General features: G+C 68.5%; 52 protein-coding genes (2 of these 52 running past the window's edge). 21 read left to right on the top strand and 31 right to left on the bottom strand.

The genetic code is table 11. The features are described from left to right. The 6 genes from AC07V5_RS21795 to AC07V5_RS21770 form a co-directional block, all read left to right on the top strand. On the top strand, positions 1-491 hold the end of the coding sequence (locus AC07V5_RS21795; protein WP_495117802.1) for a M35 family metalloendopeptidase. It extends 595 nt beyond the left edge of the window; the window shows 491 of its 1,086 coding nt (coding positions 596-1,086); its start codon lies beyond the left edge, outside the window; it ends in the stop codon at positions 489-491. Between the two features lie 144 nt (positions 492-635). After that, positions 636-1,088: a hypothetical protein gene (locus AC07V5_RS21790; protein WP_495117801.1), complete on the top strand. Its 453-nt coding sequence runs from the start codon at positions 636-638 to the stop codon at positions 1,086-1,088. A 63-nt stretch (positions 1,089-1,151) separates the two neighbouring features. Continuing rightward, a complete protein-coding gene (locus tag AC07V5_RS21785; protein WP_495117800.1) occupies positions 1,152-2,264 on the top strand; it encodes an acyltransferase family protein in 1,113 nt (370 codons plus the stop codon). A 2-nt stretch (positions 2,265-2,266) separates the two neighbouring features. After that, positions 2,267-2,710 (top strand): helix-turn-helix transcriptional regulator, encoded by a 444-nt coding sequence (locus AC07V5_RS21780; RefSeq protein WP_495117799.1) that lies wholly within the window; start codon positions 2,267-2,269, stop codon positions 2,708-2,710. A gap of 10 nt (positions 2,711-2,720) precedes the next feature. Beyond that, positions 2,721-3,161: a VOC family protein gene (locus AC07V5_RS21775; protein WP_495117798.1), complete on the top strand. Its 441-nt coding sequence runs from the start codon at positions 2,721-2,723 to the stop codon at positions 3,159-3,161. Beyond that, entirely contained in the window at positions 3,162-5,516 is a 2,355-nt protein-coding gene (locus tag AC07V5_RS21770; protein WP_495117797.1) for an ATP-binding cassette domain-containing protein, read from the top strand. Between the two features lie 9 nt (positions 5,517-5,525). Here AC07V5_RS21770 and AC07V5_RS21765 read toward each other — a convergent pair whose 3' ends face one another. Then, a complete protein-coding gene (locus AC07V5_RS21765; RefSeq protein WP_495117796.1) occupies positions 5,526-6,557 on the bottom strand; it encodes a helix-turn-helix domain-containing protein in 1,032 nt (343 codons plus the stop codon). 2 nt (positions 6,558-6,559) lie between these two features. Here AC07V5_RS21765 and AC07V5_RS21760 point away from each other — a divergent pair, with 2 nt between their 5' ends. Beyond that, complete coding sequence (locus AC07V5_RS21760) at positions 6,560-6,961, top strand: nuclear transport factor 2 family protein (RefSeq protein ID WP_495117795.1); 402 nt, start codon at positions 6,560-6,562, stop codon at positions 6,959-6,961. Between the two features lie 450 nt (positions 6,962-7,411). Further along, complete coding sequence (locus AC07V5_RS21755) at positions 7,412-8,764, top strand: GGDEF domain-containing protein (RefSeq protein WP_495117794.1); 1,353 nt, start codon at positions 7,412-7,414, stop codon at positions 8,762-8,764. A gap of 16 nt (positions 8,765-8,780) precedes the next feature. Here AC07V5_RS21755 and AC07V5_RS21750 read toward each other — a convergent pair whose 3' ends face one another. Together AC07V5_RS21750 and AC07V5_RS21745 are read right to left on the bottom strand one after the other, a co-directional pair. Then, a complete protein-coding gene (locus tag AC07V5_RS21750; RefSeq protein ID WP_495117793.1) occupies positions 8,781-10,451 on the bottom strand; it encodes an ATP-binding protein in 1,671 nt (556 codons plus the stop codon). A 9-nt stretch (positions 10,452-10,460) separates the two neighbouring features. Beyond that, positions 10,461-11,456, bottom strand: a complete 996-nt coding sequence (locus AC07V5_RS21745; RefSeq protein ID WP_495117792.1) for a hypothetical protein — start codon at positions 11,454-11,456, stop codon at positions 10,461-10,463. Positions 11,457-11,628: 172 nt separating this feature from the next. Here AC07V5_RS21745 and AC07V5_RS21740 point away from each other — a divergent pair, with 172 nt between their 5' ends. Beyond that, complete coding sequence (locus tag AC07V5_RS21740) at positions 11,629-13,740, top strand: TonB-dependent receptor plug domain-containing protein (RefSeq protein ID WP_495117791.1); 2,112 nt, start codon at positions 11,629-11,631, stop codon at positions 13,738-13,740. Here the strand turns inward: AC07V5_RS21740 and AC07V5_RS21735 are convergent. The 5 genes from AC07V5_RS21735 to AC07V5_RS21715 all read right to left on the bottom strand — a co-directional run bounded on the left by AC07V5_RS21735 (position 13,708) and on the right by AC07V5_RS21715 (position 19,843). Then, complete coding sequence (locus AC07V5_RS21735) at positions 13,708-14,853, bottom strand: cytochrome P450 (protein WP_495117790.1); 1,146 nt, start codon at positions 14,851-14,853, stop codon at positions 13,708-13,710. The genes AC07V5_RS21740 and AC07V5_RS21735 overlap by 33 nt on opposite strands. Before the next feature lie 8 nt (positions 14,854-14,861). Next, positions 14,862-15,668, bottom strand: a complete 807-nt coding sequence (locus AC07V5_RS21730; protein WP_495117789.1) for a citrate/2-methylcitrate synthase — start codon at positions 15,666-15,668, stop codon at positions 14,862-14,864. Continuing rightward, positions 15,665-16,468 (bottom strand): citrate synthase family protein, encoded by an 804-nt coding sequence (locus AC07V5_RS21725; protein ID WP_495117788.1) that lies wholly within the window; start codon positions 16,466-16,468, stop codon positions 15,665-15,667. The genes AC07V5_RS21730 and AC07V5_RS21725 overlap by 4 nt, the downstream gene beginning before the upstream one ends. Continuing rightward, complete coding sequence (locus tag AC07V5_RS21720; protein WP_495117787.1) at positions 16,465-18,297, bottom strand: thiamine pyrophosphate-binding protein; 1,833 nt, start codon at positions 18,295-18,297, stop codon at positions 16,465-16,467. Before AC07V5_RS21720 ends, AC07V5_RS21725 begins: the two co-directional genes overlap by 4 nt. Positions 18,298-18,604: 307 nt before the next feature. Further along, positions 18,605-19,843 carry a M28 family peptidase gene (locus tag AC07V5_RS21715; RefSeq protein WP_495117786.1) on the bottom strand — a complete coding sequence of 413 codons (1,239 nt, stop codon included), beginning with the start codon at positions 19,841-19,843 and terminating at the stop codon, positions 18,605-18,607. Positions 19,844-20,005: 162 nt separating this feature from the next. Here AC07V5_RS21715 and AC07V5_RS21710 point away from each other — a divergent pair, with 162 nt between their 5' ends. Continuing rightward, positions 20,006-20,380 (top strand): hypothetical protein, encoded by a 375-nt coding sequence (locus tag AC07V5_RS21710; RefSeq protein WP_495117785.1) that lies wholly within the window; start codon positions 20,006-20,008, stop codon positions 20,378-20,380. Between the two features lie 4 nt (positions 20,381-20,384). On the opposite strand, the gene AC07V5_RS21705 is transcribed toward AC07V5_RS21710, so the two are convergent. From AC07V5_RS21705 to AC07V5_RS21690, 4 genes are read right to left on the bottom strand one after another with little or no spacing between them, the layout of a single operon-like run. Further along, positions 20,385-20,864, bottom strand: coding sequence for a carboxymuconolactone decarboxylase family protein (locus AC07V5_RS21705; RefSeq protein ID WP_495117784.1), 480 nt, complete (start codon positions 20,862-20,864; stop codon positions 20,385-20,387). 49 nt (positions 20,865-20,913) lie between these two features. Next, complete coding sequence (sigJ, locus tag AC07V5_RS21700; protein ID WP_495117783.1) at positions 20,914-21,864, bottom strand: RNA polymerase sigma factor SigJ; 951 nt, start codon at positions 21,862-21,864, stop codon at positions 20,914-20,916. Positions 21,865-21,921: 57 nt separating this feature from the next. Next, on the bottom strand, positions 21,922-23,730 hold the full coding sequence (locus AC07V5_RS21695) for a glycoside hydrolase family 9 protein (protein WP_495117782.1): 1,809 nt from the start codon (positions 23,728-23,730) through the stop codon (positions 21,922-21,924). Next, a complete protein-coding gene (locus AC07V5_RS21690; protein ID WP_495117781.1) occupies positions 23,727-24,833 on the bottom strand; it encodes a hypothetical protein in 1,107 nt (368 codons plus the stop codon). Before AC07V5_RS21690 ends, AC07V5_RS21695 begins: the two co-directional genes overlap by 4 nt. 365 nt (positions 24,834-25,198) lie before the next feature. Between AC07V5_RS21690 and AC07V5_RS21685 the strand changes: the two genes are divergently transcribed. From AC07V5_RS21685 to AC07V5_RS21670, 4 genes are all read left to right on the top strand, one after another. After that, on the top strand, positions 25,199-26,452 hold the full coding sequence (locus AC07V5_RS21685; protein ID WP_495117780.1) for an ROK family transcriptional regulator: 1,254 nt from the start codon (positions 25,199-25,201) through the stop codon (positions 26,450-26,452). A 64-nt stretch (positions 26,453-26,516) separates the two neighbouring features. Then, positions 26,517-27,467, top strand: a complete 951-nt coding sequence (locus AC07V5_RS21680) for a carbohydrate kinase family protein (protein WP_495117779.1) — start codon at positions 26,517-26,519, stop codon at positions 27,465-27,467. Between the two features lie 8 nt (positions 27,468-27,475). Beyond that, positions 27,476-28,714: an MFS transporter gene (locus AC07V5_RS21675; protein ID WP_495117778.1), complete on the top strand. Its 1,239-nt coding sequence runs from the start codon at positions 27,476-27,478 to the stop codon at positions 28,712-28,714. A 77-nt stretch (positions 28,715-28,791) separates the two neighbouring features. Further along, complete coding sequence (locus AC07V5_RS21670; RefSeq protein ID WP_495117777.1) at positions 28,792-31,428, top strand: TonB-dependent receptor; 2,637 nt, start codon at positions 28,792-28,794, stop codon at positions 31,426-31,428. Here the strand turns inward: AC07V5_RS21670 and AC07V5_RS21665 are convergent. From AC07V5_RS21665 to AC07V5_RS21595, 15 genes are all read right to left on the bottom strand, one after another. Next, positions 31,422-31,880: a hypothetical protein gene (locus tag AC07V5_RS21665; protein WP_495117776.1), complete on the bottom strand. Its 459-nt coding sequence runs from the start codon at positions 31,878-31,880 to the stop codon at positions 31,422-31,424. The two genes, AC07V5_RS21670 and AC07V5_RS21665, sit on opposite strands and share 7 nt — an antisense overlap. A gap of 26 nt (positions 31,881-31,906) precedes the next feature. Next, positions 31,907-32,440, bottom strand: coding sequence for a hypothetical protein (locus AC07V5_RS21660; RefSeq protein WP_495117775.1), 534 nt, complete (start codon positions 32,438-32,440; stop codon positions 31,907-31,909). A gap of 56 nt (positions 32,441-32,496) precedes the next feature. Beyond that, positions 32,497-34,131, bottom strand: coding sequence for a hypothetical protein (locus AC07V5_RS21655; protein ID WP_495117774.1), 1,635 nt, complete (start codon positions 34,129-34,131; stop codon positions 32,497-32,499). Further along, positions 34,128-34,994: an ABC transporter ATP-binding protein gene (locus tag AC07V5_RS21650; RefSeq protein ID WP_495117773.1), complete on the bottom strand. Its 867-nt coding sequence runs from the start codon at positions 34,992-34,994 to the stop codon at positions 34,128-34,130. Before AC07V5_RS21650 ends, AC07V5_RS21655 begins: the two co-directional genes overlap by 4 nt. Before the next feature lie 134 nt (positions 34,995-35,128). Then, the gene (locus tag AC07V5_RS21645; RefSeq protein WP_495117772.1) at positions 35,129-35,347 is read right to left on the bottom strand and encodes a DUF3820 family protein; all 219 of its coding nucleotides are present in this window, start codon (positions 35,345-35,347) and stop codon (positions 35,129-35,131) included. After that, positions 35,344-36,009: a response regulator gene (locus AC07V5_RS21640; protein WP_495118021.1), complete on the bottom strand. Its 666-nt coding sequence runs from the start codon at positions 36,007-36,009 to the stop codon at positions 35,344-35,346. The genes AC07V5_RS21645 and AC07V5_RS21640 overlap by 4 nt, the downstream gene beginning before the upstream one ends. A 17-nt stretch (positions 36,010-36,026) precedes the next feature. Beyond that, complete coding sequence (locus AC07V5_RS21635; RefSeq protein WP_495117771.1) at positions 36,027-38,726, bottom strand: DUF4118 domain-containing protein; 2,700 nt, start codon at positions 38,724-38,726, stop codon at positions 36,027-36,029. Beyond that, positions 38,723-39,703, bottom strand: a complete 981-nt coding sequence (locus tag AC07V5_RS21630) for a magnesium and cobalt transport protein CorA (protein WP_495117770.1) — start codon at positions 39,701-39,703, stop codon at positions 38,723-38,725. Before AC07V5_RS21630 ends, AC07V5_RS21635 begins: the two co-directional genes overlap by 4 nt. 16 nt (positions 39,704-39,719) lie before the next feature. Next, positions 39,720-40,304: a potassium-transporting ATPase subunit KdpC gene (kdpC, locus tag AC07V5_RS21625; protein WP_495117769.1), complete on the bottom strand. Its 585-nt coding sequence runs from the start codon at positions 40,302-40,304 to the stop codon at positions 39,720-39,722. Positions 40,305-40,306: 2 nt separating this feature from the next. Continuing rightward, complete coding sequence (gene kdpB, locus AC07V5_RS21620) at positions 40,307-42,358, bottom strand: potassium-transporting ATPase subunit KdpB (protein ID WP_495117768.1); 2,052 nt, start codon at positions 42,356-42,358, stop codon at positions 40,307-40,309. After that, on the bottom strand, positions 42,355-44,127 hold the full coding sequence (gene kdpA, locus AC07V5_RS21615) for a potassium-transporting ATPase subunit KdpA (RefSeq protein WP_495117767.1): 1,773 nt from the start codon (positions 44,125-44,127) through the stop codon (positions 42,355-42,357). The genes kdpB and kdpA overlap by 4 nt, the downstream gene beginning before the upstream one ends. Beyond that, complete coding sequence (gene kdpF, locus AC07V5_RS21610; protein ID WP_082532572.1) at positions 44,124-44,216, bottom strand: K(+)-transporting ATPase subunit F; 93 nt, start codon at positions 44,214-44,216, stop codon at positions 44,124-44,126. Before kdpF ends, kdpA begins: the two co-directional genes overlap by 4 nt. Positions 44,217-44,393: 177 nt before the next feature. Beyond that, positions 44,394-45,098 carry a riboflavin synthase subunit alpha gene (locus AC07V5_RS21605; RefSeq protein WP_495117766.1) on the bottom strand — a complete coding sequence of 235 codons (705 nt, stop codon included), beginning with the start codon at positions 45,096-45,098 and terminating at the stop codon, positions 44,394-44,396. Positions 45,099-45,147: 49 nt separating this feature from the next. Beyond that, positions 45,148-46,353 carry an ammonium transporter gene (locus AC07V5_RS21600; RefSeq protein ID WP_495117765.1) on the bottom strand — a complete coding sequence of 402 codons (1,206 nt, stop codon included), beginning with the start codon at positions 46,351-46,353 and terminating at the stop codon, positions 45,148-45,150. A gap of 138 nt (positions 46,354-46,491) precedes the next feature. Further along, positions 46,492-46,857, bottom strand: coding sequence for an arsenate reductase (locus AC07V5_RS21595; protein WP_495117764.1), 366 nt, complete (start codon positions 46,855-46,857; stop codon positions 46,492-46,494). A 261-nt stretch (positions 46,858-47,118) separates the two neighbouring features. Here AC07V5_RS21595 and AC07V5_RS21590 point away from each other — a divergent pair, with 261 nt between their 5' ends. Together AC07V5_RS21590 and AC07V5_RS21585 are read left to right on the top strand one after the other, a co-directional pair. Continuing rightward, positions 47,119-47,850, top strand: a complete 732-nt coding sequence (locus AC07V5_RS21590; RefSeq protein ID WP_495117763.1) for a leucyl/phenylalanyl-tRNA--protein transferase — start codon at positions 47,119-47,121, stop codon at positions 47,848-47,850. Further along, the gene (locus tag AC07V5_RS21585; RefSeq protein ID WP_495117762.1) at positions 47,847-48,581 is read left to right on the top strand and encodes an arginyltransferase; all 735 of its coding nucleotides are present in this window, start codon (positions 47,847-47,849) and stop codon (positions 48,579-48,581) included. The genes AC07V5_RS21590 and AC07V5_RS21585 overlap by 4 nt, the downstream gene beginning before the upstream one ends. On the opposite strand, the gene AC07V5_RS21580 is transcribed toward AC07V5_RS21585, so the two are convergent. Both AC07V5_RS21580 and AC07V5_RS21575 read right to left on the bottom strand, forming a co-directional pair. Continuing rightward, a complete protein-coding gene (locus AC07V5_RS21580) occupies positions 48,578-49,840 on the bottom strand; it encodes a pyridoxal-dependent decarboxylase, exosortase A system-associated (protein ID WP_495117761.1) in 1,263 nt (420 codons plus the stop codon). The two genes, AC07V5_RS21585 and AC07V5_RS21580, sit on opposite strands and share 4 nt — an antisense overlap. Next, entirely contained in the window at positions 49,837-51,426 is a 1,590-nt protein-coding gene (locus AC07V5_RS21575; RefSeq protein ID WP_495117760.1) for an acyl-CoA ligase (AMP-forming), exosortase A system-associated, read from the bottom strand. Before AC07V5_RS21575 ends, AC07V5_RS21580 begins: the two co-directional genes overlap by 4 nt. 134 nt (positions 51,427-51,560) lie before the next feature. Between AC07V5_RS21575 and AC07V5_RS21570 the strand changes: the two genes are divergently transcribed. The 5 genes from AC07V5_RS21570 to AC07V5_RS21550 are packed head-to-tail and all read left to right on the top strand — an operon-like array spanning position 51,561 to position 55,091. After that, positions 51,561-51,818 carry an acyl carrier protein gene (locus AC07V5_RS21570; RefSeq protein WP_495117759.1) on the top strand — a complete coding sequence of 86 codons (258 nt, stop codon included), beginning with the start codon at positions 51,561-51,563 and terminating at the stop codon, positions 51,816-51,818. Then, entirely contained in the window at positions 51,815-52,618 is an 804-nt protein-coding gene (locus tag AC07V5_RS21565; protein WP_495117758.1) for a hydrolase 2, exosortase A system-associated, read from the top strand. Before AC07V5_RS21570 ends, AC07V5_RS21565 begins: the two co-directional genes overlap by 4 nt. Beyond that, positions 52,615-53,463, top strand: a complete 849-nt coding sequence (locus tag AC07V5_RS21560; protein WP_495117757.1) for a hydrolase 1, exosortase A system-associated — start codon at positions 52,615-52,617, stop codon at positions 53,461-53,463. The genes AC07V5_RS21565 and AC07V5_RS21560 overlap by 4 nt, the downstream gene beginning before the upstream one ends. After that, positions 53,463-54,152 (top strand): tetratricopeptide repeat protein, encoded by a 690-nt coding sequence (locus AC07V5_RS21555; RefSeq protein WP_495117756.1) that lies wholly within the window; start codon positions 53,463-53,465, stop codon positions 54,150-54,152. Before AC07V5_RS21560 ends, AC07V5_RS21555 begins: the two co-directional genes overlap by 1 nt. 3 nt (positions 54,153-54,155) lie before the next feature. Then, on the top strand, positions 54,156-55,091 hold the full coding sequence (locus tag AC07V5_RS21550; RefSeq protein WP_495117755.1) for a glycosyltransferase family 2 protein: 936 nt from the start codon (positions 54,156-54,158) through the stop codon (positions 55,089-55,091). A gap of 13 nt (positions 55,092-55,104) precedes the next feature. Here the strand turns inward: AC07V5_RS21550 and AC07V5_RS21545 are convergent, their stop codons facing one another. Both AC07V5_RS21545 and AC07V5_RS21540 read right to left on the bottom strand, forming a co-directional pair. Next, positions 55,105-56,223, bottom strand: a complete 1,119-nt coding sequence (locus tag AC07V5_RS21545; protein WP_495117754.1) for a glycosyltransferase family 4 protein — start codon at positions 56,221-56,223, stop codon at positions 55,105-55,107. Beyond that, positions 56,220-56,610, bottom strand: partial view of a GMC oxidoreductase gene (locus tag AC07V5_RS21540; protein WP_495117753.1) — the 3' portion only. Its footprint extends 1,016 nt past the window's final position; 391 of the gene's 1,407 nt are visible here — the last part of the coding sequence; the start codon falls outside the window, past its right edge; its stop codon occupies positions 56,220-56,222. The genes AC07V5_RS21545 and AC07V5_RS21540 overlap by 4 nt, the downstream gene beginning before the upstream one ends.

Raw genomic sequence — 56,610 nt, 5'->3', positions numbered from 1 at the left:
CCAGCAGCCAGAAGACGCAGCTGTCCCAGGCCGTCACGGCCGCGACGAACTACGCGTCCAGCTCGGCCACCTACCTCAGCGGCACACCCTCGGCCTCGCCGCGCTACACGAGCTGGTTCGGCGCCTACACCGTGTCGCGCTGGAACACGGCCAAGGACCATTTCGTGAAGGCCCGCAACGCCTTCCAGGGCGCCGCGCTGACGCTGGACTGCAGCTGCAAGGACAGCGGTACCTACGCCTACGTCTACCCGACCCAGCCGTACAAGATCTACGTCTGCGGCGCCTTCTGGAGCGCACCGATGACCGGCACCGACAGCAAGGGCGGAACGCTGGTGCACGAGATGATGCATTTCAACGTCATCGCCGGTACCGACGACTGGGCCTACGGCCAGAGCGCCGCACTCAGCCTGGCCAAGTCCAACCCGACCAAGGCGCTGGACAACTCCGACAACCACGAGTACTTCACCGAGAACAGCCCTTCTAAAAACTGAGTTCCCTCGCGTTTGATGCGCCGCCTTCGGGCGGCGTTTTTTCTTTGGGGGCTGCCGATCACGCGGAGCTCGGCTAGGCTCGCAGCCATGCGTCGTTCCTGCCTCCGTGTCGCAGCCGCTTTGTTCGCCGCCTGCCAATTGCCCATGGCCCTTGCCGCTTCGCCGATACAGCCCGCCGAGCTGGCCTGCCAGTTCCAGGCCACACCCAAGCCTGATGGCCAGGTGATGCTGCACTTCACGCTGCGCAACGCCGGCAAACGCGACCTGCATCTGCTGCGCTGGGGCAGCCCCTTCGAAGGCGGCTGGTTCGGCCCCTTCGTGCGGGTCAGCACGCCGCAGGGCGAACTGCCCTTCCAGGGCGCCATGCGCAAACGCGGCGATCCTGACGCTCAGGCCTACCTGTTGCTGCGCGCCGGCCAGAGCCTGGACGCCGAGCTGCCGCTGAACGACGCCTTCGCGCTGCCGCCGGCCGGAACCTTGAGCCTGAAAGCCGGCTGGCATTGGCATGACGTCATCGTGGCCGGCACGCCGCCGCGCCCCCGGGCACGCCACCAGGGGTTCGACCAGACCTGCGGCCAGGTCACGCTGGCGCGCTGACGAACGGCACCCACCGAAGCCGGCGTTACGCTGCCGCCCCGTCTTTGCACCCAACCCTCTTCCATGCACCGCCTTCCCGGCCTCGACCTGCTGCGCAGCATCGCCATCATCTGGGTGATGTTCTTCCACACCTTTCTCATCGGCGGCCTGGGGCCGGACTGGGAATGGCTGACCCGTTTCGGCTGGGCCGGCGTGGATATCTTCTTCGTGCTCAGCGGCTTCCTGATCGGCTCGCAGCTGCTGCGCACGCTGCAGCGCGGCGAGGCGCTGTCGCTCGGCGCCTTCTACTGGCGCCGAGCCTGGCGCATCCTGCCGGCGTTTGCCGTCGTGCTGGCCGTCTATGTCGCCTTCCCGGCCCTGCGCGAAGCGCCGGGGCTGGAGCGCTGGTGGCAGTTCGCCACCTTCACGCTGAACCTGCTGGTCGACTACGGCCGCAACCAGGCCTTCTCGCATGCCTGGTCGCTGTGCGTGGAGGAGCATTTCTATCTGCTCTTCCCGCTGCTGGCCTGGTGGGCCACGCGGCGTCCTTCGGCGGCACGCTTCCTCGCCGTGTGTGCCGTGCTTGTGCTGGGCGGCATCGCACTGCGCGCCGGCATCTGGCTGCACAACGACGCCCTCCAGCCGCCGCGCAACTGGTTCATCGAGGACATCTACTACCCGACCTGGACGCGACTGGACGGCCTGCTGATGGGCGTCATGCTGGCGGCATTGCGTGTGTACCGGCCGCAGCTCTGGTCGCGCCTGCAGGCGCGCTCCACGGCGCTGCTGTTCGGCGGGCTGGCCGCGGCCGCCCTCGCCTTCTGGCTCTTCCGGGATCGCACCGGCCTCGTCGCCAACGCCATCGGCTGGCCGCTGCTGTCCTTTGGCTTCGGCCTGCTCGTGCTGTCTGCCACGGCACCCCAGGGCTGGCTGGGCCGCCGGGCCGTGCCTGGTGCCGGCTGGCTGGCCGCCATCTCCTACAGCCTGTATCTCAGCCACAAGATCGCGATGCACGTCGTCCACACCTGGATCGCCCCCGCGCTGCCGCTGCAGGGGCCGGCCCTGTTCCCGGTCTATGCGGCCGCCATCCTGGCTGTGGGCGCCGCGCTGTACTACCTCGTGGAGAAGCCGGGGCTGCGGCTGCGCGACCGCCTGGCGCGCTGTCCCTCGGTCACCGCACTCGCAGCGGCTCGCTGACGATGACGATCCAGCCAGGCTCCGACGTCCACCTGCGCGACCTCGCCCGGCTGCGCCGCGTGCGCGACCGCATCGACCGCGAGTACGCCCAGCCGCTGGACGTTGAAGCCCTGGCCAACGGCGTGCACATGTCAGGCGGCCACCTGAGCCGTCAGTTCCGCCTGGCTTATGGTGAATCGGTCTACAGCTATCTGATGACGCGGCGCATCGAACGCGCCATGGCCTTGCTGCGCCGTGGCGACTTGAGCGTCACCGAGGTCTGCTTCACCGTCGGCTGTTCGTCGCTAGGCACCTTCAGCACGCGCTTCAGCGAGCTGGTGGGCCAGTCACCCAGCGCCTACAAGCGCGACCAGGCGCAGGCCACGCAAGGCATGCCGGCCTGCGTGGCGCGCCAGGTGACCAAACCGATCAGGAATCGAGAAGCGCCGCAAGAGAGCGAAACCTAGACTGCTTTCCATGCACTCACCCCTGACGGAGACCGACACCATGGACATCAGCATTCATTCCAGCTTCCTGCCCCAATCCGACCCCGAAGCGTCGCTCGCTTTCTACCGCGATACCCTCGGTTTCGAGGTGCGCAACGACGTGGGCTACAACGGCCTGCGCTGGATCACGGTCGGCCCGGTCGGCCAGCCCAACACCTCCATCGTGCTGCACCCGCCGGCGGTCACGCCGGGCATCACCGACGACGAGCGCCGCACCATCACCGAGATGATGGCCAAGGGCACCTTCGGCATGCTCATCCTGGCCACCGCCGACCTCGACAAGACCTTCGCCAAGCTGCAGGCCCAGGACGCCGAGATCGTCGAGGAGCCCACGATGCAGCCTTACGGCGTGCGCGACTGCGCCGTCCGCGATCCCGCAGGCAATCTGCTCCGAATTCAAGAGAAGCGCTGAATGGCCGACGCTGACAACCACGACCGCATCCGCGTGCAGGGTGCACGCGAGAACAACCTCAAGGACGTCAGCGTCGACATCCCCAAGCGGCGCCTCACCGTGTTCACCGGCGTGTCGGGTTCGGGCAAGAGCTCTCTCGTCTTCGGCACCATCGCGGCCGAGTCGCAGCGCCTCATCAACGAGACCTACAGCGCCTTCGTGCAGGGCTTCATGCCCACGCTGGCGCGGCCCGAGGTGGACGTGCTGGAGGGCATCACCACGGCCATCATCGTGGACCAAGAGCGCATGGGCGCCAACGCGCGCTCCACCGTCGGCACGGTGACGGACGCCAACGCGATGCTGCGCATCCTGTTCAGCCGCGTCGGCAAGCCGCAGATGGGCCCGCCCAGCGCTTTCGCCTTCAACGTGCCGTCGGTGCAGGCCACCGGCGTCATCACCGTCGACAAGGGCGGCGCGAGCAAGGCCGTCAAGCAGACCTTCTCGCGCACCGGCGGCATGTGCCCGCGATGCGAGGGCATGGGCTCGGTCAGTGACTTCGATCTCAACGAGCTGTTTGATGCCAGCAAGTCACTGAACGGCGGGGCGATCAACATCCCCGGCTACAGCATGGAAGGCTGGTACGGCCGCATCTTCCGCGGCTGCGGCTTCTTCGACCCCGACAAACCCATCGCCAAGTTCACCAAGCGCGAGCTGCACGACCTGCTGCACAAGGAAGCGACCAAGATCAAGGTCGACGGCATCAACCTGACCTATGCCGGGCTGATCCCGTCCATCCAGAAATCCTTCCTGTCCAAGGACGTCGACGCGCTGCAGCCCCACATCCGCGCTTTCGTCGATCGCGTCATCACCTTCCAGACCTGCCCCGAATGCCAGGGCACGCGGCTCAGCGAGGCGGCACGCAGCTGCAAGATCGGCAAGCACAGCATCGCCGACGCCTGCACCCTGCAGATCAGCGACCTGGCCGACTGGGTGCGCGGCCTGAAGGGCGCCGAAGTTGCGCCGCTGCTGAAGGCGCTGGGCCATCTGCTCGACGCCTTCGCCGAGATCGGCCTGGGCTATCTGTCGCTGGACCGGCCGACCGGCACCCTGTCCGGCGGCGAGGCCCAGCGCGTGAAGATGATCCGCCACCTCGGCTCGTCGCTGACCGACGTCAGCTATGTGTTCGACGAGCCGACCACCGGCCTGCACCCGCACGACATCCAGCGCATGAACGAGTTGCTGGGCCGGCTGCGCGACAAGGGCAACACGGTCCTCGTCGTCGAGCACAAGCCCGAGGTCATCGCGATTGCCGACCATGTCGTCGACCTCGGGCCCGGCGCCGGTGCGGCGGGTGGCGAGGTGATCTATCAGGGCAGTGTCGAAGGCCTGCGCAAGAGCGGCACGCTGACCGGCCGCCACCTGGACGACCGCGCGGCACTGAAGGACAAGGTCCGCAAACCCAGCGGTGCCATCAAGGTGCGCGGCGCCAGCACGCACAACCTGCAGAAGGTCAACGTCGACATTCCGCTGGGCGTGCTCTGCGTTGTCACCGGTGTGGCGGGCTCGGGCAAGAGCTCGCTGATCCATAGCTCGGTGTCCAAGCTGGATGGCGTCGTCGCCATCGACCAGACCGCCATCCGCGGCTCGCGGCGCAGCAACCCGGCCACCTACACCGGCCTGCTCGACCCCATCCGCAGCGCGTTTGCCAAGGCCAATGGCGTGAAGCCCGCGCTGTTCAGCGCCAACTCCGAGGGCGCCTGCCCGACCTGCAACGGCAACGGCCTCATCTTCACGGACCTCGGGCCCATGGCCACCGTGTCGACCGTTTGTGAGGACTGCGGCGGCAAGCGCTTCCAGGCCGCAGTGCTCGACTACAAGTTCGGCAGCCGCGACATCAGCGAGGTGCTGGCGATGCCGGTCATCGAAGCAACCGCCTTCTTCGGCGCCGGCCCGGCCAAGACACCGGCCGCGCACGCCATCCTTGAACGACTCGCAGACGTCGGCCTGGGCTATGTCAGCCTCGGCCAGCCATTGACGACGCTGTCCGGCGGTGAGCGCCAGCGCCTCAAGCTCGCCACGCAAATGGCCGAGAAGGGTGACGTCTACGTGCTGGACGAACCCACCGCCGGCCTGCACCTGGCCGATGTGGCGCAGTTGCTGGGCCTGCTGGACCGTCTCGTGGACGCCGGCAAGTCCGTCATCGTCATCGAGCACCACCAGGCCGTCATGGCGCATGCTGACTGGCTCATCGACCTCGGCCCGGGCGCCGGTCATGACGGCGGCCGCATCGTTTTCGAGGGTACGCCGGCCGACCTCGTGAAGGCCAAGAAGAAGACTCTGACCGGCCAGCATCTGGCCGCCTACGTCGGCAGCTAGCGGCCAGCTTCAAGCGGGCTGGTGCTGCCTGCGCAGCGCCAGCGGCGTGCAGCCCGCCGTGCGCTTGAAGAACTTGACGAAGTTGCTCGCGTCGTCAAAGCCCAACCGGTCGCTGATCGCCGCGACCGGCAGCGTCGTGTGGGCCAGCAGGCGCTTCGCCTCCAGAGCAATCCGCGCCGCAACGAAGCCCTTGGCCGTGACGCCCGCGGCCCGCAGCGTCGTGCGTGTCAGCGTTCGCTCCGTGCACCCCAGCGCGTTCGCATACGCGCCGACGCCATGCCAGTCCTGGAAAGACTTCTCCAGCAACTGCTGGAAGCTCCGAAAGCGCGCCAGCTCGGCAGGCGCTGCGAGCTGCCCATCGTCCTGCTGCCGCGATGCCAGCCGCAGCCGGATCAGCAGCGCGCTCAACTGGTGGCGCAGCAACGCATGCACCTCCGTTGGCGGCGCCTCCAGCCTGGAGTCGGCGTGCATGCGCGCCAGTGCCTCGCGAACGACTCGGAACTCGGCCTTGGGCAACGCGAGATGGCGTGGCAGCTCCTCCAGGACGCCGATCAGGTTCACTTCGGTGGACCTGCCGCTGGACGCTGGCGCCGCAGGCGCGAAAAGGAACTCCGGGCGGAACAGCACCAGCCAACCGTCCCAGGGATTGTCGACATCGTATTGCTCGGTCTGCGAAGGCCGATGCAGCAGCACCGAACCCGGCTCGCAGTGGATCGGCTCGAAGTCGATGCCATGGCTGCAGGCGCCCTCGGTCACGCAGATCAACTGGTGGAAGTCGAGCCGATGCGTGCGCCGCAGGCTTGACGGCGCGACCCGTGCCTTCAGACTGCTCATCGTGAACACCTCGATGTCGAGCCGATGCGGCGCCGCCGGGCGGTAGCCGATGCGCTCGATGTCCGCGCTGGGACGAGAAGTCCGCGAGGGCGTCATTGTCCGTTTCTTACCATAAGTCGCCGCATTCTCACCGTGCGCCACCGGGGCTCGCCGGGCACCATCGCCGAACGCGTTTTGCGCCCCATCGAACCTTGAACGGAGAAGCACCGATGTCGCTCATCGACACAGCCAAGCACTACATCCACGCGGTCCAGACCGGCAACCAGGCCGCGCTCGGCAGGCTCATCGCGCCCGACGTCGTCTGGCATCAGCCTGGCAGCAACCGCTTCTCGGGCCTGCGCCGTGGCGTGTCTGAGGTCGTCGAGATGATCGGCGGCATGATGGCCGCCTCCGGCGGTTCGTTCAGGATCGAACGCGCCAACCGCTACATGGCGAACGGCAGCTGGGTGACCATCGAACTCGAGTTCGCGGCCGAACGCGAAGGCATGACGATGGCCCAGGCGGGCATCGATCTGCTGCGCATCGAGCACGGCCAGATCGTCGAGGCCAGGTTGTTCTCGAGCGATCAGCTGCAGGAGGACCGCTTCTGGGGCGAAAAAACGGCCGTGTGAGGAGGCCAGCTCGACAGGGCCAACGCGCAGCGTCAACAAGTGCTGGCCGCTACTGTGGATGATGTCCAGGCCGTTGCGCTGCATCACGGCGCAGCCCCCGCCTCATCGACCTCGGCCCCGGCGCAGGCCACGACAGTGGACGCGTCGTCTTCGAGGGCGCGCCGGCCGACCTCGTCAAGGCCCGCTCAACGCTCACCGGTGAGCGTCTGGCGGCCTATGTCAGCACGCCGGTGAAGGCCGCGCGGCCGGCAGCAAAACGGACCTGATCTCGCAACGCCGGAGGGCGGTGCTTGTGTCATCATCGACCGTATACAAAAGAACAAAAAACAGGGGCTGATCGCAACCGAGTGGCGGTCTATGTTCGGCGGGATGGCACAGGTGTCAAGAGGGCATCTGTCGACGGAAGCGGCAGGTCCCCGTGAGCGTTGGTATGCGCTCGCGACGGTGCTCGTGTCGGCCGTCGTTTTCCTGGTGACGCTGCCGTTCGCCCGCACGCCGCTGGCCCAGGTGCCGGCCTTCGTGCCGGTCTACGTCGCGTCGCTGGTGATCTTCGATCTCATCACCGCCGTGCTGCTGTTCGGGCAGTTCGGCGCGCTGCGCTCGCTGGAGTTGCTGGTCCTTGCGAGCGGCTACCTCTTCACCGCGGTCATCACCGTCGCCTACGCGCTGATCTTTCCCGGCCTGTTCGCGCCCACCGGCCTGCTCGGCTCCGGGCCGCAGACGTCCTCGGCGATGTATATGGCCTGGCATGCCGGGTTCCCGCTGCTGGTCATGGCCTACGCGCTGCTCAAGCCGGAGCGGCCCGACGTGCGGCGGCACAGCCACTGGCTGCAGGGTCGGGCAAGGTTCCCCATCCTCGCGGTGATGGCTGCCGTGTTGGCCCTGGTCACCGCCGTCACGGCCGTCGCAACCCTTGGGCATGCACTGCTCCCCGAGTTCCTCGACGGCCACCGGACCACCCGGACCGGGCGCGCGATGCTGATCGGCATTTGGCTGCTCAGCCTGCTGGCGCTGGCCACGCTGTGGCGCCGCCGACCGCACACCATGCTGGACATCTGGCTGCTCGTCGTGCTGTGCGTCTGGCTGTTCGACCTGGCGCTGGCCGCCATCCTGAACACCGGGCGCTACGACCTGGGCTGGTACGTCGGTCGCGTCTATGGGCTGCTAGCGGCCGGCTTCCTGCTCATTCTGCTGCTGAGTGAGACCAGCCGGCACTACGCCCGGCTGGTGCGCGTGTCGGCCGACCTGAGCGCGGCGAATGCGGAGCTCTGGCAACTTTCCGTGCTCGACGCTCTGACCGGCCTTGCCAACCGGCGCGCCTTCGACGCCCATCTGTCGGAGCAGATCGCCGTCTCGCTGCGCCACCAGCGGCCGCTGGCCCTGGTGCTGATGGACGTGGACCACTTCAAGGCCTACAACGACCATCACGGACACCAGGCCGGCGATGACTGCTTGAGCCATATCGCAGCGGCGCTGCTGGGCTGTTGCCAGCGGCCCGGCGACATGGCCGCCCGCTACGGCGGCGAAGAGTTCGCGCTGATCCTGCCGGACACCTCGCTCGACGGCGCCCGTCACATCGCCGAAGGTGCCCGAGCCGCCATCGGCCGGCTGCGCATCCCGCACGGTCGGGCTCCGGCTTGCCACCATGTCAGCATCAGCGCAGGTGTCACGATGATGGATGGCCGCAGCCCCTGTACCGCCGAGCAGTTGATCGCGGCCGCCGACGCCCTGCTCTACCAGGCCAAGCGCAGCGGGCGCGACCGTGTCGTGTACCTGGAGCGGGTCCAGCCCGCTGCCGCGTAGGTCACCGCCCAGGCACTCAGGCCGAGGGCTGCACCGGCACGTTGATCTCGAACCAGAACCGGCTGCCCTGGGCCAGCCGGCTCTCCAGCCGGATCTCGCCGCCCATCATGCGCACCAGCTGCCGGCTGATGGCCAGGCCCAGGCCCGTGCCGCCGACGCGTTGTTCGGCGCTGCCAGCCTGCTCGAAGGGCTCGAACAGCCGCACGGCCTGGTCATCGGCGATGCCGACACCGGTGTCCTGCACCTCGAAGCAGAGCTTCACATGCCCTGGCTCCACATCGGCCGAGGGCAGCACGCGGGCCAGCAGCGTGACGCTGCCGACGTGGGTGAACTTGACCGCATTGCCCAGCAGATTCAGCAGAATCTGGCTCAGCCGCTTCTCGTCGGCCAGCACCACGGCCGGCAGCTGCGGGTCGAGCTGCAGGTCCAGCCCGATGTGCTTGTCTTCGGCCATGACGCGCACGATGTCGATGACGGCGTGCATCCGCGCGACCAGGTCGACAGGACCGACGCGCAGCTCGGCCTTGCCGGCCTCGATGCGCGACAGGTCGAGGATGTCGACGATCAGCGTCAGCAGGTGCTGGCCGCTGCTGTGGATGATGTCCAGGCCGTTGCGCTGCTTGGGGCTGAGGCTGCTGTCCATCTTCAGGATCTGCGCGTAGCCCATGACGGCGTTCAGCGGCGTGCGCAGCTCGTGGCTCATGCGGGCCAGGAACTGGCTCTTCGCGCGGCTGGCGATCTCGGCGCGCTCCTTGGCATCGCTCAGCTCCAGCGTGCGCTCCTGCACCAGGTCTTCCAGATGGTCGCGGTGGGCACCCAGCTCGGCCTCGCGCTCCTGCAGGGACGCGATCATGCGGTTGAAGGTGTGCGCCATGAGGGCGATGTCGCGCGGCCCACCGACCGGCGCGCGCGCATCGCTGTCGCCGCGCTCGACCTTTTCCATCGCATCGGACAGGGCCACCAAGGGCCGCGTCAGGCGCAGCGCCAGGTAGCGCACGGCGACCAGGAAGAGGAACGAGAACAACAGCGCCATGCCGAAGTTCGCGATGAAGAGCGAGGCCTGGGTGCTGTGCAGCGTGGCCTTGCTCTGCACGACGCGCACATGGCCGAGCAACTGGGCCGGGCGCAGCGTCACGTCGAAAGGCGAAGGCTCGGGGCGGGTCCAGACGGGCGCTGAAAACGCCCAGCTGTCCTCGGTCTCCTGGTCCAGCCAGGCTTCGCTGGCGGCAGGGGCCGGTGGCACGGCCGTTGCGGCTGTGGCGGGCAGTCGGTCGCGCTCGGGGCCGAGCGCCAGCAGCAGATGGCCGCGGGTGTCGCGGATCTCGATGGCCATGACGTCCGGGAAGGCCAGCGATGCACGCACCGCCTCCTCGGCGTTGTCCGCAGCCGCATACAGCAAGGCCAGCGAGCTGTTGGACGCCAGGTTGGTGGCCACGCGGCCGCCCTGCTCCATCAGCATGGCCCGCACCTGGCGGCCGCCCTGCCAAGCATTGACCGCGGCCATCATCAGGGCCAGGCAGAGCGCGCCCAAAGCGACGCCCACGCTCAACTGGCGGCGGAACGAAGCCTCGTGGATGTAGCGCGAGTACACCCAGAACGGCCAGGGCCCGTGCGGGGTCGCTGCGCTCGCGCCGTCATCCAGCGGTAGGCCGGAGGCGTGGGGACTGAGTGGCGTGCGGTGCGGCAATCTGGGTCCTCAGCTATTCGGGTAGACCAGATCGAATCCGGCCTGGGCGGCGGCAACGTCCATCCCCAGATGGGCGGCTGTGCGGATGTTGATAGCCGCCCGCGTGTCGCGTAACGGCGTCACTCCGGCTGCCAGCGCCCGCGGATTGCCCAGCAGGCGCAACGCCGAGGCGGCCAGGCTGCGGCCTAGTTCGGTATTGTCGGGATACAAGGAAAACAGCGCACCACGTTTCACATGGGCGAGGTGGCTGGAGAACACGGCAATGGAGCGGTTCCAGCCGTCCTTCAGCACGAGGGACAGCACGACGTTGTCGTCCACCGTGGTGGGGTCTTGCGGGAGCCAGAGCACATCGCGGGTCGGGTCGGCCGAAGCCAGCAGCTGCGAGTACAGCCGCAGCGCGCCGGCCTGATCCAAGGCCTCCTGGGCCAGCAGTTCCAGGCCCTCGGTGCGCGCGGCTTCACGCGCCAGCCGCACCAGCCAGGAGTTGAGCCGCGGGTCGTAAACCAGATGCACGCGCCGCGCTCCCGGCATCAGCCGCTTCAACCGCGACAGCAACAGCGCCGGGTCGGGCGCCAGCGTGTGGACGGGAAAGGCACGCGACTCGGACTCCTGCACCGATACCACGCAGCCCACCAGCACGGACAGCTCGCCGGCCAGTGCCGTCGCGATGCGCATGCCACCGCGGCCCAGGCCGATCAGCACCTTGATGTCACGCTTGCGCAGGTCCTCGGCAATGTCGGCCGGCGCCGCGCTGTTGCTCACCGCCAGGCTGGTGACGCTGCTGCGCAGCCGCTCCTCGATGCCGCTGATGATGGCGGCGAAGATCTGCTTGAAGGGCTCGCCGAGGTCGGGATAGACGACCGCCACGCCTCGGCCGGGGTCGGCTGCCATCGCCTCGCCGCCGGCCCACGCGGCCACGCCACCCAAAGCCTGTCGCAGCAGCGCACGGCGAGTGGCTTCGGAAGAGCGACCGTGGGTGATCAAGTGGGAGGTAGAGCGTTGCAACGCCAGGCGCGAAGTCGCGCATTATGCAGACCGCCCTTGCCAGGCAGCCTCACGGACGAGGTCCTGCGGGAGGAGTTCACGAACCCGGCGTACACCTCTTTGCAAGCCTCGCACGACCTTGCTATGCCAGCACAATACGCGCCCATCACTCTCCACCTCGGGGACGCAGCACATGAGACCTTTCTTCGGCTTGGCGATTCTGGGAGGCACCTGGCTGGCAGCGATGCAGCCCGCGGCTCTCGCGCAACCCCCGAGTGAAGAAGAAGAGCTGGCCCAGGTCTACGGCGACAAGACCACCGTCTCCATCGCCACGGGCGCGCCGCAGGCCCTGCGCCGCGCGCCGGCCGTGGCCACGGTGATCACGGCCCAGGACATCGCGGCCATGGGCGCGACGGGCATCGACGAGGTGCTGGAGAGCGTGCCCGGCATCCACGTGAGCCGCAGCAACAACACCTTCGCGCCGCTGTACCTGATCCGCGGCATCCACAGCGAATTCAATGCCCAGACGCTGATGCTGCTCAACGGTGTGCCGCTGACCACCCTGTTCGTGGGCAACCGCGGGCTGGGCTGGGGCGACATGCCGGTGGAGAACATCGCCCGCATCGAGATCATCCGCGGCCCCGGCTCGGCGCTGTACGGTGCCGATGCGTTTTCGGGTGTCATCAACGTCATCACCAAGACGGCTGCCGACGTGGCCGGCACCGACCTCGGCATGAGAGTGGGGTCGTTCCGCAGCCGCGACGGCTGGCTGCAGTTCGGCGGCAAGCTGGGTGGCTACGACGTGGCCACCTACCTGCGCGTTGGCAGCACCGACGGCCAGCACGAGGCCGTCAGCGCCGACCAGCAGACTTTCCTGGATGGCCTGTTCGGCACCAAGGCCAGCCTGGCGCCGGGGCACATGAACGTGGGCTTCAAGGCCCTCGATGCCAACGCGGAGATGAGCCGCGACAAGCTGCGCCTGCGCGGCAGCTACAAACTTCGCGACGACCTGCAGACGGGCGCCGGCGTTGCCGGTGCGCTGGACCCGGTCGGGCGCTACCGGATCGAGCGAGTCACTTCGGACCTTTCGTGGTCGGACATCGACCTCGGCGGCGATTGGCGAGGCACCGCGACGGCCAGCTATCTGCACTACAAGCAGACCTTCAACGTGCCGCTGCAACTGTTCCCGCCGGGCGCCTTCGGCGGCTCGTTCCCCAAGGGCATGCTGGGCGCGCCCAACACCTGGGAGCGGCAGATCCGGCTCGCGGCGGTGGCGTCCTACGGCGGCTTCAAGGGCCACAACCTGCGCATCGGTGTCGGGCACGACGACCTCGACATGTACCGCACGCAGGAGTTCAAGAACTTCACCATCATCCCCAGCGGCCCCGCCATCGGCCTGCCTGTGCCGCTGCCCACCGGTCAGCTCCAGGAATTCCCGGCCTCGCAGTCATTCGCAGAGCCGCACCGGCGCACGGTCAGCTATGGGTACGTACAGGACGAATGGAGCGTGGCCAAGGATTGGACGCTGACGGCCGGCCTGCGCCACGACCGCTATTCCGACTTCGGCACCACCACCAATCCGCGCGCGGCGCTGGTGTGGGACGCCAACCTCGACCTCACGGTCAAGCTGCTGTACGGGCGCGCCTTCCGCGCGCCGGCCTTCACGGAGCAGTACAGCATCAACAACCCCGTCATCCGGGGCAACGCCGCGCTGAAGCCTGAAACGATCAGCACCTGGGAAGCCGCATTTTCCTGGCAGGCCCGCGCGGACACCCAGCTCAACCTGAGCCTGTTCCGCTACGACATGAAGGACATCATCCGCACGACCGACAGCGGCGGCGGCGGGGCCCAGTTCAACAACATCGGTGCACAGCACGGCACCGGGCTGGAACTGGATGCGCAATGGGAAGTGACGCGCAAGCTGCGCCTGAGCGGCAATCTCGCGTTGCAGCGTTCCATCGAGGACATGACGGGCACCGACGCGGGCTATGCACCGCGCCAGCATCTGAACGCCCGGGCCGACTGGAGCATCGTGAACGGCTGGCTGCTGAGTGGCCAGGTCAACCACGTGGCCGAACGCAAGCGCTCCGCGGGCGACGCACGTGCGCCCATCCCCGACTACACCACCGCAGACATCACCCTGCGCACCGGCAAGAGCAAAGGCAACTGGGACTTTGCGGTCTCGGTGCGCAACCTGTTCAACGCCGACGCGCGGGAGCCCAGCATGGCCCCTGGGCTGGGCCTGCCCCAGGACATCCCGCTGGCGCGACGCTCACTCTACGTTCAGGCTGCCTACCACCTCTGAAGTCTCGAAGCGCACCGGCAGGCTGCTGAAGCCGAACAGCACGAACGACGACAGCGGCTCGGCCGCCCTGCCCTCGTCCAGGCGCAGGTTCGCGAAGCGGCGTAGCAGCGTAGCGATGGCCACGCGCGCCTCCAGCCGACCCAGGCCCGCACCCAGGCAGTAGTGGATGCCATGGCCGAAGCTCAGGTGGCGGTTGGCGGTGCGGGTGATGTCGAAGCTGTCCGCATGCGGGAAAGCCGACTCGTCATGGTTGCCCGAGGCGTTGAAGGTCATCACCTGCTGGCCGGCCTTGATGAGCTGGCCGCCCAGCACCACGTCGCACTTGGCGATGCGCGCGAAGAACAGGAAGGGCGTGTTGAAGCGCAGCGCTTCCTCGATGGCCGACGGCAGCAGCTCGGGGTCGGCACTCAGCTGGGCCAGCGCCTTCGGGTGGGACAGCAGCAGCTGCAGCGTGTTGCCGATGAGGTTGGCCGTGGTCTCGAAGCCGGCGATGAGCAGCAGCCGGCATGTGCTGGCAACCTCCTGCAGCGTGAGCTTCTCGCCCTCCACCTCGGCCGCCAGCAGCGCGCTGACGAGGTCCTGGCGCGGCGTGTCGCGGCGCGCGGCGATCAGGTCGGCGAGGTAGGCATCCAGCGCGTCGACGGCCTGCGTCAGTTCCGGCGCGGGCACCTGGCCCATCAGCTCCATCTCGGCCGCACGGATGGCAGGCACTGACCATTGCTTGAACTTGTCGCGGTCGGCCACCGGCAGGCCCAGCAACTCGGCGATCACCGTGACGGGCAACGTGAAGGCCAGGTCGCCGATGAGGTCCATGCGGCCGGTGCTTTCCACGCGGTCCAGCAGCTCGTCGGTGATGGCCTGCACGCTGGGTTCCAGGTCGGCGACGACCTTGGCCGTGAAGGCACGCGCCACCAGGCGGCGGAACTGGGTGTGCCGCGGCGGGTCCATGAAGACCATCATCTTGCCGTCCGACAGGTCGGACGAGAAGGTCTTGGCGTCACCCAGCACGGTCTGGATGTCGTGGTAGCCGTAGACCTCCCAGACGCCCAGGGCGTCATTGAAATGCACGGGCGTCGTGGCGCGCATGTGCGCGTAGTGCGGATAGGGGTTCATCGTCGGGCTCAGGGTTGTGTGGGGGCGGCGGGCCAGCGGCGCAGGGCCGGGCCTTCGTAGGCGATGTGGGCGCAGGACATCGGGAAGGTCGTCCCCGGCGCTCGCTCGGCGGCCTCGATGAAGCAGGGCGACATGCCGGCCAGGAACACCGGCACCTGGAAGTGGTGCATCTCGGTCGGCGAGAAGCCGAGGTCGGCGCACAGCGCGGACATCAGGGCGGCGTAGTTCATGCGCAGCTTGGGGTTGCGCGCCACCAGCAGCGTCTCGACTTCGAGGGCGACACGCAGATGCGGCCCGCCGTCCAGCTGCAGCTCGCGCGCGATGCCCAGCACCCAGGGCAGCCGCTCGTCGATGCTGGCGATGGGGCGGCCATAGCCGTAGATGCGGCCCTTGGCGAGTTCCGCCTCGACGAAGCCGCTCAGCGACCCGTCGTGCCGCGCCGCGCGGATCAGGAAGTCGATGCTGCTGACATAGGGGTGGCCGCCGTAGATGGTGGCCTCGGACATGGCCAGCGCTGCGGCAATGCCCAGCCCCGGCGTGCTGCGCGCCGAGCCTGCCAGCGCCGCGGTGCGGTTGTTCCAGATGCGCGCGTCCGGGTAGCTGGTGCAGACCCACAGGGCGTGCAGCAGCTGGACCTGAGCCTCGGTATGGCGACGCCCGGTGATGCCCAGGACGAAGAGTTCCATCCAGTCCAGATGGCGCAGGTCGGCATGCAGGTCATGGCCACGGAAGACGGCGCGGGTGCCGACGAAGGCCTGGCCCACGCGGGTGGCCATGCGGTCGGCGCCGTTCACGAGCGCTGCGGGTCCGTTCATGCCTCACCTCGCGGATCGTCCTGCAGGTCCAGCGCGAAGAACGGAAAGCCTTTGTGGCCCTGCTCGCGCTGCTCCAGCGCATGCGCGGCCGCACCGGGCAGGCGCAGCAGCAGGTGCAGCATCTCGCCCTGGTCGGGCGTGAAGCCCAGGTCGACGAAGGCGGCCGCCGCAACGCCGGTCATGGCCAGGCCGTGGCCGGTGGCCATCTCCAGTTGCACGAGGCTCTGCTGCAGCCACGGCAGGCAGGCGCAGTTGCTGAGCGGGGCCAGCACCTCGAGCGCGCGCAGCACGATGCCGCAGGCCTTGGCCGCATGGGGATCGAAACCGGGCGGATGCTCGGCCTGAGGCCAGATGCCGGCTCGCTCGGCAGCAGGAGCGGCCAGTGCCTGCTCCCAGGCCGACGGGCTGTGGCCGCATGCACTGAACAGCTGCATCGCGGCCCAGACTTCGCGGGCACCGCCGGACTTGCCGGCACCCACGGACAGCGCGGCGATCAAGGCGGCGGCCGACGTCGAGCCGCCGACACCGGCGCACATCGCCGCATGCACCGCCGCATCGCGCGGCCCGGGGTTGGACAGGGCCAGGGCCACCGCATCCAGCAGCCGGGCCTGCCCGGCCGACGGCGCTTCGCCGCGCAGCAGCAGGAAGAGCATGTCCACCCAGCGGGCCTGTCCCAGCATGTCGCCATAGACGTCATAGCCATGGCAGAGGGCGCTGCGGGTCGCAAAGCTGTTGTCGGGTTCCGGCTCCTCATGCCAGATGCGGGTGCGGACGCGCTCCCGTGGCGCCGCCACCGTCATCGCGCCGTCCCCAGCGTCTTCATGCGCAGGTTCATCGGCGGCACCTCTTCGCCATCGATGCGGATGTCCAGCAGCGTCGGCCCCTGGCGCGACAGCAACGCGTCGAAGTCCAGCGCGTCCAGGTCCTGGGGCGAGCGGATCACATGGCCGGGGATGCCCATGGCGGCGGCCATCATGGCGAAGTCGACCTTGGGCAGCTGGAAGCCGATGGGCTCGGCGCCCGCCAGGCGCTGGCCATGCTTGACCATGCCCAGCGCGCCGTCGTTCAGCACGACGTAGAGCACCGGCAGGCCCAGCTCGGCGGCGACGGTGATCTCCTGGCCGTTCATCAAGTAGCTGCCGTCGCCCGTCAGGCAGACGACGGGGCAGCGGCGATTCGCCATGGCGATGCCGACGGCCGAGCCGATGGCCCAGCCCATGGGCGCGAAGTCCATCGTCACGCGCAGCCAGCTGGAGCTGCGGGTGCGCCTCTCCTTGCCAGAAGGCAGATAGGCACCGCCGGGCATGCGGGCGCGTTGGTCGTGCGGCGCCAGATAGTGCACCGCCCAGGCGGCGCTGTTGCCGGCGTCGGCCACGAAGCGCGTCTGCGGCGGGCAGCGCTCGCTCAAGGTCGCCAGCAGGCGCTGTGGCTTCACCGGCGCGCTGTCGCTGTGGATGGCCTCGGGGTTGTCGACCATGGCCTCGTAGGCCTGGCGCGCCATCTGCGGGTGCAGGAAGGGCAGCAGGGTCGCATCCTGCGGCGAGTTGAGCAGCGCGATCAGCTGCTCGCACACCGACTTGATGTGGCCGCGCACATGCAGCCGCGCCATCTGCGAGCGCATCAGGTTCTCGTCGCTGTCGTCCACGTGGACGAGGCGGCTGTTCAGCAGCGCAGCAGACCAGCCGCCGCTGTTGAACTCGCCAAAGCCCGTGCCCAGCGCGATGACCAGATCGGGTTCGCTGGACAGCAGCTCGGCTGCACTGGCATGGCCGCCGAAGCCGAACACGCCGCGGAAGCGCGGGTGGCGTGGGTTGATGAAGCCCTTGCCGTCGGGCGTGGTGATGAAGCTGCCGTCGGTGCGCTGCACCAGCTGCATCAGCTCGTTGGCGGCATCGCCGCAACCATCGCCGATCAGCCAGACCGGCTGGCGGGCCGAGAACAGCAGGCGCGCGAGCTGGCACACGGCGGGCAGATCCACCATCGCCGGTGCACGGCGCAGCAGGCCGGCGAAGTCCGGCGTCTCCATGCCCTCGGGCAGGGGCTCGCGCAGGATGTCCACCGGGATGGACAAGTGGCTGGGGCCGCTGGGTGCGCGCTGCGCCTGCATCAGCGCATTGAAGAGCTTGGTGGGCAGCTGCTCGGCATGCGAGACGAGCGAGTTGTACCGCGTGCAGGGGCGGAACATCGCCATCGTGTTGATGCCCGTGCAGCTCGACTCCTGCAGCGCGCCTTTGCCGAAGTTCTTGATCGGCGGCTGGCCAGTGATGACCAGCATGGGCACGTTATTGTCATAGGCGCAAGCCACGCCGGTGATCAGGTTGGTGGCACCCGGCCCGGAGGTGGCGATGCAGACGCCGATGCGCCCGGTCTCGCGGGCATAGCCGTCGGCCATGTAGGCCGCGCCCTGCTCGTTGCGGGCCACGACGGCTTGCGGGCCGCCGCGGCGGGCGCTGCGCGCCAGGGCGTTGTACAGCGGCTCGATGGCGCCACCCGGCACGCCGAAGACGTATTCGACGCCCAGCGCGGCCAGCGCGTCGACGAGCAGATCGGCCGCATCGCGCACGGCGGGTTCGCGCGCCGATTCCGGCGCCTCGGCATAGAACGGGGCGAGAGCAGTGTTTGATTCCACGGTGCAGCAGTCGTAGGACACCGCACCGGACGGCGGCATGGCGCTGCTAGAGCGCCTTGCACCTGCTTGTCGGCACGACATCGGGAGGGTGGGCCACGGTGGACCCTGAATGGCCGCTGGGTGGACACCCGAACGACCTCGCTCCTCCCTTGCGTGCGCTTGGGGCGCCGGCGCTGACTACACCTGGCCCTGCGACATCTGTTGGCTGCACATGAATACGTTTCCGCAACCGCGCAATGGCCGCAACTGTATCCAGTTGCAACAATCGCGCATCCCCGCGAATGCGGGCAACCGCTTTGAGGGAGGGTTAGGGCTTCACCCTCACGCCCGTAAGTTGGGCGACAGCTGCAAGTGTTGTCTGCGCTGCGTTGAGGCCGAGCAGGAAGTCCTTGTCCGAGTAGGTCGTGTACAGGTCGGTGGGCTGGTGCCAGTGCGGGTTCCAGCCCGCGCCGATCTGCATGCCGCGCTCGTTCTCGCGCACGGAGATCGCCGGCACCACGTCCATGAAAGGCGTCGAGTCGGTGTTGGTCATGCGGTTGCCCACCGCAGCGGGGTAGTCGGTCGCGTATTTCTCGTTGGCGGCGCGCAGGGCCCAGGCCAGCTTGGCTGCGCCGTCCGCCTGCTTGGCGTTGACCTGGAACTCGATGTTCACGTCGGCCTCGGCACGCTGCTCCTTGGGCGCTGTGTAGACAGGCTGGCCACGCGCGTCGAGCACCGGTTTGCCGGCGGCATCGAGCTTCGGGACCGGCATGCCGTGGTCGAACATCAGCATGTCGTGCTGGATCATGCCCAGCCACTTCGGCTCCGGATACAGGCCCGAGCCCTTGGGCGACTCGACGCCCTGCAGCGCCTGGCGCTGGGCCACGTAGGCATAGGCGCCGTTCAGGCCGGTCTCCTCGTTGTTCCAGAGGATGAAGCGGATGGAGCGCTCCGTGGCCACGCCGGGCAGGCTGAAGATGCGCGCCAGCTCCATCACCAAGGCCGTACCGGAGCCATCGTCGTTGGCCGCTTCGCCGAAGCCGATGCCGTCCATGTGGGCAGAGACGATGTACATCTCGTCCGGGCGGGTGGTGCCAACCTTGGTGCAGTAGACGCTCTCGCGCGGCGAGGTACCGAGCGGGGTCTGCTCGGTGTTCAGCGCCCGCAGCTTTTCGTCCGGCTGCGCCATCGGGTCGGTGTTCACGCCGATGGGCGCACGCTTGCCGAACAAGGTGCCGCCGCCCTGCGCCGCCGGGCCGCCCGCGCGCAGGGGTTGCAGTTGCACGGGGCCGCGCTTGGCCGGCTCGGTGAACTCGTAGCGCAGGCGTTCGGTGTTCTTGCAGCCATAGCTCTGGAGCTGGGCCTCGATCCAGTCCAGCGCCGCCCGGTTGCGCGCCGTGCCCTGGCGGCGGTCGCCGAACTGGGTCAGCCCCTTGATGGTGGCTTTGTACTTCTCGAGATCGAGATGGCCCACCAGCGTTGCGACGGGGTCGGCGGCATCCTGCGCGAAGGCAGTGCCTGCGACGCCGGCCAACACCAGGGCGGCGATTGAAGTCTTGAGGGCCATGTGACGCTGTGGAAGTGATTGCGGTCACATCCTAGCGAGGGCCGCACCCGGGCGTGCATCGCAGCGCGCCGCGAAGAATGTCACGGCGCCCTCGCCGCACAGCCGCTGCCCGGGTGGCGGCGCAACACATGCCGTGTGCGCCGTTCCTATCATCGGCTCGGCATGCCTTACCGAATCACCTGGGAACCCGATGGCGTCTACAGACGCTATTTCGGCGACGTCAGCATCGCCGAACGTCGCGCGTCCCTGGCGGCCATCAGTTCCGATCACCGTTTCGATGCCCTGCGCTACGCGATCAGCGACTACCTGGACGTGGCCGCCTATGAGGCGACGCCGGAGTCCACCGCGGAGATCGCGGCCATGCACGTCGGGCCGCTCTTCACCAATCCGCAGTTATTGATCATCGCCGTGGCAGACCGGCCCGACATCCTCGCGTCGATCCACGAGTTCATGCGCTACGGCTTCATCAAGGCGCCGTACCGGATCTTCAGCACGCTGCCCGAAGCCAGGGCCTGGCTCGCCGGGCAGCTGGCCTGAAGGCTCAGTTCAAGCCCGCCTTGTCCAGCCCGAACATCTTGTCCAGCGAGCCCGGCACGTTGCGGAAGGCCACGTTCATGCGGTTCCAGCCATTGATGGCGGCCACGCGCCAGGTCAGCTCGGACAGTTCCTCGTCGGGGAACTGCTCGCGCACCTCGGCGTAGGCCGCGTCGGAGACGCCCTCCGCCGGCATGTGCGTCAACAGTTCCGTCCAGGCCAGCGCGGCGCGCTCCTTGGGCGTGAACAGCGGCGACTCGCGCCAGATGGCCACATGGTGCAGGCGCAGCTCGCGCTCGCCGTGCATCTTGGCCTGCTTGACGTGCATGTCCAGGCAGAAGGCACAGCCGTTGAGCTGGGAGGCGCGGATGTCCACCAGCACGGCCAGCGTCTTGTCCATGCGGAAGGCCATGCCGAAGTCCATGTACTTCTTGGACAGGTCGGCGGACTGGCGGAAGTAGTCGAGGCGGGGGGCGTGCGTGCTCATGGCGATGTCCTTGGCTTGTGGCGGGCCGGCGGATTCGCTGGCCTCAGAGTCAAGACGGATCAGCCTCGGCGTTTGTGACACGCCCCGCGATGGCGGCCAGCTTGTCGGGGTTGCGCTGGATGTAGACCGCACCCACCTGGCCCGGCTCGGCGGCCGGCGCCAGCGCGATGGTCTGCACCAGGCGGCCACCAGCCTGGTCGTCAACGATCAACAGCCCCGGCAGGCCGTTGACCGTGGCCGGCACCAGCCGCCAGCCGTGACTGGTGGGCATCTGCGCAAAGCCGATGAAGGTGCGCGCGATGACGGCGCCGCCATGCAGCGGCTTCGGCACGGCGCTGACCTTGCCGCCGCCATCGGCCATCAGCACGGCGTCATCGGCCAGCAGCTGGGCAAGCGCGGACACATCCTGGCTGCGCACCGCCTGCATGAAGGCGGCCACCAAGCGATCAGCCTCCTCCTTGGCCACCTCGCGGCGCGCGTAGTCGGCCTTGACGTTCTTGCGAGCGCGGCTGATGAGCTGGCGGCAGGCGGCCTCGCTGCGGTCCAGGTGGCGGCCGATCTCGTCGTAGCCCATGTCGAACACGTCGTGCAGCAGGAAGGCTGCACGCTCCAGCGGCGACAGGCGCTCCAGGGCCAGCATGAAGGCGATGGACACGTCCTGCGCAAACTCGGCCTGCTTCTCGGGGCCGGGCGCCCAGCCGAACAGCGCTTCGTCCTCCAGCATGGGCTCGGGCAGCCACACGCCGACGTACTGCTCGCGCTGCACGGCGGCCGAGCGCAGCTTGTCCAGGCAGAGGTTGGTCACCAGCCGCGACAGGAAGGCGCCGTGCAGTTCGATGGTGGCCTCGTCCACCTCGGCCCAGCGCAGCCAGGCCTCCTGCACGATGTCCTCGGCCTCGGCGCGCGAGCCGAGCATGCGATAGGCCAGCGCGCGCAGGCGGCGCGCATGGTCACGGTCGTAGCGCAGGGCCCGAGCGGTGGGCGAGAGGTCGTCGGTCATGGCGGGAGTTTCGTGTTTCAACTCCCTCCTGACGAAGCAGACCCCACGTTTGTGACATCAGCGCGCGGTCGCCACCGCAGCGAGCAGCATCCAGGCCGAGTGCGGCAGCCACTGCTCCACCCAGCGCCATTGCTCGCCGTCGGGCCCAGGGCCGAAGGCAATGCCCTCGCCCGTGTCACTGCCCACAGCACCGGTGATGCCGTTGGACACGCCGCCGGCAAACATGTCGCCGGCGCTGGAGGCCACCGTCGGCGGGTTGCGCTTGCCAAAACCGTAGAGCATGGAGATGCCGTAGGGGTTGCGGCCCAGCGTCCAGTCGAGCTGGCTCTGCGCGAAGCCGGCCCAATCGGCCGGGAGGGGGCCACCCACCTTGCGGCCGGCGATGACCATGGCCGTGCTCAGCGAGGCCAGGCGAGCGCTCTCGCCCTGCCACCAGTAGCCGGTCTCGTTCCTGTGCGGGATGAAGAACCCTTCCTTCACCTCGCCCTCGGCCTTGCCGTCCTTGCCGGCAAGCTGGAACGCCTGGCGCGCATAGCCATAAGGGTTGGAGACGCGCTGCGTGATGTTGACCTCTTGCCAGAGCGCCGAAGTGATCGCCGCCCTCGCCCGCCCGCGCCGGGTCTCGTCGGTCTCGATGTCGAGGTAGTAGCCCAGGCTCAGCACCGGCAAGCCGGCCTCGACCGCGTGGTAGTAAGGCCGCGCCGCGCCATCGCTGATGAAGCCGCCATCGGTCGTCTGGCGCTTCATCAGACTGTCGGCCCGCACCCGTGCCGCGTCGAGAAAGCGCGGCTCGCGCGTGGCGTTGAACAGCTCGACGGCGGCCATCAGTGCCGTGTAGTCGTCGATGATGTTCTCGACGCCGTTGGCCGTGTACCGCGCGTTGAACTGCTGCAGGTGCTCGAAAGCTCGCACCGCGTCAGCCAGGTAGGTCGCGCCGCTGAACTCGCCGTGCCGGCCGGACTGCTTGGCCAGCAGCGCCGCCCGCGCCAGCGCCGCGATGGCCATGCCGCCGCCCGCGCGGTAGGCCGAGCGGTAGAGCTGGGTGTACTTGCCGTCCTCGCCCTCGTAGCCGACCACCATGCGCTCGGCCTTCTCGTCGCCCCATTTGTCGAACACCGTCGTGTAGAAGTAGCCCTCGGCGTCGAGGATGCGGTGCAGATAGTCCGCGCCCCAGAAGGCCTCGTTCTCGGCGCGCTTGAGCAGGCCCGCCTTGCGGTAAAGGTCGGCTGACGTGTGCGCCGTGTAGGCCAGCGCCCAGGCCGCCATCGACGTCTGCTGCGGGTTGAAGAAGTTGGCATAGCCGAGGTGGGACAAATACTTGCCCGTGTCGCCGCCGGCGTCCTTCCAGCCGCCATGCACATCGACGAAGCGATCCGTCTCGAAGATGCGGATGCGGCTGTCGCCCTTGCCGGTATGGCGGCTGCGGTGGAAGTAGTCCAGCGTCTTGTCGGCGATGGTCGCGAACAGGGCCTGCTCCTTCACACGCACGGGCGCCGACAGCACCCGTGCGCCACCCAGCGTCGCCTCGACGCGGTAGACACCCGGCGCCTGCAGCGCCGAGAAGTCCACCTCGAAGTAGCGCTTGCCGGCGCCCCACGCGGCGAATTCCGGCAGCGGCTTCAGCTCGCCCTGGGCGACGACCTTGCTGCCGACCAGCACCCGGTAGCGCCCGGCTTGCGCCGAGCCTGTGGATTCGACGACGGCCCTTTTGGGGCCGACGCGTTCCAGCGCCACCTGGTTGAGCTGCACCAGCAGCGGATCGGCCGGCAACTTGACCGAGACCGTCGTCACCGGCGCAGCCGCCTCGGCGGCCACGGACAGCGGCACGGCGGCCACCAGGGCCGCTGCAATCAGGATTCGCTTCATTGCCACGCCATGTTCTTGGACCACTTGATGCCCGACGCCGGGCACTTGCCGCTGTTGTCGGGGTAGCTGCTGTTGATGACCGAGTTGACCGTGCTGACGCTGTTCATGGCCGGGTTCTTCTTGTAGATGTCCAGCGCCATGCTGGCGCGCCAGCAGTTGCCCGCATCGTCGCCGAGGCTGCTGGACTTGAGCCAGCGGATGTATTGGTCGGTCAGATAGGTGGCGAAGCAGGTCTCGGTGCTGAGGCTGCCGCAGTTGCCGGCGTTCTTGACCGAGGTGAAGGCCGAGACGCTGGCGATGGAGCCGGTGTTGACCTGCACCTGGAAGGCCAGGCCGACGAGGTTGTACTTGTCGAAGGCCGTGAAGCCGATGCCCTTGAGCGCGCTGAGCACCGGCAGCAGCTTGTCGTTGTTGATGTGCGCGTAATGGCTCATCACGTATTTGTCCTGCTGGGTGTCGAAGGCGGACTGCAGGGCCTTGCAGATCTTGGTCAGCGCCGCCCGCTTGGTCGAGTTGGAGCGGCTGAGGTTGGGATAGGGATCGAGCGTCGAGTCGTCGGCCTTGAAGTTGCTGGCCGACACGCCGGTGACCTGCACGCCCCAGTTCTTCATGTCGGTGTTGGTCGCGCCCGTCTTGCCCAGCACATAGGGTGCGAAGGCATTCTTGAAGTAGTCAGGGAAGTCGCCCACCGTCGTCACGCCGACCGGGCCGAAGGTGTTGCCGCGGTAGTCCGAGATGCCGACGCTGGCCTCGTAGTCCACCTCGCAATAGCGCCAGGGCCCGACGTCCTGGTAATTGGTCGTGCCGTTCTCCGGGTAGGCGTCCATGCTGAGCACGGCCTGCCACTGGGCGACCGTCAGCTTGCGGTTCTTGTCGAAGACATTGCCATAGACGCGCGAGTCCCCCACCGGGATGACGCCGCTGGCCGCCGCCGGCTGCACGGCCGTCACCAGCGCCTGCCCGCTGGCGGTCTCGGTCTGCGTGTAAAGCCAGCCGTCCTGCACATAGGCCGAGCTCTTGGCCGCATTGCCGGTCGCACCGGCCAGCGAAGACAGCCCCAGCAGCGCCAGGGCCGCGCAGGAACCAATCCGAAGTGATTGCATGTTTGCCTCAACAGAAGTCGTGTGGCGAGTGCCACGGGTTGTTGATGCCCACGAGCGGCGCGAGGGGCGCGCCGCCGGCGAGGAGCGCAACGTCACTGCTGGATGCGCCGGGCCGAACCTCGTCCCTCCAACGGGACCATCGGCGGCGAATGTAGGGCCGCAAAGCCGGCATCGTCAATATTTAAATCCAGTGGTTGTATAAATTTATTACAGCCACACGATGACGATTGGATTGACTGCTCAGTCAGAATGGCGGCCACCCTCAAGCCAAGCCCCAGGGCGCACGAAACGCTGCGCATGGATCGGCCGCTTGGCCCCGAGACCGCCAACTATCATCGGCGCCACGAAAGGCGCCGCCAGCACGCATGAGAACCACCGGCCGAGGAGCCACCCAGCAGTCCAGCGCCCCCTACAACCGCCGCGTTGTGCTGGACTTCATCCGCCAGCAAGGCGCCGCCTCGCGCAAGGACATCGCCGACATGGTGTCCCTGAGCCCGCAGACAGTGGCCAACATCACCAACGACCTGGAGGCCATCGGCCTCATCGTGTCGCGGCGGCAGAAGGTCGACAAATCCCGCGGCCAGCCGCCCATCGCCTTCGAGCTGAACCCGCAAGCGGGCAACTCCATCGGCATCAGCCTGGAGCCGGGCCGCGCGTCGGCCGCTTTGGTGAACCTGGTCGGCGAGGTGCGCAGCCGCTGCGAGGTGGAGATGGACAGCAGCGACCGCCGCCAGATGCTGGCCGCCATGCTGCAACTCGTCGCCCAGCTGCGGCGCGACTCCACCGAGCGCCTGTGGGGCATCGGCATCGCCCTCCCCGGCCCGCTCGGCCACACCGACATCAGCTTCATCGGCCCGACCGCATTGGAGGGCTGGAACGACCTCTCCGTGCTGGATGAGCTGCGTGAAGTGACCGGCCTGCCTCTTTTCTACCGCGTGGACAGCGTTGCCGGCGCCCTCGGCGAGACGCTGTTCGGCGTGGCCCGCCACCTGGACGACTTCTTCTATCTGCATCTCGGCCTGGGCCTGGGCGGCGCCCTGGTCATCGGCCGCTCGGCCTACCCCGGCGCCGACGGCAACGCGACCGAGATTGGCCACGTGCCCATCGTGCCCGGCGGCACGGCCTGCTACTGCGGCAACCGCGGCTGCCTGGAGCGCTACCTGTCCATGCACTCGCTGGCCGAGGCCCTGGGCGTGTCCGACCACGACGTGTGGACCGTCGACCTCGCGCAGCGCCTTCAGCAGCCCGGCGACGCGGCCCTGCACGGCTGGTGCCGCCAGGCGGCGGACCGGCTGCGCGACGCCGTCTGCATGATCGAGAACATGCTGGACCCGCGCTCCATCGTCATCGGCGGCTCCGCGCCCAAAGTGCTGGTGGAACACCTCGTGGCGCTGGCCCAGCCCTGGCACCGCTCGGTGCGCGGCGGCATGGCCAGCGCCGAGACACGCCTGGTGCTGTCGGACCGCCAGGACGACAGCTCCATCCTCGGCGCGGCCGTGCTGCCCTTCTACGAAATGCTGTCGCCGCGCCTGGAAGTGCTGCAGCAGGAACGCCGCCCGGACGTCGACGCGGCCGAGCTGATGGGCCACCGCGCACCGCCTTCCAGACGGACTCAATAAATATTTCAATCCACTGGATTTATTTATTGACAAGCCATTTGACGCGCTCCTATAGTTGGTGCCCATGGACACGGCACGCACTCATTTCGACCCCCACCTCAGCATCGTCGGAGACGTAGGCGTCGACCTCGTTCTTGGCACCCTGGACGCCTGGCCGCGCATCGGCACCGAGCTGCTGATGCCCCGCAGCGAGCTGCGCGCCGGCGGCTCTGGCGCCAACGCCGCGCTGGCAGCCCGCCACATCGGCCTGAACACCCAGCTCATCTCCGCCGTCGGCAACGACCACTTCGGCCAGTGGCTGACCGAGCAGTTCACCGGCATCCGCAGCAACCTGGAGCTGTGCGACCGCGAGACCACCATCTCCGTTGGCCTCATGCACGCCTGCGGTGATCGCAACTTCTTCACCACACACGGCCATCTGCAGCAGCTGTCGGTGCAACACGTGCTCAAGCACCTGCGCCCGACCGAAGCACCGGCCATTGCCCTCTTCACCGCCCCCTTCCTGCTGACCGAGCTGCGCGGCCGCTATGCCGACCTGCTCGCCGAAGCTGCCACGCGCGGCTACCGCATCGCGCTGGACACCGGCTGGCCGCCCGAGGGCTGGACGCCCACCGTGCGCGACGAGGTGCTGACCTGGCTGCCGCACTGCGACCATCTGCTCATCAACGAGCTGGAGGCCCGCAGCATTGCCGGCACTGAGGATCTGGACGCGGCGCTGGTGCTGATCGGCCGGGAGCTGAAGCCCGGTGCCAGCCTCGTCGTCAAGGTCGGTGCGCGTGGCGCGATGGGCTTTGAAGGTGGCCGCCGCAGCGAGCACGATGCCGAGCCGGCCGATATCTTCGACACCATCGGCGCCGGCGACGCCTTCAACGCGGGTTATCTCGCCGCCCGTCTGCGCGGCGCCCACCTCGCCGAGGGCCTGGCCGCCGGCTGCCGCACGGCGCGCGCCATCCTGTCGCGCTTCCCACGCAAGACCATCCGCGCCGGCGAATTCGCCGATTGCGTCGCCGCCTGAGCCGCACCATGAAGCACCGCGCGCTGATCGTCGGCTACATCCTGCTGATCTGGTTCGTGATCTCCTTCGTCACCAACCTGATCGGCCCGCTGATGCCGATCATCATCCAGGACTTCAAGCTGAGCCTGGGGCTGGCAGGTTTCCTGCCCTTCTCCTTCTTCCTGGCCTACGGGTTGGTGTCCGTTCCAGGCGGAATGCTGGTCGAAGCGCGGGGGCCGCGGTTCACCATCCTGGTCGCCTTCGCGCTCAACCTGGCGGGGTCGCTGGCCATCGCGCTGTGGCCCAGCTACGGCACGGCCATCGCCGGCTTGTTCGTCATTGGCCTGGGCATGGCGCTGCTGCAGGTCGTCATCAACCCGCTGATGCGCACGGCCGGTGGGGAGGCGCACTTCGCCTTCTTCTCGGTGATGGGCCAGCTTGTCTTCGGTCTGGCGTCCTTCCTGAGTCCGTGGGCCTTCCAACTGCTGATGGAGCGCCCCGGTGCGGCCGGCAGCCCGCTGGTGTGGGTGGCCTTCTACTGGATCTTCACGGTGGGCTTCGTCGCCCTCATCGTCGCCAACCAGACCCTGCCCCTGCCCCAGGTCGAGCTCAAGGACGACGAGCGTGCCGGCGGCTGGGCGGCCTACAGAGAGCTGTTGGCGCGCCGCGATGTGCGGCTCTTCTTCCTGGGCATCATGGCCTACGTCGGCACCGAGCAGACGCTGGCCAACTGGATGTCGCAGTTCCTGGCCACGTACCACGGCATCTCGGCTACGGCCGAGGGCGCTGACGCCGTCGCGCGCTTCTGGGGCCTGATGTCGCTGGGCTGCCTGCTGGGCCTCGCGCTGCTCAAGCTGCTGGACTCCCGCGTCGTGCTCGCCGGCTTCACGGTGCTGGCGATTGGCAGCGTCGCTCTCGCCCTCTTCGGCCCGGCTGCCGCGTCGCAACTGGCCTTCCCGGCCTCGGGCTTCTTCCTGTCGGTGATGTTCTCGGTGGTGTTCTCGCTGGGCCTCAATTCCGTGCCCCGCCACCACGGCGCCTTCTCGGGCGTGCTGTGTACCGGCATCCTCGGCGGCGCCGTCTTACCCCTCATCGTCGGCGTGCTCGGCGATGCCATCGGGCTGCGCGCCGCGATGTCCACCGTCTTCCTGACCCTGGCCTACATCCTGAGCGTCAGCGCCTGGGCGAGGCCACTCGTGCGCAACGAGACCGTCTCGCTGGCGCAGTTGTTGGCCAACACCAAACCCAAGCCCAGACCCGGGGGCTGACTTCCCGACTCAAACACGCCGTGGCTTTCGGGCCAGGACGGCGGCCGCCCATACACAGACACAAGGAGCCTAGAGCGATGAGACCGAACCGAGCTGGATACGCCAAGACCGTTACCGCAGCCGCCGTGAGCCTGCTGGCCGGCACCGCCTTTGCGCAAGAGACGACGGCGGACAAGGACGCCGCACGGAACGAGCTGCCCACCGTCACGGTCAGCGCAACGCGCGTCAACTCCAACCTGCTGAAGACGCCCGTGGCCGTCACCGCCATCACGCAGGAGGCGTTGAGCCGCGAAGGCATCCACGACGTGCGCGGCCTGTCGGGCACCATCCCCAACTTCCAGATCTCCTCGGGCGCCGACTCCGGCATCCAGATCAACATCCGCGGCGTCGGCTCCACCAACTTCACGGAGATCGGCGACCCGGCCGTGGGCCTGCACGTGGGCGGCCTGTACTCGCCCCGCCCGCAGGGCGCGCTCGCGCTGATGTTCGACCTGGAACAGGTGGAAGTGCTGCGCGGCCCGCAGGGCACGCTGTTCGGCCGCAACTCCACCGGCGGCAGCGTCAACATCATCCCGGCCAAGCCCGACTTCGGCTCCACCTACGGCAATGTCGAGACCGACTTCGGCAACTACCGCAAGCGCCAGGTCAACCTGGTGCAGAACCTGCGCGTGAACGACAAGTTCGCACTGCGCGCCACTGTCAGCAAGGTCCAGCGCGACGGCTGGATCAACCAGCAGCAGGACTTCACCGACGTCAACATCCCCGCGCACGGCTTCGTCGCCGACGGCATCCCCGATGTCGACCAGCGCCGCAACACGCTGGTTGGCAAAAGCAAGTACTACTACAACCGCGACGAGTGGGCGGCGCGCATCGCCGGGCGCCTGAAGCTCACGGACAACGTCGAGTGGCTGCTGGCCTACGAGAAATTCCAGAACAACAGCGCCGGCGACGTCGCGATGAAGGACTGCGACATGGCGGCCGGCACCGCCTTTGCGTGCACCGGCGGCAAATGGGACGTCAAGATCAACGTGCCCGGCAAGACGGACATGTCCATCGGCACGCTGCGCTCCAACCTGGTGTGGAACCTCAGCCCGCAGACCAGCGTCGAATACGGCGCGGCGTTCGCCAACCAGAAGCGCACCCAGCAGTCCGACGACGATGGCGGCTACCACCCCATCGCCAGCCAGGTGACGGCCAGCCTGCCCGTCGGCCCCGACGGCGACTGGGGCACCTGGCCGATCAGCGACATGACCTCGTTCACGCTCGGCTCCACCTACAAGTCCAGCGTGCACGAGCTGCAGTTCAAGCACCACACCGACACGCTGCAGCTCGTCACCGGCCTGTTCTGGATGCACGAGAAGAACGCCATCGACTACGCGCAGGAGCAGCTCGTCACGGCGCCGTACGGCTTCCCGACCAGCCAGTTCTATCACCAGCCCGACCGCCAGATCGACGCCAAGGCCGTCTTCGCCCAGGCCGACTGGAAGTTCGCACCGACCTGGACAGCCACCCTCGGCGCGCGTTACAGCGTCGACAAGAAGAGCGACAAGAACGGCCAGGTCTTCGGCGGCTGGGACGGCTCCACGCCGGCCTACTACAACGGCCTCTATCAGCCCGGCACGCCGGGCGACCCCGGCTTTCGCGCCCACAACGGCCGCGACCTGACCGAGAAGATGGGCCCCTTCGCCGGCACCGCCGCCTACGCTGAATGGGGTGCGCCCGCGGGCAACGACAACTCGGAGACCTGGAAGAAGGTCACCTATCGCCTGGGCCTGGCCAAGCAGCTCACGCCGCTGGACATGTTCTACACGTCCCTCTCCACCGGCTACAAGGCCGGCGGCTTCGGCGACAAGGACGACCGCTGCGGCGGCCACGACTGCGTGGACGGCCCGGCCGGCCCGCAGTACACCTTCTTCTCGTACAAGCCCGAGACCGTCACCAACTTCGAGATCGGCTACAAGGGCCTGCTGCTGAACAAACGCCTGAGCCTGTCGGCCACGCTCTTCTTCAGCCGCTACAAGGACATGCAGGTCACGGGCGACAACTTCGCCTCCCGCATCAAGCGCACCGACCCCTGCCCCGAAGACAACCCGACCTGCGACATCGTCACCAAGTGGCAGACCGTCAACGTCGGCACCGTCAGCATCCCCGGCCTGGAGCTGGAGGTCGACTACAAGCCCTGGCCCGGCGCACGCCTGGGCGCGTTCTTCAGCTACATCAACAGCAAGATGAAGAACTACCCGTCGTACAGCGACAGCTGGAACTGCGGCGTGCGCGAGGAGGTGGGCGCACCGCACTGCCCCGACCCTTACACCGGCCCCATCCGCGAGTTCGCCGGCCGCCAGATCCTGGACATCACCGGCAACCACCTGCCGCTGTCGCCCAAGTACAGCTTCGGCATCAACTTCTCGCAGAACTTCGTCTTCGGCGAGGGTTGGGAGCTGACACCCTGGGTCAACCTGAAGTGGCAGGACAAGATGTACTTCACGCTGCTCAACCTGGACAACCCGCACATCTCGGATGGCCAGAAGGCCTTCACCAAGATCGACGCCAGCCTCAAGCTGCAGGCGCCCAAGTACTGGCGCGCTGAGCTGTACGTGCTGAACGCGACGAACAAGATGACCAAGAACGCGGTGCAGGACGGCGGCGGCTTTGTGCGCGGCTACTGGAACGACCCACGCACCTACGGCATCCGCGTCGGCATCGACTACTGAAGGTAGCGGTTGGGCACGTTGCCCAGCCGCGGCGCCGGCCGCTGCTGGGCCGCCAACAGCTCGGTGATGTTGGCGTAGACGTCGGCCTCGGTCCTGTGCATCTGCGGCAGCAGGCCGAGCTGGGCATAGGACAGCGGCGTGAAGGTGCAACGCATCTGCGTGCGGTGGCGCAGCAGGGCCGGGTCGGCCGCCACGGCGGTGGCCAGGGCATCGGCGTCGTTGAGCAGCACGGGCGCGAGCCTGGCGTCATCAAGCCGGCCGCCGCGGTCCAGCAGCAGGGCCAGGCAGGCGGGGAAGCGGTCCGAGCGGAAATACATCTCGAGCAGGTGATTGACCACCGTCACGCCATCGATGCTCGAACGCGCGTCGAAGCCAGCGTCCAGCAGGGCACGAATCTTGTCGACGTCGTGGGTCTCGACGGCGCCGAGCAGGCGCTCGTGGGTGGAGGTCATGGCTGCTCCCGCTGGAAGCCGCAATGCTAAGGACAGCGCAGAAAGACGCCCTGCACGGTGCAACTGCCACGCGGCCCCACCAGGTTGGGGCCGACGCGGGTCATCGTCGTGCCGTCGCTGGTCAGGCAGGTGGCGGCATTGCAATTCGTCACCATGACGGGGGGCTCAAAGCGGGGCATGGGCACGGTCACCGGCGGCGTTGCAGGCAGAGGCAGGCGCGGCGCGGCCACGCTGGGTCGAACGGGCGCTTCGGGCAGCACCCAGGTGTGCTGGGACGGCGGTGGCGAGGTGGTGAGCCCGCCGAGGCAGGCATCCGCCACTCGCTTGCGCAAAGGCTGCAGCCGTGCGACCACCGAGCGCTGCCGCTGCTGGTCGGCCGGGCTGGCCGATGAGGCGGCAGTGGCAGCCGCGATGGCGTCCTCCGCCTCGTCCAGGGCCACCAGCGCCGTGCGGCAGGCCGGCGACCTGGGCAGCTCCTCTGCGCACAGCAGGCCCGACACCCCCTGCGCGAACAGGAAGACGAGCAGGCCGGCAGAACGTGCAGTGATGGGTGCAGTCATGGCCCATGAATCTTGCGCCGTTTTCCAAGCGGGCGCTGTAGGCCGGGGCCTGCGGATCAGGTCCGACGCAGCCGGGGCCAGGCCAGCAAGGCCGCCACGCCCACCATCCCCGCCAATGCGTAGCCCGCGGCGCTGCCTGCGCTGGCGTCGCCCACCAAGCCCAGCAAGTCCAGCGCGGCAACACCGGTCTTCTGCAGGTTGAGGTAGAGCGCGAACAGGAACAGAGCCAGGAAGGTGCGCGAGCCCTGGGTCAGCCGGCCCAGCAGCGTGGCAGCCACGCTGAGGAAGAGCAGACCGGCCACACACGCCAGTGCCTGCATCGGCGAGACCGCGCCCAGGCGCAGCAAGGCCGGCAGGGCCAACATCAACCCCAGGCCCAAGGCCGCCAGCGCCTGGCGCCAGCCGCGCTCCCAGGCTCCGCCGGGCGCTGCGCTCGCCAAGGCTAGGGTGCCGCTCTGCAGGTCGCGTGAGCTCACGTCAGCCACGGCCATGCCCCAGGCGCACAGCGTTGCCGCCAGCAGCATCTGCAATGTCGCAACCGGGGCCACCGCACAGGCCACCGCGCCCGCACCCATCGCCAGGGCCAGCAGCGGCTGGCTGAGCAGCACCAGGCTCACGTCCGCCAGCCAGCGGCCGGGCAGGCCAGGCAGCTGGGCACTGGCGCGCAGCAGCAGACCCAGGGCAAAGGTGAAGGGCCGCATCAGCGGGCGCAGCAGCCACTGCAGCGCCGCCACCACACGCCAGCGGCTGGCCGGGTTGCGCAGCTTCACGCGGTCCGGTGCATAGCGATGGAAGAACAGCACGGCGGGCACCAGCGGCAGCAGGGCCAGGGCCATCGAGCCTAGGCGCAGCGCAATCAGCTCGGCGCTCCACAGGCCTTCGGGCATGTGCAGGATGGGCAGCGTGGCGTCGAACGGGCTGCCACCGACGCTGATGTGGCTGACGTCCATCAGCCGGCTCACGCCCACCAGCATCGGTGACATGCCGTTGATGTCGAACACCTGCCAGCCGGTCAGGCGCACGGCGCCCTGCCCCAGCGTGGCCGGGACGAAGGCGAACTGCACCATCCACAGCACCCAGTAGATCGCGTCCCCCCGCTTGCCCATCAGCGGCGCCCAGGCGTCGGCCAGTACGGCCAGGCTGGCGCACAGCATCAAGCCGGGCGCCAGCCCGAACACCAGCATCTGCAGGTAGGGCAGCGGTTGCAGCGGGCCTTCGCCGCGCACGAGTTGCAGCACCCACACAGTCAGCATGACGACGGTGCCCAGCGAGAACAGGAAGCCGAAGGCGCCCAGCCAGCGCACCCCCAGCAACTGCGCGTTGCTGACCGGCGTGGCGGCCAGCACGGATGCGGTGCCGCAGCGCAGGTCTTCCTGAGTGCGGCCGCGCGCCAGGTAGAAGCCGGCCAGGCCGAACAGCAGCGATGCGATCAGGTTGGTGGCGAAAGCCAGCGCCTGGCTCTCGTAGGCAATGCGCTGCTTGTTCACGACCATCATCGCGGCGCCGCTCTTCGGGTCCAGCACCATGAACCAGCTCACGGCCACCACGGCCAGCAGGATGACGAGGCTGCTGAGCCGGCGGCTGCGCAGCCGCCATTCGTTCAGCACCAGGGCCTTGTAGAGCGCCCAGTTCATGGCCACGCCCTTGGGCCCGGGCATCGCTGCTGCCAGCGGGAATTCGGGGGCGCTCATGCTGCCACCCGCGCATCGGCATAGCGTTGCGTCATCAGCGCCTCCTCGAGGCTGGCGTTCGCCAGCTCGGCTTCAGCAAAGGGGCGCGAAGGATGTGCCATGCGCACCTGCACGCGGCTGCCCTGCGGCTGCGCCTGCAGCACTTGCACATGCCCCTTCAACGCCTCGTAGTCGGCCGGTGCGAGCAGCGCCGTCCAGACCTTGCCAGCGGCGCGCGCGATCACAGCCTCGGGCGTCTCGAAGGCCACGAGGCGGCCCTGGCGCAGGATGGCCAGGTTCCCAGCCATGTTCTCGACGTCGGACACGATATGGGTCGACACGATGACCAGGCGCTTGCGCCCAAGGTCGCCCAGCAGATGGCGAAAGCGCAGGCGCTCCTCGGGATCGAGGCCGGCCGTCGGTTCATCAACGATGAGCACATCGGGATCGTTCAGCAGGGCCTGCGCGATGCCCAGGCGCTGGCGCATGCCGCCCGAGAATCCCATGGCCGGGCGGTTGGCCTGCTCGTGCAGGTTCACCAGCTCCAGCAGGTCGTGCAGTCGCTGCCGGTCCCGCACGCCCTTCAGCGCCGCGAAGTACTGCAGGAATTCGAGCGCCGTCAGGTGCGGATAGACACCGAAGTCCTGCGGCAGATAACCCAGGCGCCGGCGCATCAGCTCCGGCTTGGCGACGATGTCCTCGCCGTCCAGCAGGATGCGCCCGCTCGTGGGTTTCGTGAGCGTCGCCAGCATCTGCATCAGCGTGCTCTTGCCCGCGCCGTTGTGGCCGATGAGGCCGACGACGCCGGGCTTGAGATCAAGCGTCACGCCATCGACGGCATGGAGCTTTCCGAAGGTTTTGGAGACGTTTTGAATCTGCAGCATGGCCACTCCTCATCTTGTGAATGAGCTCAGCCTAAGGACCGCAGGGCCAGTCTCCAACGCGCTTGCGACAGACCGCTCAGCGCGCGGTTCAGGCCGGCGAAAGCGCGGCCTGGGCCGGCGTCACGCCAACTGCCTCACCGGCCCCTGCCCCGCAGCGGCTTGAGCAGGTCCCGCAGGTCGTTGTGATCCATCTCGTACATCAGCGCCAGCAGCCGACCCATCTCGCCCTTGGGAAAGCCTTCGCGCGCAAACCAGCCGAGATAGTTGCCCGGCAGATCGGCGATCAGCGTGCCCTTGTGCTTGCCGAAGGGCATCTCGGTCTTGACGAGCTTGAGGAGGTCTTCCGGATTCATGTCTTGAGCCGATAACCCACGCCGGCCTCCGTCACCAGCCACTGCGGCCTGTTGGGGTCGGCCTCGAGCTTCTTGCGCAGATTGGCCATGTGCACGCGCACATAGTGCACGTCCTCGGCGTGGCCCGGCCCCCAGACGGTCTTGAGCAGGTGTTGGTGAGTCAGCACGCGGCCGGGGGCGTTGGCCAGTTCCTGCAGCAGGCGGTATTCGATGGGCGTCAGGTGCAGTTCCTCGCCGCCCTTGGTGACCACGCGCAGCGCCCGGTCCACGGCCACGTCACCGAAACGCAGCACGGGGTCGGCATCGCTGCCAGCGCCGCCGCGCCTGCGCAGCTGCACGCGCACGCGGGCCAGCAGTTCGGCCACGCCGAAGGGCTTGACGAGGTAGTCGTCGGCACCAGCGTCCAGCGCCTGCACCTTGCGCTCTTCGCCCTCGCGGGCCGACAGCACGAGGATGGGTGCCTGCGACCAGCCGCGGAACTCGCGGATGAAATCCAACCCGTCGCCGTCGGGCAGACCCAGATCCAGCACGACGAGTTCGGGCCGTCGCGTGGCCGCGTCGATGAGGCCGCGCTGCAGCGTGGTGGCCTCGAAAACCTCCAGGCCCTCGCTCTCCAGCGCCATGCGCACAAATCGCCGGATCTCCGGCTCGTCCTCGATCATCAACACGCGTGCGGCGCTCACTCAGGCTTCTCCGCCGGCGGCTGACCGAGAGGAAGCTCGATGCGGACACAGGCACCGCCGGTCGCGACATTGTGGGCGCTGATGCGCCCGCCATGCGCATCCACGATGGCCTTGCAGATGGCGAGGCCCAGGCCCACGCCAGGCGTGGCGCTCTCGCGGTCGCCGCGCTCGAACTTGTCGAAGAGCTGTTCCTCGCGGCCGGCCGGAAAGCCGGGGCCGCGGTCTGCCACGTCGATCTCGACATGGCGCCCCGCCGTGCGGGCGCTGATGCGCAAGGAGCCGCTCGCGTACTTGGCCGCGTTCTCCAGCAGGTTGACGAGCACGCGCTCGATGAGCACGGCATCCAGCTCCACCAGGGGCAGCTCGGCCGGCAGCTCCACGGCCACGTCGCGCCCCGCCAGCACCTCGTCCAGGCTCGCGAGGGCGCTGCCGACAACCTCCTGCAGCGGCAGCCAGTGGCGGTTGAGCTGCACCGCCCCAGACTGCAGCCGCGCCATGTCCAGCAGGTTGCCCACCAGCGCGCTCATGCGCAGCGCCGAGCGGCGCATCGCGTCGGCCACGTCGGTTTGCGGCGCATTCAACGGCGTCAGCTTGAGGGCATCGGCCAGGCCCACCAGTGCTGCCAACGGCGTGCGCAGGTCATGCGAGATGGCCGTCAGCAGCGAGTTGCGCAGCCGCTCGCTCTCGATCTGCAGGGTGCTGTGCTGCGCCACTTCGATGTAGTGGATGCGCTCCAACGAGATGGCCAGGAGCGCCGCGCAGGTGTCCAGCAGCTCGCGCTCCTCGGGCGACCAGCGCCGCGCCGCGCTGCCGGTGCGCCCCTCCACCGCCAGCACGCCACGCTGCCGCATCGGCGCGCTCAGCGGCAGCATCAGGCAGGGGCTGGCGGGCAAGGTATCGGTGCCCTGCCCCGCCGCCTGCCCATGGTCGAAGGCCCACTGGGCCACGCCGAGGTCGGGCTGCACGCTCGCTGCACCTGAAACCGGCAGCATCGCCAACACCTCGCGGCCCGCCGTGGCTCCCAAGGGTGGCACCAGCACGGCGGACGCGACGCCGAACTCGGCACGCAGGAAGCGCGTGGCAATCTCGGCCACCTGCTCGGGCACAAGGGCAGCGCCCAGGTCGCGCGACATGGCGTACAGCCCGCGCACGCGGCGCTCGCGCTCCTGGGCCGCCCGTGCCTGCGCCTGCAGGCCGGCCGCCAGCTGACCGATGACGAGGCCGACGAGCAGCAGCACGGCGAAGGTGACGAGGTATTGCGCGTCGCCCACCGCGAACGAGCCCCTGGGCTCGACGAAGGCGAAGTCGAAGGCCGCCACGCCCAGCAGCGCCGCCAGCGCCGCCGGCGCGCGGCCGAAGCGCAGCGCCACGCCAACGACATTGAGCAGATAAAGCATGGCGATGTTCGTCGGCGCCATGAAGCCCAGCAGCAGCTGGGAGACGGCCGTCGTCAACGCCACACCGGCCAGCGCCGCCGCGTGGCCGCGCAGGGCCTGCGGCGTGAGCAGCCCGCGTGGCGCCGGCTGCGGCCGCTCGCGCGCGGCAGCCGGCAGTGCGACCTGCAGCACGTCCATCTCCTCGGCGAGCTGGTTCAGCGCCTCGGCCAGCGACGGCCGCCCGGGCCAGCGCCACGCCCGCTCACGCCGGCCGACGACGAGGCGGGCCAGGTTGTGCTCGCGCGCATAGCCCACCAGGGCGCGGGCCACCTCGGGCGCCGAGAGCTCAGCCGTGCGTGCGCCTAGCGACTGCGCCAGCTCCAGCGTGCGCTGCACGCGCTGGCGGGCTGCATCGCCCAGCGCACGGGCTGTCTGCACGTGCACGGCATGCCAATCCAGGCCCAGTTGCTGGGCCAGGCGGGCCGCGCTGCGCACGACCTTGTCGCTGGCAGCCCCCGGGCCCACGCAAGCCAGCAACGACTCGCGGTTGGGCCAGACCGCACCCTTGCCCAGGTCCGTGTACTCACGCCGGTAGGCCTGCATCTGGTCGTCCACACGGTCGGCCGTGCGGCGCAGGGCCAGTTCGCGCAGCGCGAGCAGGTTGCCCTTGCGGAAGAAGTTCTTCGCCGCCCGCTCGGCCTGGGCCGGCAGGTAGACCTTGCCTTCTTTCAACCGCTGCAGCAGCTCGTCGGGCGGCAGGTCGACGACGACCACCTCGTCGGCCGCGTCGAAGACCTTGTCCGGCAGCGTCTCCCAGACGCGGATGCCGGTGATGCCGCCCACCACGTCGTTCAGGCTCTCCAGATGCTGCACGTTTAGCGTCGTCCACACCTCCACGCCGGCCTCGCGCAACTCCTGCGCGTCCTGCCAGCGCTTGGCGTGGCGCGATCCCGTTGCATTGCTGTGGGCCAGCTCATCCAGCAGCAGCACGCCGCTAGGTTGCTGTTGGCCCCATGCGAGGGCAGCGTCGAGGTCGAACTCGCGCAGCGTCTGGCCGCGGTGGGCGATGTCCTTCAGCGGCAGCCGCGCCAAGTCACGCGCGATGCCCTCGGTGTCCGCCCGCCCGTGTGTCTCGACGACGCCGATGCGTACCGCCCTGCCCTGGCGCTGCGCCGAGTGTGCGGCTGCCAGCATCGCGAAGGTCTTGCCGACGCCGGCGTTGGCGCCGAAGAAGATCTTCAGCCGGCCACGCTTGGCGGCGGCTTCGTCGCGCTGGACCTTGGCAAGCAAGGCGTCGGGGTCAGGCCTGTCCTCGTTCACAACCACTTCAAGCGCTTGAAGCGCCAGTAAAGAGCGCCGCTGACAAGCACGATCACGCACAGCGCCATCGGGTAGCCGAAGGCCCATTTCAGCTCGGGCATCGTCTCGAAGTTCATGCCCCAGATGCCAGCCAGCGCCGTGGATGCTGCAAAGATGGCGGCCCAGGCCGCCAGCCGCTTGGTGACGAGCGATTCGTCCAGCGTGACGAGAGTGAGGTTGACCTGCGTGGCCGCGATGATGGTTTCGCGCGCGGCATCGATGCTGGCCTGGATGCGCAGCAGATGGTCGTAGACGTCGCGAAAGTAGTCCTGCAAGGCCTTGCACACGACGGGCACGCGGCCACCATGCAGCTTGGAGGTCACCTCCAGCAGCGGCGTGACGGCGTGGCGCAACGTGGCCAGGCGCTGCTTGAGGCCGAACAAGCGCTGCACGACGGCCTGGCGGTCCAGGCCGGGCTGGAACATGGTTTCCTCCAGCCCTTCCAGCTCGGCCTCGATGGCATCGATGAGCGGAAAGTAGCGGTCCACGACGGCGTCCATCAGCGCGTAGAAGACGAAGCCCGGCCCTTGCTTCAGCAGGTGAGGCTCGCGCTCGGCACGCCCGCGCACGCCGAGGAAACCTTGCGCGCTGCGGTGGCGCACCGACACGATGAAGCGCGCCCCGACGAAGACATGCACTTCGCCCACTTCCAGGCTGCCGTCTCCGTCGTCCTCGCCGCCTTCGAGCAGGTGCATCGCGGCGAACAGCATGTCGCCGTATTCCTCCAGCTTGGGGCGCTGGTGGCCCTTGCGGGCGTCTTCAACGGCCAGGGGCGGCAGGTTCAGCTCGCGCTGAAGCAGGTTGAGTTCGTCATCGCTCGGGTCGCGCAGTGCGATCCAGACAAAGCCGCTCTGGCTTTCGAGCGCCTCGGAAACGCCCTCCAGCCCGGGCTCGCAAACGATGCGGCCATCCTCGTACACGGCGCTGTTGATCAGCATGTTGTTCTGCCGGGAGTCATCGTGCGGCCATCGTCGCACGCTCCAGCGCGAGGTTGAGGCTCAGCACGTTCACGCGCGGCTCGCCGATGAAGCCCAGCCAGCGGCCCTCGGTGTGCTGCTCGACGAGCGCACGCACACGCTCCACCGGCAAGCCACGGGCGCGCGCCACACGGGCGAGCTGGTAGTCGGCGGCGGCGCGGCTGATGTGCGGGTCCAGGCCACTGGCGGAAGCTGTCACGAGGTCGACCGGCACGGGTGCCGTGTTGCCGGGGTCGGCCAAGCGGAGCGCCTCGACGCGGGCCTTGACCGCATCCACCAAGGCCGGCGCCGTCGGCGCGAGGTTGGAGCCGGCGGAGTTGCCCGCGTTGTAAGGCATGGGGCCGGTGGCCGACGGGCGGCTCCAGAAGTGGCCAGGGGCGGTGAAGGCCTGGCCGATCAGCTCGGAGCCGACGGTCTTGCCGTCCTGGACGACGAGGCTGCCATTGGCCGCATGCGGGAACAGCGTCTGCGCAATGCCGGTGACGGCCAGCGGATAGGCCAGGCCGGTGATGAGGCTGAACAGCAGGAAGAGGGTCAGCGCGGGGCGGAGTTGGGTGTTCATGATCAGGCGATGTGAAGGGCGACCAGCAGCAGGTCGATGGCCTTGATGCCGATGAAGGGCACGATGACGCCGCCCAGGCCGTAGACGAGCAGGTTGCGGCGCAACAGGCTGGCGGCGCCGATGGCGCGGTAGCGCACGCCCTTGAGGGCCAGCGGGATCAGCACGACGATGATCAGCGCGTTGAAGATGACCGCACTCAGGATGGCCGAGTTGGGGCTGGCCAGATGCATGACGTTGAGCGAGCCCAGCTGCGGGTAGGTCGACACGAAGGCCGCGGGCAGCACGGCAAAGTACTTGGCCAGGTCGTTGGCGATGCTGAAGGTCGTCAGCGACCCACGCGTCATCAGCATCTGCTTGCCGGTCTCGACGACCTCGATGAGCTTGGTCGGGTTGCTGTCGAGGTCCACCATGTTGCCGGCCTCTTTCGCGGCCTGCGTGCCGGTGTTCATCGCGACGGCCACGTCGGCCTGGGCAAGCGCCGGCGCATCGTTGGTGCCGTCGCCGGTCATGGCCACCAGCCGGCCTTGCGACTGGTGCTCTCGGATCAGTGCCAGCTTGGCTTCGGGCGTGGCCTCGGCGAGGAAGTCGTCCACACCCGCCTCGGCGGCGATGGCCGCCGCGGTGAGCCGGTTGTCACCCGTGACCATGATGGTCTTGATGCCCATGCGGCGCAGTTGCGCGAAGCGCTCCTTGATGCCGGGCTTGACGATGTCCTTGAGCTCGACGACGCCGAGCACCTGCACGTCATCGGCCACCACCAGCGGCGTGCTGCCGCGGCGGGCGGCTTCGTCCACGCTGGCCTGCACGCTGGCGGGCCAGCGGCCACCCAGCGCCTCGACATGCGCACGCACCGCGCTGCCAGCGCCCTTGCGGATCTGCCGCGCGCCAAGGTCCACGCCGCTCATGCGGGTCTGGGCGGTGAAGGGCACGAACTCGCCACGCTCGGTGGCGGCAGCGCCGCCGAACTTGCGGTCGGCCAGCGCCACGATGCTGCGACCCTCGGGCGTCTCGTCGGCCAGCGAGGCCAGGCGCGCAACGTCGGCAAGCTGGGCCTCGCTGGCGCCCTCGACGGGCCAGAAGGCATCGGCCTGGCGATTGCCCAGCGTGATGGTGCCGGTCTTGTCCAGCAGCAGCACGTCCACGTCGCCCGCAGCCTCCACCGCCCGGCCCGAGGTGGCGATGACGTTGGCCTGCAGCATGCGGCTCATGCCGGCCACGCCCACGGCCGACAGCAGGCCGGCGATGGTGGTGGGGATCAGGCAGACGAGCAGCGCCACGAGGACGACGATGCTCACCGGCTGGCCAGAGCCCGCCACCGCCACGCTGAACTGCGAGAACGGCAACAGCGTGGCGCAGACGCCCAGGAACACCAGCGTCAGCGCCACCAGCAGGATGGTCAGCGCGATCTCGTTGGGCGTGCGCTTGCGCTGGGCGCCCTCCACCATCGCGATCATGCGGTCGACGAAGGTCTCGCCGGGGTTGACCGCCACACGGGCGATGACCCAGTCGGACAGCACGCGGGTGCCACCGGTGAGCGCCGAGAAATCGCCGCCGCTCTCGCGGATGACGGGCGCGGACTCGCCGGTGATGGCGCTCTCGTCCACCGACGCGACACCGTCGATCACCTCGGCATCGGCGGGCACGACGTCGCCGGCCACGATCAGCACGACCTCGCCCTTGCGCAGCGTGCCGGCTTCGCGCGGATGCCACTGCAGCGAATCACGGGCGACGCCCGGCTTCCAGCCTTCGGCAACCTTGGCCCAGGTCTCCTTCTTCAAGCCGCGCAGCGATGCGGCCTGGGCCTTGCTGCGGCCCTCGGCCAGTGCCTCGGCGAAGTTGGCGAACAGCACGGTGAACCACAGCCACACCGTCACGGCGATGACGAAGCCGTTCGGCTGGGCCATGGACAGCGCCGTCGTCAGCAGGCTGCCGAGGTAGACGACGAACATCACCGGGTTGCGCGCTTGAGTGCGCGGGTCCAGCTTGGTGAAGGATTCGCCCAAGGCTTGGCGGGCCAGCCTGGGATCGAACAGCGAAAAACCAGCGCGACTCATGAGGCGCTCCAGAGGATGAGGTGCTCGACGACGGGGCCCAGGGCCAGCGCCGGCACGTAGTTCAGAAGACCGACCAGCAACACCACGCCGATCAGCAGTGCGATGAACAGCGGACCGTGCGTGGGCAGCGTGCCCTCACCGGCGGCCAGGCGCTTCTTGCCCGCCAGCGAACCGGCCATGGCCAGCACCGGCACGATGACGCCGAAGCGGCCTATCCACATCACCAGGCCCAGCAGCAGGTTGTAGAACGGCGTGTTGGCGGACAGGCCCGCGAAGGCGCTGCCGTTGTTGTTGCCGGCGGACGAAAGCGCGTACAGCACCTCGCTGAAGCCGTGAGCGCCAGGTGCTGCGATGCCGGCCTTGCCCGGCTCCGTGACGACCGCCACCGCCGTGCCGATGAGCACCGCCAGCGGCGTCAGCAGGATGGCCAGCGAGACCATCTTCATGTCGAAGGCCTCGATCTTCTTGCCGAGGTATTCGGGCGTGCGGCCGATCATCAGCCCTGCGACGAACACGGCCAGCATCGCGAACACCAGCATGCCGTACAAGCCCGCGCCGACGCCGCCGAAGACGACCTCACCCAGCTGGATCATCACGAGCGGCACCAGGCCGCCCAGCGGCGTGAAGCTGTCGTGCATTGCGTTGACGGCGCCGCAGCTGGCCGCCGTCGTGATGACGGCGAACAGCGACGAGGCGGCGATGCCGAAGCGAGCTTCCTTGCCCTCCATGTTGCCGCCCGGCTGCGTCGCGCTGGCAGTGGCATCCACGCCGAGCGAGGCCAGTTGCGGGTTGCCGGCCTGCTCCGCGCCTGTGGCGATGACCACCGCGACGACGAACATCGCCGTCATTGCGCCCAGCAGCGCCCAGCCCTGGCGCATATCGCCCACCTGGCGGCCCAGCACGAAGCACAGCGCCGCCGGGATCAGGAAGATGGACAGCATCTGCAGCGCGTTGGTCGCCGCGGTCGGGTTCTCGAACGGGTGGGCGGAGTTGGCGTTGAAGAAGCCACCGCCGTTGGTGCCCAGCATTTTGATGGCCAGTTGGGACGCGACCGGGCCGAGCGCGATGCTCTGGCTCTGGCCGCTCTTGTCCTCCATGACCGGCTGGCCGTCGGCGCCGGGCTTGGGCTCCTGCCAGCTCTGCGCCTCGATCGTCGTCACGTCCCGGTAGGGCTGGAGCGTCTGCACGACACCCATGCCGGCCAGCACGAGGGCGAACACGAAGGACAGCGGCAGCAGCACCCACAGCGTGGCGCGGGTCAGGTCGGCCCAGACGTTGCCGATGGCCTTGCTCGAGTGGCGGGCGAAGCCGCGCACGAGGGCCACGACGACCGCGATGCCGGTGGCGGCGGACAGGAAGTTCTGCACCGTCAGCGCGAGCATCTGCGTCAGATAGCTCATCGTCGTCTCGCCGCCATAGCCTTGCCAGTTCGTGTTGGTCACGAAGCTGACGGCGGTGTTGAAGGCCGAGTCCGGTGCCACCGCGCCCAGGCCTTGCGGGTTCAGGGGCAGCAGGTGCTGCAGCCGCTGCAGCGCGTAGACAGCCACGAGGCCCAGCGCATTGAAGATCAGCAGGCCCAGCGCGTAGCGCAGCCAGCCCTGCTCTGCTTCGGCATCCACGCCGGCCAACTTCAGCAGCCCGCGCTCCGCGCGGCGCAGCCAACCTATGCGGCCCTCCATCGCGGCGTGGATCCACCGCGCCAGCGGCCAGGCCACGGCGAACAGCACGACCAGGAAGGCCACCAGCTGAATCCAGGCGGAGGTACTCATGACAAGTCCTCGGGGAACAGCAGCGCCCAGAACAGATAGCCCACCAGCCCCACGACGAGGATGGCGGCGGCGAGTTCGAAGCCACTCATGACTTCCTCCTCGCCAGCTTGTCGCAGCCCCAGGCCGCGAGCCCGGTCAACAGTGCGAGAGCCGCACCCAGACCCAGAAAAACGATGTCCATGACACCTCCAATAACGATGGAGGCATTCTGGAAATTCCGTCCTCAAAGCCTCGACAAGATCGAGGCGGGGCCTATCAAGAAAGCATCAAGACTTGCCGATCGCCAATTGGGTGATGTCGATGCCGCGCTCCCGCGCGATGGCTTCCAGCACCGGCAGCAGCGGCCCCAGCTTTTCGTCCAGCGCATCGCGCACCGTGTCGACGACCACCTGGGTGCTGCGCTCGATCTCGATGTGGATGGCGTCACCGACGCCCTTGTCGCCGAAGGTCGTCATGCGCAGCGTCTCGGGGATGAGCCACACCTCGAACCAGCCAGAACCGTCGCGCTCGCGCTGGGCTTCGGCCACGGTCAGGCTGCAGCCGTTGACGCCGATGTAGCCCTTGGCGAAGACGTAGCGCATCCACGGCGCGGGCAGTGCGAAGCGGATGACATGGTTGTTGTCGGGCCGGCGGATCTCGGCGATGCGGGCCGACACGTCGACATGGCCGGACAGCGGATGGCCGCCGATCTCGACGCCCTCTTTCGCTGCACGCTCGACGTTCAGGCCCGAGCCCACCTGCAGGCCACCCAGCGTCGTCAGGTTGAGCGTTTGCGCCATCACGTCGAAGCTCGCAACGCCCGCTGCCGGGCGCTCGGTGACCGTCAGGCAGACGCCATCGCAGGACACGCTGGCGCCGATGGCCAGCTCGTCGTCGAAGCCCTCGGGAAACTTCAGGTGCAGCGTGTGCAGCCCCTCGCGGGCTTCGATGGATTCGACGTGGGCGACGCCCTGGACGATGCCTGTGAACATGATGAGAAAAGGCCCCGGGCGGGGCCTGTCTGGAAGGCGATGAACCAGCTTACCAGCTGACCTCGCGGTCAGGCGTGGAGCCGATCTTGTGGATGGACAGGTCGGCGCCCTCGAACTCCTGCTCGGCGTCCAGCCGCAGGCCGACGAATTGGCGGATCAAGCCGTAGACGACGAAGCCGCCCGCCAGCGCCCAGGCCACGCCACCTAGCGTGCCGATCAGCTGCGCGCCAAAGCTGACGCCGCCGATGCCGCCCAGCGCCTTCTGGCCGAAGATGCCGCAGGCGATGCCGCCCCAGGCACCGCACAGGCCGTGCAGCGGCCACACACCCAGCACGTCGTCGATCTTCCAGCGGTTCTGCGTCAGGGTGAAGAACTTGACGAACAGCCAGCCGGCCACGCCGCCCGTCGCCAGCGCGCCCAGCGGGTGCATGACGTCCGAGCCGGCGCAGACGGCGACCAGGCCAGCCAGCGGCCCGTTGTAGGCAAAGCCGGGGTCGTTGCGGCCCAGCAGCACGGCCACCAACGTGCCGCCGGCCATGGCCATCAGCGAGTTGACCGCGACGAGGCCCGACATCTTGTCCAGCGTCTGCGCGCTCATCACGTTGAAGCCGAACCAGCCCACCGTCAGCACCCAGGCGCCCAGCGCCAGGAAGGGGATGCTGGATGGCGGATGGGCGCTCATGGCGCCGTCCTTGCGGTAGCGATTCAGACGGGGCCCCAGGAGCAGCACGGCCGCCAGGCCGATCCAGCCGCCCACGGCATGCACGACGACGCTGCCGGCGAAGTCATGGAACTCGGCGCCGGTGGCCGCCTTCAGCCAGGCCTGGAGCCCAAACGCCTGGTTCCAGGCCACGCCCTCGAAGGCCGGGTAGATGAAGCCGACGATGACGGCCGTGGCCGCCAGTTGCGGGCCAAAGCGCGCCCGCTCGGCGATGCCGCCCGACACGATGGCGGGGATGGCCGCGGCGAAGGTCAGCAGGAAGAAGAACTTGACGAGCTCATAGCCGTTCTTCTGCGCGAGCTGTTCGGCGCCGACGAAGAAGTGCGTGCCGTAGGCCACCAGGTAACCCACCAGGAAGTAGGCCAGCGTGGACACGGCGAAGTCCACGAGGATCTTGACCAGGGCATTGACCTGGTTCTTCTTGCGCACCGTGCCCAGTTCAAGGAAGGCAAAGCCCGCATGCATGGCCAGCACCATGATGGCGCCCAGCAGGATGAAGAGCGCATCCGCGCCCTGCTTGATCGATGACTCCAACGCTGTCTCCGCTGACCCGGCGCCAGACTTGGGCGACATGCACCAAGCCGTGCCGGACCGCACCGAAACAGCAAATTCAATGCCCGCTTTTAATGCGTGACCACCAAGGCTGCGAGCACCAATATCGTTCTATAAGTTCTATTTCGGTGCGCTTGACGCACCTTCTTCGAACAATGGCGCACTGAATCCAAGCGTCCAGTGCCCGTCCGCCCAGCGAACGACGGGGCGCTTGATGACGCTGGGCTCGGCCAGCATCAGCGCGGTGGCCGACGCGTCATCGACGACGCCGGCCTTGGTGGCCTCGTCCAACTTGCGCCAGGTTGTGCCGGCACGGTTGACGATCTTGTCGCGGCCAAAGGCCTTCAGCCAGGCCGGCAGCAACTCGGCCGGCACGCCTTGCTTCTTGAAGTCGTGGAAGGCGACTTCCAGGCCTTGTTCGGCCAGCCAGGCACGGGCGCGCTTGACGGTGTCGCAGTTGGGAATGCCGTAGACAGTGATCATCATGGCGGGCAACTTACCATGCGGGATCCTAGAGACGGCAGTTGACCGCTTGCCATTCATCAACCGCTTTCGCGATCAACACGTCACCGCCCGTGATGCCGTTCACCACTCCGACAAGCAGCGCTGCACGCCCGCTGGTCAGGCCAGGCCAACCGCTGGCGGCGTTGCTCCTCCTAGCGGGCACGTGCCCGCGTCGTTGTCACGCCTGGCCAGCGGCCGACCTGGCCCGCCCCTCGGGCGCGCTCAACTGCCGTCTCTAGGATCATGATCGATTGGCTCGACGAGGCGACTCTCGAATTCCCGCCCAGCCACCGTGCGCTCGGCCCCAGCACGGACGCACCCGGCCTGCTCGCCGCCGGCGGCACGCTCACCCCGGAGCGACTGGAAGCCGCCTACGGGCGCGGCATCTTTCCCTGGTACGGCCCTGGCCAGCCGCCCCTGTGGTGGGCGCCTGACCCACGCATGGTGCTGCAGACGGCCAACTTCAAGTTGTCGCGATCGCTGCGCAAGACGGTGCAGCGCTTTGCCGCCACACCGGGCTGCGAGATCCGCATCGACCACGACCGCGCCGCCGTGCTCAAGGCCTGCGCCAGCGCGCCGCGCGAGGGGCAGGCTGGCACGTGGATCGTGCCGGAGCTGCAGGCCGCCTACCTGGCCTGGCCGGCCATGCACAGCGTCGAAACCTGGGTGGACGGCGAACTGGCCGGCGGCCTGTACGGCGTCAACCTGGGCCGGATGTTCTACGGCGAGTCGATGTTCATGCGCCGCACCGACGCCTCCAAGATCGCGCTCGCCGCGCTGATCTGCCTGTGCCGCGAATTCGGCATCCCCTGGATCGACTGCCAGCAGAACACCGGCCATCTGGCCTCGCTCGGCGCGGCAGAAGTGCCCCGCGCAGCCTTCGAGGCCCATCTCGCCACCCATGTGGGCGAAGCCACACCGGGGCCCTGGACCTATCATCCGGATTACTGGCACCGGCTGCAGATTTCAACGTGACCCACCCCAAAGAACTGCCCCTAGCGCAGATCCAGTTCTACGCCACGGCCGCCTACCCGTGCAGCTACGTGGCAGGCCGCCAGGCGCGCTCGCAGGTCGCCACGCCCAGCCACCTGATCCACGCCGACGCCTACTCCAACCTCGTTGCCGCAGGCTTCCGCCGCAGCGGGCTGTTCACCTACCGCCCCTACTGCGACCAATGCCGCGCCTGCATCGCGCTGCGGGTGCCGGTCGACCGCTTCGAGCCCAACCGCTCCCAGCGCCGCGCCTGGAAGGCCCACCGCCACCTGGAGGCCAAGGTGATGCGGCTGGGCTATTCGCCCGAGCACTACGCCCTGTACCTGCGTTACCAGGCCGGCCGGCACAGCGGCGGTGGCATGGACCACGACAGCGTCGACCAGTACACCCAGTTCCTGCTGCAGTCGCGCATCAACTCGCGCCTGGTGGAGTTCCGCGAAACGCTGCCCGACGGCAGCACACCCCTGCGCATGGTGTCCATCCTCGACATCCTCAGCGATGGCCTGTCGGCGGTCTACACCTTCTACGACCCCGACATCGAGGGCAGCTTCGGCACCTACGGCGTGCTGTGGCAGATCAGCCAAGCCCGCGAGCTCAACCTCGGGCACCTGTATCTCGGCTACTGGATCGAGGAGAGCCCAAAGATGGCCTACAAGGCCGGCTTCAAGCCGTACCAGATCCTGCAGAACGGCGTCTGGGAAGACGTCGCTTAAACCAGCACTTCCACGCAGGCGGGGTGGCCCAGGAAGCCTTCCGGGCTGGCACTGCGGCCATACGCACCACTCTGATAAACGACCGCCAAATCGCCGATCTCGCCTTTGGCCATGTCCATGCGGTCGGCCAGCAGATCCAGCGGCGTGCACAGCGGGCCGACGACGCTGGCCGGTTCGGTGCTTGACTCGTTGCGCCCCTGAGGTTCGACCGAAGCCGGGTAGTTTTTGCGCAGCACCTGGCCGAAGTTGCCCGAGGCCGACAGGTGGTGGTGCAGGCCGCCGTCCGCCACCAGAAAGACCTGGCCACGCGACACCTTGCGGTCGACGATGCGGCTGACATAGATGCCAGCCTCGCCGACGAAGTAGCGACCCAGCTCGATGACCAACTTGGCCAGCGGCAGATCGACCTTGGCGCGCGCCTGCAGCGCTGCGAGGTTCTCCGAGATGGACGCCAGGTCCAGCCGCGACTCGCCAGGGAAGTACGGAATGCCGAAGCCGCCGCCCAGGTTCAGGAATTTGATGGGCGACGGCGCCGACTCGGCCAGCCGCAGCGCCAGTTCGTAGCTCTTGAGCTGCGCCTCGCAGATCGCCTCGGCCTTGAGGTTCTGCGAGCCGGCAAACAGGTGGAAGCCCTCGAAAGCGAGGCCATCGCCACTCAGCCTACCCACCTCGGCCAGCACCTCGGGCAGCGCCTCGGCGTCGATGCCGAATTGCTTCGGGCCGCCGCTCATGCGCATGCCCGAGCCCTTGAGCTCGAAGTCGGGGTTCACGCGCAGCGCGACGCGGGCGGGCAGGCCCAGCCGCTGCGAGGCGCGCGCCAGTGGCACCAACTCGCGCGCTGATTCAACGTTGACCAGCACGCCCGCCGCGACGGCCTGGCCCAACTCGATGTCGCGCTTGCCGGGGCCGGCGAAGCTGATCTCGTGCGGGTCGGCGCCGGAGTTCAACGCAACCTGCAGCTCACCGGCCGAGGCCACGTCGATGCCATCGACCAGCCCAGCCATCAGCCCGACGAGCGCCGGCATCGGGTTGGCCTTCATCGCGTAGTGCAGCTCGATGCCCTTGGGCAGCGCGGCACGCAGCTCCGCAACGCGCGCCCTCAGCAGCCCGCGGTCGTAGGCGTAGAACGGCGTCTGGCCCACGCGCTCTGCCAGCACAGACAGCCGTTGGCCGCCCACCAGCAGCTCGCCGTTGGCATCGCGGGGGAAGAGCACAGGCGCGTGCTCAAGGACGCGCTTCGGGGATGTAGGTTCGCTCATGCAGCGTGGCGCTCGAGCCAGTCGGTCGAGAGGGTTTTGCGGTCGATCTTGCCGTTCGGGTTGCGCGGCAGCGGGCCGGTGCGAGGGTCGATGCCGTGGGGCACCATATAGGCCGGCATGCGCGCCTTGCAGGCGGCGGTCAGCGCGGCCAGATCCAGCGCGGCGGCACCTTCCGGCGGCGTTGCAATGACCTGGATGGCCTGACCCAGGGTGTCGTGATGCACACCAAAGGCCACGCATTCGCCGACCAGGCCGGTGGCGTACAGGACTTCCTCGACCTCGGTCGGGCTCACCCGGTAGCCCGAGGTCTTCATCATCTCGTCGCGGCGGCCGACGAAGTACAGGAAGCCTTCGGCGTCGCGCTTGACCGTGTCGCCGGAGAACACGGCGAACTCGGGCAACTGCAGGCCGCCCTCGCGGCCACCCACGCCGACCGGCAGCGGCTTGTAGCGCTCGGCCGTCTTCTCGGCGTCGTTCCAGTAGCCCAGGCCCACCAGCGCGCCACGGTGCACCAGCTCGCCCGGTTCATCCGGCGCGCATTCGCTGCCGTCCTCGCGCAGCACCAGGATCTCGGCGTTGGGGATGGCCTTGCCGATGGAGTCCGGCCGGCGGTCGACCTCGCTCGGCGGCAGATAGGTCGAGCGGAAGGCCTCGGTCAGGCCGTACATCAGAAAGGGCTGGGCCGACGGCGCCTTGGCGCGCAACAAGTCCAGCGTCGCCCGTGGCATGCGGCCACCGGTGTTGGCGAAGTAGCGCAGGTTGGCGTCGATGGCGGCCGGCCATTCGAGCTGCGTCAGCTGGATGTACAGCGGCGGCACGGCGGTCAGGCCCGTGACCTTCTCGCGCTCCATGGCCTTGAGCACGTCCTTGGGCAGCAGGTAGTTCAGCAGCACGACGCGGGCGCCGCTGTGGAAGGCCGTGGTGAGCTGGCTGAAGCCGGCGTCGAAGGACAGCGGCAGCGCGGCCAGCAGCGTGTCGCTGGCACGGTTCTCCAGATAGCTCGCCACGCTCTTGCCACCGGCCACCATATTGCGGTGGGACAGCACCACGCCCTTGGGCCGGCCGGTGGAGCCCGACGTGTAGAGGATGGCCGTCATGTCCGTGTCGATGACGCGGTGGCCGGTGCGGGCCGGCGCGGCCAGCAACGCGGCCCAGTCGTGCACGGAGACCGGCGCCGAGCCCGTTCCGCTGGTCAGCACGACATGGCGCAGCGACGGACATTGCGTCAGCACGTCACCCAGCTGCGCCAGGCGCTCGGGCGACGTGACCAGCACCCGCACATCGCAGTCGCGCAGGATGAAGCCGACCTGCTCAGGCTTGAGCAGCGGGTTCAGCGGCACGAAGACACCGCCCGCGGCCGGCGCGCCGAAGCTGGCGACGACGGTTTCGAAGCGCTTTTCCAGGTAGATGGCGACGCGCTCGCCGCGGGCCAGGCCCAGCTCCACCAGGCCGCTGGCGAAGCCGCGCACGGCAGCGTCCAACTGGCTGTAGCTCAGCGTCGCGCCGCCGTAAGTCAGGGCCGGGGCGTCGGGCGTGCGCTCGGCGGCAACGGCCACCAACTCGTTCAACAGGGTCGATTCGGGCATGAAGCTCTGGGGTTCAGTACGGCGCAAACGGTGAAAAAAGTATCTCATGCGCCCCCCGGGGCCGAGGGGGCGCTTCCCTGGAGCGAAGGGGGCAGCCGGCTAAACTGCGCGGCTGCTTTTTTGGACGCCCACGAATGGACAACGCCCAAGTCCTCGGCCATGTGCTGAGGCTTCTCGACGACGTGCTGAGCCTGGACGGCCGCGCCCAGGCCTTCACCCGCGACACCGCCCTACTTGGCGCCCTGCCCGAGCTGGACTCGATGGCTGTGGTCAGCCTGATCACCGCGCTGGAGGAGCAACTCGGCCTGGCCGTCGACGATGACGACATCGACGGCGACACCTTTGCCACCGTGGGCTCGCTGGCGGACTTCGTCGCCGCCCGGCTGGGTTGACCCCTCACGCCGACGTTTTCTTCCTGCCCGCCGCTGGCGGCGAGCAGCGGCTGTGCCTGTTCCACGCCCCCACGGGCGTGCCGCGCAGCCGGGTGCTCTACCTCCATCCGTTCGCGGAGGAGATGAACAAGTCGCGCCGCACGGCCGCCCTGGCCTGCCGCGCGCTAGCCGAAGCCGGCCACGCCGTGCTGCAGATCGACCTGCGCGGCTGTGGCGATTCGTCGGCCGACTTCGGCGACGCGAGCTGGGCCGACTGGCAGGCCGATGTGCGCCTGGGTCTGGCCTGGCTGGACGCTCGCGTACCTGACGCGCCGCTCTGGCTCTGGGGCCTGCGCGCCGGCTGCCTGCTGGCGGCGGCCGACTTGGGCCGGCCGGTGAACTACCTGTTCTGGCAGCCGATGACGAACGGCAAACTCGCGCTGCAGCAGTTCCTGCGCCTGAAGCTGGCCGCCGAGATGGCCAGCGGAGCCAGCAAGGGGCTGATGGAAGCGATGAAGACCGAGCTGGCGGCTGGCCGCCCGGTCGACATCGCCGGGTACCGGCTTGGCAGCGCGCTGGCCTCGGGCCTGGAGGCTGCCAAGCTGACTCCGTCCGGTACGGCAGGCCGTGTCGAATGGCTGGAGCTGAGCACCCGCGACGACGCCGCTCTGACGCCGGTCAGCGAACAGGCTGTCAAGTCCTGGCAGGACGCCGGGTGGATCGTGCGCCCGCAGATCGTGCAAGGCCCGGGCTTCTGGGCAACCAGCGAGATCGAAATCGCCCCGGCGTTGATCGCCCGCACGGTGGAGGCCTTGTCGTGAAGGAATCCGTGCTGAGCCTTGCCTGCGAAGGCGCGCCGCTGGTTGGCATCCTGGCCGAGCCTGAAGGCGCGCCCGCCGAGATCGGCGTCCTCATCATCGTCGGCGGCCCGCAATACCGCGCCGGCAGCCACCGCCAGTTCACGCTGCTGGCCCGCCACCTGGCGGCCAACGGCTTCGCGGCGCTGCGCTTCGACTACCGCAGCATGGGCGACAGCCCCGGCGAGGCGCGCGATTTCAGCGCCGTGGACGCCGACATCGCCGCGGCAATAGCCGCGCTGCTGGCCGCCCGGCCGGCGCTCAAGCGCGTCGCGCTCTGGGGCCTGTGCGATGCCGCATCGGCCGCCCTGCTCTACCTGGATTCGACCCGCGACGCCCGCGTGGCCGGCGTCGCCCTGCTCAACCCTTGGGCCCGCTCGGCGGCGACGCTGGCCCAGGCCCATGTGAAGCACTATTACTGGCGGCGCCTTCGCGAGAAGGAGTTCTGGCTCAAGCTCTTGCGCGGTGGCGTCGGCGCGAAAGCACTGCGCGCGCTGACCAGCAACCTGCGGCTCGCCCGCAGCGCCGGCAAGGCGACAGACTCGCGCAGCTTCCAGGACCGCATGGCCGCCGGCCTGCGAGGTTTCGGCGGCCCGGCCCTGCTCATCCTCAGTGGGGATGACTACACTGCCCGCGAATTCAGTCTGCACGCCCAAGGCTCGCCCGCCTGGGCCGGCCTGCTGGACGGCCGACGAGTGCGCTGCGAGGCCCTGCCTGACGCGGATCACACGTTTTCAAGTCCCAGCCAGGCCACCCAGGTCGAGGCCTTCACGTTGAACTGGCTACGCGAGATACCTGCTGCGCAATGATGAACAAGCCTGCCCTTCACCGACTCCTGCCCCTATGCCTCTTGGCAGTGGCCCTCACTGCAGTTGCCGATGCAGAAAAGGAATGCGGCTCGCTGGACTGGAACTACGGCCCCTACGACTACCGCGCCTCCAACGCGCAGCAGCGCCGCCTCGTGGAGAAGGCCCACTTCCCCCCCGGCGTCGAGAACCTGACAAAGCAATCCACCGGGCCCTACGGCGCCGACATCAAGTACACGCTGAGCGTCTTTCCCAACCATCCGCGCGCGCTGATGGCCATGGAGCGACTCGTCTACAAAGAGAGGCGCGACCCGCCCAACGGGGTCGAGTACAAGATGGAGTGCTTTTACGAGCGCGCCCTGCGATTCATGCCGAGCGACCACATACCCCGCCTGCTCTACGTGAACTACCTCATCCGCAACAAGCGCAACGAAGAGGCCAACAAGCATCTGGACTACGTGGCGGAAACCACCCGGGACGCCCCGCTCACGCAGTTCAATGTCGGCATGCTCTACGCGGACATGAAGGAATACGACAAGGCTCTGGTCCAGGCTCATCGCATCATCGCGCTGGGGTCCGAGCGCAAGGAGTTACGCGAACGCCTCGCCGCCGTGGGCCGCTGGGTTGATCCCGCTGTGCCCGCTTTGTCCGCCGATGCAGCCTCCGCGCCGGCCTCCGCCGCTTCTCAATGACGCATGACCACCCTGCCCCGCGTCAGCGTCGTCATCCCTTGCTTCAACACCGAGCGCTACATCGCCGCCACATTGCGCGCGGTACTGGCACAGGCCGGCGCAGCGCTTGAGGTCATCGTCGTCGACGACGGTTCGACCGATGGCTCGGCCGCCCTGGTCGAACGCGAGTTTCCGCAGGTCCGGCTGATACGCCGCAGCAACGCCGGCGTAGCCGCCGCGCGCAACGCCGGCATCGCCGCCGCGACGGGTGAATGGGTCGCCTTTTGCGACGCCGACGACGTCTGGCTGCCCGGCAAGCTGGCCGCGCAGTTCGAGGCCATGGCCGCCGCGCCAGATTGCCGCATGAGCTACACGGCCTGGCATGTCTGGGTCAGCGCCGAGCCTGAGCCCGATCCGACCCTGCTGCAGCGCCTCGCCGCCGAAGCGACGGGCGCGAAATGGGATGGCGCCACCGGCTGGCTCTATCCCGAGCTGTTGCTGGACTGCGTCGTCTGGACCTCCACGGTGCTGGTGCAGCGCAGCGTGCTCGCCGAGATCGGCGACTTCGATACCAGCCTGCGCATCGGCGAGGACTACGACCTGTGGCTGCGCGCGTCGCGGGTCACGCGCATCGAGCGCGTTGCGCGGCCGCTGGCCTTGTACCGTCAGCACCCGGCCAGCATCACGCGCAGTGCACCGCGGGCCAACTACAAGGGGCTCGTCGTTCAAAAAGCGCTGGCGCGCTGGGGCTATGCCGGCCCGGATGGCCGGCGCATGGACGAGGGTGCCGTGCGGCGCATGCTGGCCAAGACCTGGAGCGACTACGCCGCGGCGCAACTGGCAGCCGGCGAGCGAGCCGCGGCTCGCGCCAGCCTGCGCGAGGCCCTGCGCCAGGATGCCGCCCACGTGCCCGGCTGGAAGCTGCTGCTGCGCTCCTGGCTACCGGCCAGCGCGTCCTGAACCAGCGCCGGGCTCAGCGCCGATGCGCGCTGCGCTCGATCACGTCGCGATAGACCGCGAAATGCCCCTCGACGCTGCGGCGCCATGAGAAGCGCCGCGCCCACTCGATGCCCTCGGCCGCCCTCTCGGCGCGGGCATGCGCCGGCATGGCCAGCACCTCCTGCAGTGCACGCAGCCAGCCGTCGAAGTCCTGCGGCTCGTTCGTCCAGCTCAGCGGCCCGACGAGGTCGACCAGGCTGCTGACCGGGCTGAACAGCACGGGCGTACCGGCCGCCTGGGCCTCGACGGCCGGGAAGCCGAAGCCCTCGTACAGCGTCGGGTAGATGGCCGCCAGGGCGCCGCGGTACAGGGCGACCAGTTCGCCGTCGTTCACGAAGGGCGCGAAATGCACGCGGCCGCGCAGGGGCTCTGGCACCCGCTCCAGCGGCGCAGTACCGGCACCAAAGCCGCAACCGATCAGATGCACGTCGTCGCGCCCGCAGCGGGCCAGCAGTTCCAGCGCCCAGTCGAAGCGCTTGCGTGCCTGCGCACCGCCCAGGTAAAGCAGATAGGGCGCGCCACCCAGCGCCTGCTGCAGCACGGCTGGCAGGGGTGCCCGCTCGTCGCTGAAGAACTCGTCGCCGATGCCATGGGGCACGACGGTCAATCGGTCCGTCAGGAAGGGCCAGCGCGCAGCGATGTCGCGGCGCGAGGACTCGCTGATCGTGATGACGGCCGCGCAGCGCCGGTAGGCCAGGCTCTGCACGTCATGCAGATAGTGGCGGTCCAGGCCGTGCCGCTCCTCCTCCCACAGCACCGTGTCGTGAATGGTGACGATGGTGGGCACAGGCTGCCAGATCGGCGCGGTGTTCTCGGCGCAATGCAGCAGCTGCACGCCCGAGCCGCGCAGCTTCAGCGGCAGGCCCAGTTGTTCCCACAGGTGGAAACGATCGCCGCGGAAGTCGAAAACCTCGGCATTCCCCTGCAGGTTCTCCGGCACGTTGAAGGGCTGGGACGGGTTGTGGCCGTAGGCCGTCCAGCGCACGCCGTCGTTGGCCTGGGTGTTGCGCAGCAGTTCCTGCACATAGCGCCCGGTGCCGCGCAGGTGATGGACGTTCAGCGTTCTGGCGGAGATGCCGACTTGGATGCTCATGGGCGGGATTGTCCGGGCCGCTGCTGCAGGTGCGCGGCCAGACGCAGCGCCAGCGCTGCGATCGTCAGGCCGGTGTTGGCGATGCCACTGGACGGGATGACCGCACCGTCGCAGACGTAGAGGTTGGGCAGGCCGTGCACGCGGCAGTCCACGTCGCAGACGCCGCTGTCGGCGGTGGCCGACATGCGCGCCGTGCCGGAGTGGTGGGCACCGGTGCGCAGGTCATCCAGCCAGCCCGTGAACTCGCGCGAGCGGCGCGTCACCGGCGCCAGCCAGGCCAGCACGTCGCCGACCGAGTCGCGCAGGTCGCGCTGGTACTCCTCGGACATGTGCCAGCGGCGCTTGCGCACCCCGGGCTCGCCCCAGACGGACAGCTCGGGCGACGGG

This window comes from Roseateles sp. GW821-FHT02E12, assembly GCF_059421665.1.
The sequence above is the reverse complement of the archived record's forward strand: the minus strand, read 5'-3'. Positions and strand labels throughout refer to the sequence as shown.

Excerpts from the sequence above, each read along its gene's own strand:
- AC07V5_RS21790 (WP_495117801.1), top strand. The coding sequence starts at position 636 with ATGGCCCTTGCCGCTTCGCCGATACAGCCCGCCGAGCTGGCCTGCCAG.
- AC07V5_RS21785 (WP_495117800.1), top strand. The coding sequence starts at position 1,152 with ATGCACCGCCTTCCCGGCCTCGACCTGCTGCGCAGCATCGCCATCATC.
- AC07V5_RS21780 (WP_495117799.1), top strand. The coding sequence starts at position 2,267 with ATGACGATCCAGCCAGGCTCCGACGTCCACCTGCGCGACCTCGCCCGG.
- AC07V5_RS21775 (WP_495117798.1), top strand. The coding sequence starts at position 2,721 with ATGCACTCACCCCTGACGGAGACCGACACCATGGACATCAGCATTCAT.
- AC07V5_RS21770 (WP_495117797.1), top strand. The coding sequence starts at position 3,162 with ATGGCCGACGCTGACAACCACGACCGCATCCGCGTGCAGGGTGCACGC.
- AC07V5_RS21760 (WP_495117795.1), top strand. The coding sequence starts at position 6,560 with ATGTCGCTCATCGACACAGCCAAGCACTACATCCACGCGGTCCAGACC.
- AC07V5_RS21740 (WP_495117791.1), top strand. The coding sequence starts at position 11,629 with ATGAGACCTTTCTTCGGCTTGGCGATTCTGGGAGGCACCTGGCTGGCA.
- AC07V5_RS21735 (WP_495117790.1), bottom strand. The coding sequence starts at position 14,853 with ATGAACCCCTATCCGCACTACGCGCACATGCGCGCCACGACGCCCGTG.
- AC07V5_RS21730 (WP_495117789.1), bottom strand. The coding sequence starts at position 15,668 with ATGAACGGACCCGCAGCGCTCGTGAACGGCGCCGACCGCATGGCCACC.
- AC07V5_RS21725 (WP_495117788.1), bottom strand. The coding sequence starts at position 16,468 with ATGACGGTGGCGGCGCCACGGGAGCGCGTCCGCACCCGCATCTGGCAT.
- AC07V5_RS21715 (WP_495117786.1), bottom strand. The coding sequence starts at position 19,843 with ATGGCCCTCAAGACTTCAATCGCCGCCCTGGTGTTGGCCGGCGTCGCA.
- AC07V5_RS21710 (WP_495117785.1), top strand. The coding sequence starts at position 20,006 with ATGCCTTACCGAATCACCTGGGAACCCGATGGCGTCTACAGACGCTAT.
- AC07V5_RS21705 (WP_495117784.1), bottom strand. The coding sequence starts at position 20,864 with ATGAGCACGCACGCCCCCCGCCTCGACTACTTCCGCCAGTCCGCCGAC.
- sigJ (WP_495117783.1), bottom strand. The coding sequence starts at position 21,864 with ATGACCGACGACCTCTCGCCCACCGCTCGGGCCCTGCGCTACGACCGT.
- AC07V5_RS21695 (WP_495117782.1), bottom strand. The coding sequence starts at position 23,730 with ATGAAGCGAATCCTGATTGCAGCGGCCCTGGTGGCCGCCGTGCCGCTG.
- AC07V5_RS21690 (WP_495117781.1), bottom strand. The coding sequence starts at position 24,833 with ATGCAATCACTTCGGATTGGTTCCTGCGCGGCCCTGGCGCTGCTGGGG.
- AC07V5_RS21685 (WP_495117780.1), top strand. The coding sequence starts at position 25,199 with ATGAGAACCACCGGCCGAGGAGCCACCCAGCAGTCCAGCGCCCCCTAC.
- AC07V5_RS21680 (WP_495117779.1), top strand. The coding sequence starts at position 26,517 with ATGGACACGGCACGCACTCATTTCGACCCCCACCTCAGCATCGTCGGA.
- AC07V5_RS21675 (WP_495117778.1), top strand. The coding sequence starts at position 27,476 with ATGAAGCACCGCGCGCTGATCGTCGGCTACATCCTGCTGATCTGGTTC.
- AC07V5_RS21670 (WP_495117777.1), top strand. The coding sequence starts at position 28,792 with ATGAGACCGAACCGAGCTGGATACGCCAAGACCGTTACCGCAGCCGCC.
- AC07V5_RS21665 (WP_495117776.1), bottom strand. The coding sequence starts at position 31,880 with ATGACCTCCACCCACGAGCGCCTGCTCGGCGCCGTCGAGACCCACGAC.
- AC07V5_RS21660 (WP_495117775.1), bottom strand. The coding sequence starts at position 32,440 with ATGACTGCACCCATCACTGCACGTTCTGCCGGCCTGCTCGTCTTCCTG.
- AC07V5_RS21655 (WP_495117774.1), bottom strand. The coding sequence starts at position 34,131 with ATGAGCGCCCCCGAATTCCCGCTGGCAGCAGCGATGCCCGGGCCCAAG.
- AC07V5_RS21650 (WP_495117773.1), bottom strand. The coding sequence starts at position 34,994 with ATGCTGCAGATTCAAAACGTCTCCAAAACCTTCGGAAAGCTCCATGCC.
- AC07V5_RS21645 (WP_495117772.1), bottom strand. The coding sequence starts at position 35,347 with ATGAATCCGGAAGACCTCCTCAAGCTCGTCAAGACCGAGATGCCCTTC.
- AC07V5_RS21640 (WP_495118021.1), bottom strand. The coding sequence starts at position 36,009 with ATGATCGAGGACGAGCCGGAGATCCGGCGATTTGTGCGCATGGCGCTG.
- AC07V5_RS21630 (WP_495117770.1), bottom strand. The coding sequence starts at position 39,703 with ATGCTGATCAACAGCGCCGTGTACGAGGATGGCCGCATCGTTTGCGAG.
- kdpC (WP_495117769.1), bottom strand. The coding sequence starts at position 40,304 with ATGAACACCCAACTCCGCCCCGCGCTGACCCTCTTCCTGCTGTTCAGC.
- kdpB (WP_495117768.1), bottom strand. The coding sequence starts at position 42,358 with ATGAGTCGCGCTGGTTTTTCGCTGTTCGATCCCAGGCTGGCCCGCCAA.
- kdpA (WP_495117767.1), bottom strand. The coding sequence starts at position 44,127 with ATGAGTACCTCCGCCTGGATTCAGCTGGTGGCCTTCCTGGTCGTGCTG.
- kdpF (WP_082532572.1), bottom strand. The coding sequence starts at position 44,216 with ATGAGTGGCTTCGAACTCGCCGCCGCCATCCTCGTCGTGGGGCTGGTG.
- AC07V5_RS21605 (WP_495117766.1), bottom strand. The coding sequence starts at position 45,098 with ATGTTCACAGGCATCGTCCAGGGCGTCGCCCACGTCGAATCCATCGAA.
- AC07V5_RS21595 (WP_495117764.1), bottom strand. The coding sequence starts at position 46,857 with ATGATGATCACTGTCTACGGCATTCCCAACTGCGACACCGTCAAGCGC.
- AC07V5_RS21590 (WP_495117763.1), top strand. The coding sequence starts at position 47,119 with ATGATCGATTGGCTCGACGAGGCGACTCTCGAATTCCCGCCCAGCCAC.
- AC07V5_RS21580 (WP_495117761.1), bottom strand. The coding sequence starts at position 49,840 with ATGAGCGAACCTACATCCCCGAAGCGCGTCCTTGAGCACGCGCCTGTG.
- AC07V5_RS21575 (WP_495117760.1), bottom strand. The coding sequence starts at position 51,426 with ATGCCCGAATCGACCCTGTTGAACGAGTTGGTGGCCGTTGCCGCCGAG.
- AC07V5_RS21570 (WP_495117759.1), top strand. The coding sequence starts at position 51,561 with ATGGACAACGCCCAAGTCCTCGGCCATGTGCTGAGGCTTCTCGACGAC.
- AC07V5_RS21555 (WP_495117756.1), top strand. The coding sequence starts at position 53,463 with ATGAACAAGCCTGCCCTTCACCGACTCCTGCCCCTATGCCTCTTGGCA.
- AC07V5_RS21550 (WP_495117755.1), top strand. The coding sequence starts at position 54,156 with ATGACCACCCTGCCCCGCGTCAGCGTCGTCATCCCTTGCTTCAACACC.
- AC07V5_RS21545 (WP_495117754.1), bottom strand. The coding sequence starts at position 56,223 with ATGAGCATCCAAGTCGGCATCTCCGCCAGAACGCTGAACGTCCATCAC.